Source organism: Gemmobacter denitrificans (genome assembly GCF_036964905.1).
Lineage (GTDB): Bacteria > Pseudomonadota > Alphaproteobacteria > Rhodobacterales > Rhodobacteraceae > Gemmobacter > Gemmobacter denitrificans.
The window spans coordinates 56255-110713 of record NZ_JBALHR010000008.1; the positions used below are offsets into that span (position 1 = coordinate 56255).

60 protein-coding genes and 1 tRNA gene (2 of these 61 only partly in view) are annotated in these 54459 nt (G+C 62.2%); 26 read left to right on the forward strand and 35 right to left on the reverse strand.

Translation table 11 applies throughout. From position 1 onward, the window contains the following. The 3 genes from V6590_RS13405 to V6590_RS13415 form a co-directional block, all read right to left on the reverse strand. Positions 1–89, reverse strand: the beginning of a protein-coding gene (locus tag V6590_RS13405) for an NAD-dependent succinate-semialdehyde dehydrogenase (RefSeq protein ID WP_335423909.1). It extends 1390 nt beyond the left edge of the window; the window shows 89 of its 1479 coding nt (coding positions 1–89); the start codon lies at positions 87–89; its stop codon lies beyond the left edge, outside the window. A gap of 145 nt (positions 90–234) precedes the next feature. After that, the gene (locus tag V6590_RS13410; RefSeq protein WP_335423911.1) at positions 235–2268 is read right to left on the reverse strand and encodes a calcium-binding protein; all 2034 of its coding nucleotides are present in this window, start codon (positions 2266–2268) and stop codon (positions 235–237) included. Between the two features lie 132 nt (positions 2269–2400). Further along, positions 2401–3018, reverse strand: a complete 618-nt coding sequence (locus tag V6590_RS13415; RefSeq protein WP_335423912.1) for a glutathione S-transferase family protein — start codon at positions 3016–3018, stop codon at positions 2401–2403. Between the two features lie 191 nt (positions 3019–3209). Here V6590_RS13415 and folE2 point away from each other — a divergent pair, with 191 nt between their 5' ends. Beyond that, entirely contained in the window at positions 3210–4298 is a 1089-nt protein-coding gene (gene folE2 / locus V6590_RS13420; protein WP_335423914.1) for a GTP cyclohydrolase FolE2, read from the forward strand. 22 nt (positions 4299–4320) lie between these two features. On the opposite strand, the gene V6590_RS13425 is transcribed toward folE2, so the two are convergent. Further along, on the reverse strand, positions 4321–5328 hold the full coding sequence (locus V6590_RS13425) for a GlxA family transcriptional regulator (protein ID WP_335423917.1): 1008 nt from the start codon (positions 5326–5328) through the stop codon (positions 4321–4323). 92 nt (positions 5329–5420) lie between these two features. Between V6590_RS13425 and V6590_RS13430 the strand changes: the two genes are divergently transcribed. After that, positions 5421–6083 carry a helix-turn-helix domain-containing protein gene (locus V6590_RS13430; RefSeq protein WP_335423919.1) on the forward strand — a complete coding sequence of 221 codons (663 nt, stop codon included), beginning with the start codon at positions 5421–5423 and terminating at the stop codon, positions 6081–6083. Positions 6084–6095: 12 nt separating this feature from the next. Here V6590_RS13430 and V6590_RS13435 read toward each other — a convergent pair whose 3' ends face one another. The 11 genes from V6590_RS13435 to V6590_RS13485 form a co-directional block, all read right to left on the reverse strand. Further along, the gene (locus V6590_RS13435) at positions 6096–7154 is read right to left on the reverse strand and encodes a heme-dependent oxidative N-demethylase family protein (RefSeq protein WP_335423921.1); all 1059 of its coding nucleotides are present in this window, start codon (positions 7152–7154) and stop codon (positions 6096–6098) included. Between the two features lie 11 nt (positions 7155–7165). After that, positions 7166–8131, reverse strand: a complete 966-nt coding sequence (locus V6590_RS13440; protein ID WP_335423923.1) for a PDR/VanB family oxidoreductase — start codon at positions 8129–8131, stop codon at positions 7166–7168. Then, positions 8128–8736, reverse strand: coding sequence for a dimethylamine monooxygenase subunit DmmA family protein (locus tag V6590_RS13445; protein WP_335423926.1), 609 nt, complete (start codon positions 8734–8736; stop codon positions 8128–8130). The genes V6590_RS13440 and V6590_RS13445 overlap by 4 nt, the downstream gene beginning before the upstream one ends. Positions 8737–8850: 114 nt before the next feature. After that, complete coding sequence (locus V6590_RS13450) at positions 8851–9987, reverse strand: aminomethyl transferase family protein (protein ID WP_335423928.1); 1137 nt, start codon at positions 9985–9987, stop codon at positions 8851–8853. A 192-nt stretch (positions 9988–10179) separates the two neighbouring features. Continuing rightward, positions 10180–11946: a trimethylamine N-oxide permease gene (locus V6590_RS13455; RefSeq protein ID WP_335423931.1), complete on the reverse strand. Its 1767-nt coding sequence runs from the start codon at positions 11944–11946 to the stop codon at positions 10180–10182. A 297-nt stretch (positions 11947–12243) separates the two neighbouring features. Beyond that, positions 12244–12546: a hypothetical protein gene (locus tag V6590_RS13460; protein ID WP_335423933.1), complete on the reverse strand. Its 303-nt coding sequence runs from the start codon at positions 12544–12546 to the stop codon at positions 12244–12246. After that, positions 12537–13220 carry a hypothetical protein gene (locus V6590_RS13465; protein WP_335423934.1) on the reverse strand — a complete coding sequence of 228 codons (684 nt, stop codon included), beginning with the start codon at positions 13218–13220 and terminating at the stop codon, positions 12537–12539. Before V6590_RS13465 ends, V6590_RS13460 begins: the two co-directional genes overlap by 10 nt. A gap of 3 nt (positions 13221–13223) precedes the next feature. Continuing rightward, on the reverse strand, positions 13224–14618 hold the full coding sequence (locus V6590_RS13470) for an APC family permease (RefSeq protein WP_335423936.1): 1395 nt from the start codon (positions 14616–14618) through the stop codon (positions 13224–13226). 2 nt (positions 14619–14620) lie between these two features. Beyond that, positions 14621–14791: a hypothetical protein gene (locus V6590_RS13475; protein WP_335423938.1), complete on the reverse strand. Its 171-nt coding sequence runs from the start codon at positions 14789–14791 to the stop codon at positions 14621–14623. Positions 14792–14797: 6 nt separating this feature from the next. Further along, a complete protein-coding gene (locus tag V6590_RS13480; protein ID WP_335423940.1) occupies positions 14798–15175 on the reverse strand; it encodes a hypothetical protein in 378 nt (125 codons plus the stop codon). Between the two features lies 1 nt (position 15176). Next, positions 15177–15467, reverse strand: a complete 291-nt coding sequence (locus tag V6590_RS13485) for a hypothetical protein (RefSeq protein WP_335423942.1) — start codon at positions 15465–15467, stop codon at positions 15177–15179. 326 nt (positions 15468–15793) lie between these two features. Between V6590_RS13485 and V6590_RS13490 the strand changes: the two genes are divergently transcribed. The 6 genes from V6590_RS13490 (at position 15794) to V6590_RS13515 (ending at position 22139) form a co-directional block, all read left to right on the forward strand. Beyond that, entirely contained in the window at positions 15794–16690 is an 897-nt protein-coding gene (locus V6590_RS13490; protein WP_335423944.1) for a class II glutamine amidotransferase, read from the forward strand. A gap of 2 nt (positions 16691–16692) precedes the next feature. Further along, complete coding sequence (locus tag V6590_RS13495) at positions 16693–17382, forward strand: GXGXG domain-containing protein (protein WP_335423945.1); 690 nt, start codon at positions 16693–16695, stop codon at positions 17380–17382. 8 nt (positions 17383–17390) lie between these two features. Continuing rightward, complete coding sequence (locus V6590_RS13500) at positions 17391–18719, forward strand: FMN-binding glutamate synthase family protein (protein ID WP_335423947.1); 1329 nt, start codon at positions 17391–17393, stop codon at positions 18717–18719. A 31-nt stretch (positions 18720–18750) separates the two neighbouring features. Then, positions 18751–20058 carry a type III glutamate--ammonia ligase gene (glnT, locus tag V6590_RS13505; RefSeq protein WP_335423949.1) on the forward strand — a complete coding sequence of 436 codons (1308 nt, stop codon included), beginning with the start codon at positions 18751–18753 and terminating at the stop codon, positions 20056–20058. A 298-nt stretch (positions 20059–20356) separates the two neighbouring features. Further along, positions 20357–21535 (forward strand): AraC family transcriptional regulator, encoded by a 1179-nt coding sequence (locus V6590_RS13510; protein WP_335423951.1) that lies wholly within the window; start codon positions 20357–20359, stop codon positions 21533–21535. Positions 21536–21626: 91 nt separating this feature from the next. Then, complete coding sequence (locus tag V6590_RS13515; RefSeq protein WP_335423954.1) at positions 21627–22139, forward strand: hypothetical protein; 513 nt, start codon at positions 21627–21629, stop codon at positions 22137–22139. 621 nt (positions 22140–22760) lie between these two features. Here the strand turns inward: V6590_RS13515 and V6590_RS13520 are convergent. Both V6590_RS13520 and V6590_RS13525 read right to left on the reverse strand, forming a co-directional pair. After that, positions 22761–23939, reverse strand: a complete 1179-nt coding sequence (locus tag V6590_RS13520; RefSeq protein WP_335423956.1) for an AAA family ATPase — start codon at positions 23937–23939, stop codon at positions 22761–22763. Continuing rightward, positions 23936–24334 (reverse strand): toprim domain-containing protein, encoded by a 399-nt coding sequence (locus V6590_RS13525; RefSeq protein WP_335423958.1) that lies wholly within the window; start codon positions 24332–24334, stop codon positions 23936–23938. The genes V6590_RS13520 and V6590_RS13525 overlap by 4 nt, the downstream gene beginning before the upstream one ends. A 125-nt stretch (positions 24335–24459) precedes the next feature. On the opposite strand from V6590_RS13525, the gene V6590_RS13530 reads away from it, so the two are divergent. Further along, complete coding sequence (locus V6590_RS13530; RefSeq protein WP_335423960.1) at positions 24460–24717, forward strand: hypothetical protein; 258 nt, start codon at positions 24460–24462, stop codon at positions 24715–24717. A gap of 313 nt (positions 24718–25030) precedes the next feature. On the opposite strand, the gene V6590_RS13535 is transcribed toward V6590_RS13530, so the two are convergent. Then, positions 25031–25120: transfer RNA gene (locus tag V6590_RS13535), tRNA-Ser, on the reverse strand. A gap of 69 nt (positions 25121–25189) precedes the next feature. Continuing rightward, entirely contained in the window at positions 25190–25447 is a 258-nt protein-coding gene (locus tag V6590_RS13540; RefSeq protein ID WP_335423962.1) for a hypothetical protein, read from the reverse strand. Between the two features lie 186 nt (positions 25448–25633). Here V6590_RS13540 and V6590_RS13545 point away from each other — a divergent pair, with 186 nt between their 5' ends. Then, the gene (locus V6590_RS13545) at positions 25634–26434 is read left to right on the forward strand and encodes a helix-turn-helix domain-containing protein (protein ID WP_335423964.1); all 801 of its coding nucleotides are present in this window, start codon (positions 25634–25636) and stop codon (positions 26432–26434) included. 26 nt (positions 26435–26460) lie between these two features. On the opposite strand, the gene V6590_RS13550 is transcribed toward V6590_RS13545, so the two are convergent. From V6590_RS13550 to V6590_RS13560, 3 genes are read right to left on the reverse strand one after another with little or no spacing between them, the layout of a single operon-like run. Further along, positions 26461–27189, reverse strand: a complete 729-nt coding sequence (locus tag V6590_RS13550) for an alanyl-tRNA editing protein (RefSeq protein ID WP_335423966.1) — start codon at positions 27187–27189, stop codon at positions 26461–26463. Continuing rightward, positions 27186–29813, reverse strand: coding sequence for a DUF3772 domain-containing protein (locus V6590_RS13555; RefSeq protein WP_335423968.1), 2628 nt, complete (start codon positions 29811–29813; stop codon positions 27186–27188). The genes V6590_RS13550 and V6590_RS13555 overlap by 4 nt, the downstream gene beginning before the upstream one ends. Next, entirely contained in the window at positions 29813–30847 is a 1035-nt protein-coding gene (locus tag V6590_RS13560; protein WP_335423969.1) for a cysteine synthase A, read from the reverse strand. Before V6590_RS13560 ends, V6590_RS13555 begins: the two co-directional genes overlap by 1 nt. 248 nt (positions 30848–31095) lie before the next feature. Here V6590_RS13560 and V6590_RS13565 point away from each other — a divergent pair, with 248 nt between their 5' ends. Further along, the gene (locus tag V6590_RS13565) at positions 31096–31680 is read left to right on the forward strand and encodes a TRAP transporter small permease subunit (protein WP_335423971.1); all 585 of its coding nucleotides are present in this window, start codon (positions 31096–31098) and stop codon (positions 31678–31680) included. Further along, on the forward strand, positions 31677–33455 hold the full coding sequence (locus V6590_RS13570; RefSeq protein WP_335423973.1) for a TRAP transporter large permease: 1779 nt from the start codon (positions 31677–31679) through the stop codon (positions 33453–33455). Before V6590_RS13565 ends, V6590_RS13570 begins: the two co-directional genes overlap by 4 nt. Positions 33456–33550: 95 nt before the next feature. Here the strand turns inward: V6590_RS13570 and V6590_RS13575 are convergent, their stop codons facing one another. Next, positions 33551–34204, reverse strand: coding sequence for a class I SAM-dependent methyltransferase (locus V6590_RS13575; RefSeq protein WP_335423975.1), 654 nt, complete (start codon positions 34202–34204; stop codon positions 33551–33553). A 72-nt stretch (positions 34205–34276) separates the two neighbouring features. On the opposite strand from V6590_RS13575, the gene V6590_RS13580 reads away from it, so the two are divergent. Further along, entirely contained in the window at positions 34277–34723 is a 447-nt protein-coding gene (locus V6590_RS13580; RefSeq protein ID WP_335423977.1) for a GNAT family acetyltransferase, read from the forward strand. A 217-nt stretch (positions 34724–34940) separates the two neighbouring features. Further along, positions 34941–35381, forward strand: coding sequence for a glyoxalase superfamily protein (locus V6590_RS13585; RefSeq protein ID WP_335423979.1), 441 nt, complete (start codon positions 34941–34943; stop codon positions 35379–35381). Between the two features lie 37 nt (positions 35382–35418). Here the strand turns inward: V6590_RS13585 and V6590_RS13590 are convergent, their stop codons facing one another. Together V6590_RS13590 and V6590_RS13595 are read right to left on the reverse strand one after the other, a co-directional pair. Further along, entirely contained in the window at positions 35419–36006 is a 588-nt protein-coding gene (locus V6590_RS13590) for an NAD(P)H-dependent oxidoreductase (RefSeq protein WP_335423981.1), read from the reverse strand. Continuing rightward, a complete protein-coding gene (locus V6590_RS13595; protein WP_335423983.1) occupies positions 36003–36782 on the reverse strand; it encodes a heme-dependent oxidative N-demethylase family protein in 780 nt (259 codons plus the stop codon). Before V6590_RS13595 ends, V6590_RS13590 begins: the two co-directional genes overlap by 4 nt. A gap of 120 nt (positions 36783–36902) precedes the next feature. On the opposite strand from V6590_RS13595, the gene dddP reads away from it, so the two are divergent. Then, positions 36903–38249 carry a dimethylsulfonioproprionate lyase DddP gene (gene dddP / locus V6590_RS13600; RefSeq protein WP_335423985.1) on the forward strand — a complete coding sequence of 449 codons (1347 nt, stop codon included), beginning with the start codon at positions 36903–36905 and terminating at the stop codon, positions 38247–38249. Between the two features lie 14 nt (positions 38250–38263). Next, a complete protein-coding gene (locus tag V6590_RS13605; RefSeq protein ID WP_335423987.1) occupies positions 38264–38509 on the forward strand; it encodes a putative hemolysin in 246 nt (81 codons plus the stop codon). Between the two features lie 3 nt (positions 38510–38512). On the opposite strand, the gene V6590_RS13610 is transcribed toward V6590_RS13605, so the two are convergent. Then, entirely contained in the window at positions 38513–39121 is a 609-nt protein-coding gene (locus tag V6590_RS13610) for a TetR/AcrR family transcriptional regulator (RefSeq protein ID WP_335423989.1), read from the reverse strand. An 86-nt stretch (positions 39122–39207) separates the two neighbouring features. Between V6590_RS13610 and V6590_RS13615 the strand changes: the two genes are divergently transcribed. Together V6590_RS13615 and V6590_RS13620 are read left to right on the forward strand one after the other, a co-directional pair. Next, complete coding sequence (locus V6590_RS13615; protein ID WP_335423991.1) at positions 39208–39591, forward strand: hypothetical protein; 384 nt, start codon at positions 39208–39210, stop codon at positions 39589–39591. A 21-nt stretch (positions 39592–39612) separates the two neighbouring features. After that, positions 39613–40206, forward strand: a complete 594-nt coding sequence (locus V6590_RS13620) for a hypothetical protein (RefSeq protein ID WP_335423993.1) — start codon at positions 39613–39615, stop codon at positions 40204–40206. Positions 40207–40223: 17 nt separating this feature from the next. Here V6590_RS13620 and V6590_RS13625 read toward each other — a convergent pair whose 3' ends face one another. The 3 genes from V6590_RS13625 to V6590_RS13635 all read right to left on the reverse strand — a co-directional run bounded on the left by V6590_RS13625 (position 40224) and on the right by V6590_RS13635 (position 42709). Continuing rightward, positions 40224–40565, reverse strand: coding sequence for a hypothetical protein (locus V6590_RS13625; RefSeq protein ID WP_335423995.1), 342 nt, complete (start codon positions 40563–40565; stop codon positions 40224–40226). An 84-nt stretch (positions 40566–40649) separates the two neighbouring features. Beyond that, complete coding sequence (locus V6590_RS13630) at positions 40650–42398, reverse strand: calcium-binding protein (RefSeq protein WP_335423996.1); 1749 nt, start codon at positions 42396–42398, stop codon at positions 40650–40652. Further along, positions 42392–42709, reverse strand: coding sequence for a hypothetical protein (locus tag V6590_RS13635; RefSeq protein ID WP_335423998.1), 318 nt, complete (start codon positions 42707–42709; stop codon positions 42392–42394). Before V6590_RS13635 ends, V6590_RS13630 begins: the two co-directional genes overlap by 7 nt. A 313-nt stretch (positions 42710–43022) precedes the next feature. Between V6590_RS13635 and purB the strand changes: the two genes are divergently transcribed. From purB to V6590_RS13665, 6 genes are all read left to right on the forward strand, one after another. Further along, entirely contained in the window at positions 43023–44327 is a 1305-nt protein-coding gene (gene purB, locus V6590_RS13640; protein WP_335424000.1) for an adenylosuccinate lyase, read from the forward strand. Between the two features lie 217 nt (positions 44328–44544). After that, a complete protein-coding gene (locus tag V6590_RS13645; RefSeq protein WP_335424003.1) occupies positions 44545–45078 on the forward strand; it encodes a tetratricopeptide repeat protein in 534 nt (177 codons plus the stop codon). Positions 45079–45134: 56 nt separating this feature from the next. After that, entirely contained in the window at positions 45135–45293 is a 159-nt protein-coding gene (locus V6590_RS13650) for a hypothetical protein (RefSeq protein ID WP_335424004.1), read from the forward strand. A 56-nt stretch (positions 45294–45349) separates the two neighbouring features. Beyond that, complete coding sequence (locus V6590_RS13655) at positions 45350–46417, forward strand: flagellar motor switch protein FliG (protein ID WP_335424007.1); 1068 nt, start codon at positions 45350–45352, stop codon at positions 46415–46417. 92 nt (positions 46418–46509) lie between these two features. Next, positions 46510–47376, forward strand: a complete 867-nt coding sequence (locus V6590_RS13660; protein WP_335424008.1) for a DMT family transporter — start codon at positions 46510–46512, stop codon at positions 47374–47376. A gap of 3 nt (positions 47377–47379) precedes the next feature. Next, a complete protein-coding gene (locus tag V6590_RS13665; RefSeq protein WP_335424010.1) occupies positions 47380–48252 on the forward strand; it encodes a lysophospholipid acyltransferase family protein in 873 nt (290 codons plus the stop codon). Here the strand turns inward: V6590_RS13665 and V6590_RS13670 are convergent, their stop codons facing one another. Then, complete coding sequence (locus V6590_RS13670; protein ID WP_335424011.1) at positions 48253–48954, reverse strand: DUF1223 domain-containing protein; 702 nt, start codon at positions 48952–48954, stop codon at positions 48253–48255. A gap of 264 nt (positions 48955–49218) precedes the next feature. On the opposite strand from V6590_RS13670, the gene acnA reads away from it, so the two are divergent. After that, on the forward strand, positions 49219–51906 hold the full coding sequence (gene acnA, locus V6590_RS13675) for an aconitate hydratase AcnA (protein ID WP_335424013.1): 2688 nt from the start codon (positions 49219–49221) through the stop codon (positions 51904–51906). 161 nt (positions 51907–52067) lie between these two features. Further along, entirely contained in the window at positions 52068–52205 is a 138-nt protein-coding gene (locus tag V6590_RS13680) for a hypothetical protein (protein WP_335424014.1), read from the forward strand. Between the two features lie 12 nt (positions 52206–52217). Here V6590_RS13680 and V6590_RS13685 read toward each other — a convergent pair whose 3' ends face one another. The 5 genes in view from V6590_RS13685 to ccmA are tightly spaced (at most 52 nt apart) and all read right to left on the reverse strand, a layout consistent with a single transcriptional unit that may run on beyond the window. Continuing rightward, positions 52218–52742 (reverse strand): DsbE family thiol:disulfide interchange protein, encoded by a 525-nt coding sequence (locus V6590_RS13685; RefSeq protein ID WP_335424016.1) that lies wholly within the window; start codon positions 52740–52742, stop codon positions 52218–52220. Next, positions 52742–52900, reverse strand: coding sequence for a heme exporter protein CcmD (ccmD, locus tag V6590_RS13690; protein WP_335424018.1), 159 nt, complete (start codon positions 52898–52900; stop codon positions 52742–52744). Before ccmD ends, V6590_RS13685 begins: the two co-directional genes overlap by 1 nt. Next, positions 52897–53628: a heme ABC transporter permease gene (locus V6590_RS13695; RefSeq protein ID WP_335424020.1), complete on the reverse strand. Its 732-nt coding sequence runs from the start codon at positions 53626–53628 to the stop codon at positions 52897–52899. The genes ccmD and V6590_RS13695 overlap by 4 nt, the downstream gene beginning before the upstream one ends. Positions 53629–53680: 52 nt before the next feature. After that, positions 53681–54337 carry a heme exporter protein CcmB gene (ccmB, locus tag V6590_RS13700; RefSeq protein WP_335424022.1) on the reverse strand — a complete coding sequence of 219 codons (657 nt, stop codon included), beginning with the start codon at positions 54335–54337 and terminating at the stop codon, positions 53681–53683. Beyond that, positions 54334–54459: the 3' end of a heme ABC exporter ATP-binding protein CcmA gene (gene ccmA / locus V6590_RS13705; RefSeq protein WP_335424024.1), read on the reverse strand. It continues 501 nt past the right edge of the window; the window shows 126 of its 627 coding nt (coding positions 502–627); its start codon lies beyond the right edge, outside the window — the gene reads right to left on this strand; its stop codon occupies positions 54334–54336. The genes ccmB and ccmA overlap by 4 nt, the downstream gene beginning before the upstream one ends.

A 54459-nucleotide genomic window follows, 5' to 3' on the forward strand; every position in this document is an offset into this window, starting at 1 on the left:
TCGATCCATTCGCCCGCGACATAGGCCTTGGTGGCCAGCAGCGAAGGGTCTTTCAGAAGCGAGCGCAGGTCGGTGACGGAATCAAGCATCGGGGCCTCCAGGATCGGGTTGCCCGAAGGTGAACCATGTTCGCCGCCGCATGTCCAGTTCGGCGGCGGGGTGTTGACCCGAATTTGATCAAATATTTCGGTATGCCCGGGCCAGCACCCCAGGGTGCCAGCCCGGAATTCCCTGTCAGATGATCTCGATCACATCAGCCAGACCTGCCAGGGATGACACCCCTTCCAGCACAATGGCCCCTTTGCGACCGAAATCCAGCACCACATCCGCCCCGGTATCGCGCCCGAAGTCGCGCACCACCTGCCGGGCGCTGCGGGTTCCGGTCCACAGCGCATCATCCAGCAGCAACGTGTCATTGCGAAGGCTGAAGTCGGTCACCCGGTCACGCCCGCTGCCGGTGGCAAAGACAATCACATCGGCCCCTGCCCCGCTGGTCAGCACGTCATTGCTGCGCCCGCCATCCATCCGGTCATCCCCGGCGCCACCGTTCATCCGATCGGCGCCAAGACCGCCAATCAACTGGTCATTGCCCGCACCGCCCAACAGCGTATCGTTGCCAGCCCCGCCAGACAGCGTATTGTTGCCGAAAAGATCGCTCAGCCGGTCATTGCCGCCCTTGCCATCGATCACCGTGTTGCCGAGGAACGACCCGACCTTGTCGGCCCGTGTCGAAGTCACAGGCCCTGCCAGTTGCGCGGCGATGTTGAACCGCGCGCCGCCGATGTTCAGCGTTTCGACCTTGCCCGACCCTTCGGCGAAGTAATTGGCCAGGGATAGCGTATCGGTGACATTGCCCATCCGATCCTGCACCTGAACGGTCAGGGTCGAGGTGAAGGTGCTGGTCCTCAGAAGCGTAACCCGCCCGGGATTGATCCCGGTCATCGCGACAGTGTCCGTGCCGCCGGTATCAAAGATCGTGTCGGTGCCGAAACCCGCAGCCAAGCGATAGCTGTCATTGCCGATATTGCCGCGGAACACCTCGTTGCGTTCACTCCCCACAAGCGTATCGTTCTGGGCCGTGCCCGCCAGGTCGGTCCAGCCGATTGCCCCCCGGATGGTCAGACCGCCCAGCAGGTTGATCCGGCTTCCATCGGCAAATTCCAGCGTCTCGATGGCCTTCCCGTCCAGATGATCCTGCAGCGTGATCGTGCCGACCACATTCTCCAGTTCATCGACCACATTGATGAACAGATCACCTTCGCCAAAGGCGCTTCCCGGGCCGTTGCTCACCAGCCGCACATCGCCCCGGTCGATTGAATCGTCGATCAGGATGCGGTCACTGCCCTGCGCATCGGTGACACGGTCAAACCCGAAGCCTTCGGAAAAGACATAGGTATCGGCCCCTTGATCACCACGCAGGGTTTCATTGCGGGTTGTCGAAATCATCCGGTCGGCAAAGAAGGTGCCGGTCAGATCGGTGTCGCCAACAGCGCCCTGCAGGGTCAGCCCGCCCGTCAGCGTCAGTGTGGAGCCATCGGCAAAGGCCAGCGTTTCCACAGCCCTACCCCCCAGATGATCATTGACCGTGATCTGGGAAATCACATTCTCGAATTCGTCAACGACGCTGATGAACAGATCGCCCACACCAAAGCTCGTGCCGGTGCCGCTGGTGTTCAGCCGGATCGCATCCCGGGTAACCGATGCGTCAAACTGGATACGGTCACGGCCCTGGCTGTCGGTGACAGAGTCGAGACCGGAATCTGCTGCAAACAGATAGGTGTCGTCGCCTTGATCCCCGAAAAAGCGTTCGTTGCGGGTGGTGGATTGAAAACGGTCGGCGCGCAGGGTGCCGATCAGATCGGTGTCTCCGGCATAGCCCTGCAGGGTCAGCACGCCACCAAGCGACATGCTGGACCCATCCGCAAAAGTGATGCTTTCAACGCCCAAACCGTCAAGCTGATCATGCACGGTGATCTGGGACACCAGATTATCAAATTCATCGACAATGCTGACGAACAACTGGCCCTGGCCAAAGCCGCTACCCGGTCCACTGGTATTGAAACGCAGCATGTCCCGGCTGATGCTGCTGTCGAACAGGATACGGTCGGTTCCTGCCGTGTCGGTGATCTGGTCACTCCCGACAACCCGGGTGAAACTGTAGGTGTCATTTCCGCTTAGCCCGAACAGCCGGTCATTGACCGGGCTCGTCCCGAAGCTTCCCCCGGAAAGCGTATCGTCGCGATCATTCTCACCTGTGAAATCTGCCATTCTGGCCTCCACTCACCTAAAAAATTCTTGCTAAAGGCTGCCCGCCAAACGCGGTAACGGCCTGAATTGACCTAGCGGCGTCTGGCTGCAGAACGCAACCCCAAGACCCGCCCTTTCCCAAACGGCAATGGATCAACTCTGCGGGAACATCGCGGCAGGCGTGGCCATCTGTGGTAGGGCGCGCATCCGGGCCAGCCAGCCTGCCATCACCGGGGTCGGCGCGACGCCTGCCGCGTCCAGCCATTGGGTATACCCCCAGATCGCGCAATCGCCGATGCCGGGCTGCGCGCCATGGAAGAATGGCCCTTCCGCCAGCAGGATGGCAAAGCGGGCACAATCGGCCTGATAGCGCAGGGTCAGCCATTCGACCGCACCGGGGGGAAAGCCCTTGCCCTGAACCCGACGCGCCTCTTTCAGCTGCGGCAGGCACATGCCGATGCGATTGGCCTCCCACATCAGCAATTCGCGGCCCCGCCGCAGACCTTCCGGCGTCTCGCCCCCCAGCAGGCCAAAGCGGCTGGCCAGATCCAGAAGGATCGCTCCGGATTGCACATGCGCCACCCCATCGATCATCAGACATGGCACTTCGGCAAAGGGAGAGGCCGCGAGGAATTCCGCAGGACGACTCGCCGGATCAGCCCAGATATCGACCCAGATGCAGCGATGCGCCAACCCCGACAACCGCAGGGCCAAGGCCACCTTGCAGGCATGGCCCGAGTCGGGGTGACCATAAAGAACAAGTTCCACCATCTTCTTGTCATCCTTGCACATTCAACCCATGGAGGAGCGCATTCCTTCGTCGCCTTGTCAAGAATTGGAGGTAAATTCAGTGATCCGGTGTCGGAATTGATCCGTAGAACAGCGGCATGGGTAGAATAAGGGGCGCAAATGCCCCATATGATGCACCAGCGACCATGGCATCAAGCACGGGGGACGCGCGAATGAACATCCATACGCCGGAAATCGACCGGAAGCCGAGCCGCGAGGAAGCGGAAGCGGCAGCACGACTGTTGCGGCAATGGGCAGGCAAGGCGTCGGATGCAGAAATTGCGGCGATCGAACCGGCGGCACGGGCCTTTCTGGCGGATGGCTACCCGGAACTGAGCAGAGACTACCCGCAGGATTTCACTGTTGATGCCGCCTACAAGGCCGGTCTGCCCGATCTGCAAAACGGCCCCGCCAGCCTGATCCGGGGCGCCCGGCAGCAAATTCAGCATGTGGGCATTTCGAATTTCCGCCTGCCGATCCGCTTTCGTAGCCGCAATGGCGCCGAGGTGGTGCTGGAGACCAGCGTGACCGGCACAGTCAGCCTTGAGGCCGACAAGAAGGGCATCAACATGAGCCGCATCATGCGGTCGTTCTATGCCCATGCCGAAGAAAGCTTCAGCTTCAAAGTGATCGAACGCGCGCTGGAAGATTACAAGCGCGATCTCGAAAGTTTTGACGCCCGCATCCAGATGCGCCTGTCCTTCCCGATGAAGGTGGGCAGCCTGCGGTCTGGCCTGTCGGGCTGGCAATACTATGACATTGCGCTGGAACTGGTGGACCGGGGCGGCCAGCGGACCAAGGTGATCCATCTGGATTACGTCTATTCCAGTACCTGCCCCTGTTCGCTGGAACTGAGCGAACATGCCCGCCGTACCCGCGGCCAGTTGGCCACGCCGCATTCGCAGCGGTCGGTGGCCCGGATTTCCGTGGTGGTGAACCCGGGCCGCTGCCTGTGGTTTGAAGACCTGATCGAACTGTGCCGCTCGGCGGTGCCGACCGAAACCCAGGTCATGGTGAAGCGCGAGGATGAGCAGGCATTTGCCGAACTGAACGCGGCGAACCCGATCTTTGTCGAGGATGCCGCGCGGCTGTTCTGCGCCCGGCTGCAAGGCGATCCGCGCATCGGCGATTTCCGCGTCATCGCCAGCCACCAGGAAAGCCTGCACAGCCATGATGCGGTCAGCATCCTGACCGAAGGCCCGACCTTTGCCCAGACCAGCCTTGACCCAAGGCTGTTTGCCAGCCTGATCCATCAGGGATAAGCGCCCCGCCCTGCCGCCGCGATCAGTCGCGCGGCGGCAAGGCGCCGGACAGGCCGCGCACCCCGTTCAGCCGCCGCCGTTCATCGTTCGGGTTCACCCCGAAGGCCTCGGCATAGTGGCGCGCCATGGGTGTCGAACTGGCATACCCCACGCTTTGCGCAATCTCGGTGATGGTGTCGTTGGAATAGAGCACCCTCTGACGCGCCTTTTTCAGCCGCATCAACCGGTAGTATTTCAGCGGGCTTTGCCCTGTGGCGGCCTTGAAGCGCCGCTCCAGATGCCGCTCAGACAGATCGACCGCCGCCGCCACATCCGCAATCTGCACCGGGTCTTCAATATGGTCGGCAAAGATGCGGATCGCGGCGCGGATCGGTTCGGGCAGCATGTCATCGGTGCCGCCCTGTTTGGCAACCGGCACCTTCTGGCTGGCATCTTCATCGCGCACGAACGGATGCTGGAACCAGCAGGCCACTTCGGTCATCGTGTCGCGGCCCAGGCGTTCCTCGATCAGCCGCAGCATCAGATCGAACACTGCCCCCGCCCCCGAAACCGTATAGCGCCGCCGGTCGCGCAGGATCACATTCGGGCTGGCGGCAACTTCGGGAAATTCGGCCTTGAAGGCCGCCTCATAGCACCAATGCACCGAACAGCGGTGGCCCTGCAGCAACCCTGATCGCGCCAGCGGAAAGATACCGCCCGAAAAGGCCCCCATAACCACACCCGACCGATCCAGCCAGCGCAACTGGCCATTGGCCTTGCGCGGGGTCTCGAAGCGCGAGGTGGGGCTGGCCAGCAGCATCAGGTAATCCAGCCCGGTGGCATCGGCCAGCGCAAGATCAGGGTCAAAGCGTACTTCGGCCGAAGATCGGACCGGGGCCCCGCTTTCGCTGACCAGCGACCAGGCGAATTCGCGCCGCCCGGTGATTTCATTCGCCGCGCGCAGGGGTTCGATTGCCGATGTCAGGCAGGCCATGGGAAAGCCGTCCATCAGCAGAAAGCCCAGACGTGCCGCCTCGGTCACTTGTGCCATTCTTTCCGCGCCTCCTGCCGCTGCGCTTGCCTTGCGGCCCGCAAGATTTCACTATAGGGAAACCGCCCACGTAAACCGTGACAGGCCCTTTCATGACCGATGCCCCTGACGAGTCCACTGCCCTTGCCCGGCTGAAGCCCGCCTTCGAGCAGGATCCCCACCGCGTCCGCGAATTGAACGAACGCAATCTCGAGGCCGCCATTGGCCGCGAGGTGCGCGCCTTTCGCCGCCAGCAGGGCATGACGGTGGCCGATCTGGCACAGGTCACCGGCCTGTCCATCGGCATGCTGTCGAAGATCGAGAATGGCATCACTTCGCCCTCGCTCACGACGCTGCAGATCCTCAGCCATGCCTTCTCCACCCCGATCACCAGCTTTTTCCGTCGGTTCGAGGAACGGCGTGATGTCCAGCATGTGAAGGCCGGCAACCATATCGAGATCGAACGGCGCGGCACCCGGGCGGGACATCAATACAATCTGCTGGGCCATATCGGTTCCAATTCCTCGGGTGTGCTGGTCGAACCCTATCTGATCACGCTGACCGAAGAATCCGACACCTTCCCCACCTTCCAGCATGACGGGATCGAATTGCTATACATGCTGGAAGGCGAGGTGATGTATCGCCATGGTGAACAATTGTTCCATATGCAGCCCGGCGACAGCCTGTTCTTCGATGCCGACGCGCCGCACGGGCCAGAGGTTCTGCTGAAACTGCCGGCCCGCTACCTTTCGGTCATCTCTTACCCGCAGCCCTGATCGCCCCGAACGTCAATCCTCGGGCCACCAGCCCGGCGAGGTGGGCGCACCGTCGTCGAATTGCGACAGGTACTCCACCATCAGCGGGCGGTTGCGGATGAACCCCTTGTAGGTGGCCAGGGCATCCGGCAGATCGCGCACCACCCGGTGCAGACGACGGCCCCATTTCGGCTGGGTCACGATATCCTGAAAGGCGCAGAGATAGCAGCGGATCGGAAAGGCGATGGCATTTGACCGCGGCAGACGGAACAGCGTTTGCAGTTCCACCCGCAGATGCTGGCGCCGCCCGATGTTTTCGGGCGTCAGCGTGGCCTTGGTATGCCCCCATTTGTGGTAGTTTTCGGGGCTGGTATCCAGAAGCGGGTCCACCGTCATGGTCCAGTTGAAGCGCCGCACCGGTGCCCCGTGCTTGAGATTGAGCAGGAATTTCAGCGCCCGGTCAAAGACACCGGTTTCATGCGCCATCGGAACAGGCGCGTGCCATTCGTGAAAGCTCATGCCGATGTCGAAATCCAGCGACCAGTCGGCCTGGGTTGTGACCATCCCGGCCTCGACCCACAGCGTGCCGTCGCGCTGATCCTGCAGGGTGAAATCGCCCTGGGCCTGCCGGGTAATGTATTCCATCGGCCCGTAAGGCAGGGTGCTTTCATCGAGGAATGTGAACTTCTGGTCGATATTCAGCGGGCGGTTTATCCAGTGCCAGTGATTGCCGTTCTTCGTCAGCGAAAACCATTGCGGGTAATCCCGGGCAAAGCTTTCCATGATCAATTCCAGCAAGTCCCATCCTGCCAGCGTCATATGCGGCAGGCTTTGGCAGCGCAGCGGATCTTGCTTCAGCACCCGTTCCCGGTCGCGCATTTCCGAGACATAATGTTCGTCCACATCAAAGGTATGTTCGAACACAGATCCCGGGCGTCCGGGCACATGCGGCTCCATGTTGACCGAATACATGTAGTCGTCCCGGTCGAAGGGAAAGGGAAAGCGGCGGATCGCCCGGGGTGAATTCCGGAAGGTGAAATCGCCGTAGAAGGTCTCGTCGTTGAAAAAGTCGTCCTTGAAGTCGAGGCTCATTCCACCCTCCGCTAAAGCTCGATCACCAGCGCGGCGCCTTCGAAGCGCGACACGCAGGGCATGATATGGCTGTTGGCGGCCTTCTGATCCGTCGTCAGCCAATGGTCGTTGTGGTCGATCCGGCCATCGACATGTCGGACCTTGCATTCGCATTGCCCGCAGGCCCCCCCCCGGCAGAGATAGGGGGCGTCGACACCTGCCGCCTCGATGGCCTCCAGCAGGGACTGGTTCGCCGCCACCGTCACCCGCTTGCCCGACAGGGCAAGATCGACGGTAAAGGGCTGGCCCACGGGCGGGGCCAGAAACTCCTCGGAATGCACGGCCCCTTGCGGCCAGCCCATTGCGGCCGCCGTGGCCAATACCCAGCCGATCATGCCCTTGGGCCCACAGACATACAGATGGGTGCCCAGTGGCTGCCCGCGCAGCAGGGCCTGCAGGTCGATCATCTGCCCTTCCGCATCGAAATAGCGATGCACCCGATCGCCATGACGGGCTGACAGGTCATCCATATAGGCACCAAGCGCGCGGTCACGGGCGGCGTAATGCAGTTCGAACCGCGCGCCCATCGCATCAAGCTGCGCCATCTGTGCCATGAAGGGGGTGATCCCGATCCCGCCCGCGATCATCAGGTGTTTCTTCGCACGCAAATCCAGCGGGAACAGGTTGACCGGCGGCGAAATCAGCATCGCCATCCCGGGCTTCACATGCCGGTGCATGTAGAGCGACCCGCCCCGCCCGGCATCATCACGCCGCACCGAGATTTCATAGCCCGACAGATCGGCCGGGTCGGACATCAGCGAATAGGGATTCAGGCGGCGGGTGCCGTGATCCTCCATTTCCACCACCACATGCGCGCCCCCTGAAAAGCCGGGCATCATCCCGCCATCCGCCCGTACGAAACGGAACCGCTTGATCAGGCTGTTGACCTCGACCACCTCGGTCACGATGACTGCAATCTTTGCTGCCCCGACGCTCATTTGAACCGCTCCACAGCAGGCGGAACCTCACCAGGGTCTTCCGCATCGATATTGACACCCTGAAAGGCGGCGATCCGGCGCGAGTAATGGTCACGCACGAACAGGTTCAGCCCGCAATGCGAACAGGTGAAGGGATCGGTGGTCACCGTTTCGGTAATGCCCTTGCAATGCACGCACTGCACCCGCCGGGCCAGGGTGCCGCGATGTTCGGTCTGCACGGCGTCCAGCGGCAGGCCCGCCGCCATCGCATCGCGGATCACCTGCCCCATCAGCCCTTCGCTGCCGGTGGCATAGACCTGAAGGCCCATATGCGCATCGCCCAGCACCTTGGCGATCCGCGATTGCGCCGCACCATAGCTGGGCGCACGATGGCAGATATCGGCGCCTAGGGCTTCGACCATGGCGCCCAGATCACAGCCCATCGGCCCCGGCATGTAGATGATATGCGTCCGGGCCAGCATGTCGGGCGCCTGCGCGACCAGCGCCGCCACCGCCTCGGCCCCTTCGCCGTCTGCCACGATCAGATGGGCCGCCCCCGGTCGCGGGGTCAACACCCCATATACCGGGCGCGACTTGATCGAAGGCTCAAATACCGTCTTCGTCATCTCGTCCTGTCCTGCTTTCATTCCGGCCAGAAATGCGCCGCTTCCCCGACATTTCGCCCCACCTTCCCCGATGCTGTTCGCGCAAGCGTCGGGGAAGGCGAAGGCGTTCCCGGATCAGCCCTTGGCGGTGCGGCGCTTCTTTTCCACGTCGTAGAAGGGCATCGGGCTGGTGATCGCCGCGATCTCGCCATGGGTGGCGCAATTCACCACCAGCCTTGTGCTGTCATTGGCGCAATCCACCGGGATACGGGCGATGGCGACAGTGTGGTTGTTCAGCGGCGAGTGCATGGCCTGCGTGACCACCCCCACCTGCGTGCCGCCGCGCATCACCGGGGCACCATTGCCGGGCACATTGTTGCCTTCCAGCTTCAGCCCCCAAATCTTGAAGCGTTCCTTGCCCTTCAGCCGGTAATGCTCTTCGGCACCGCGGAACCCGACCTTGCCAGGCGAGACGGTGAAATCCAGCCCCAGTTCCCAAAGCGTATCGCCCGGGCCTTCGTTTTCGAACGGATACATCTCGCTGTTGTCGTAAGGAAAGAACAGCAGATAGCTTTCGGTGCGCAGCAGATCGAGCGTGGTGAAGCGGCAGGGGATGATGCCCATGGCAGCGCCTTCTTCCAGGATGCGATCCCAGATCATCGGCGCATCCTGCCCGCGCACGAACAGTTCATACCCGCGTTCGCCAGTATAGCCGGTGCGCGAAATCATGGCCGGTTTGCCAAACAGGCTGGTCTGCATCTGGCTGAAATAGGCCAGATCGCGGATGCCCGGCACATGCTGCGCCAGATAATCCACCGCCAGCGGGCCCTGCAGTGACAGGTCATGCGTATTGTCATCAAATCGGATCGAGACATCACGGCCCGTGGCGGCCATGGTCAGCTGCTCATGCGCCTGCCCCGATCCATGCACCACCATGAAGGCATTCGGAGCCAATCGGTAGATCACGCAATCATCGATGAACTTGCCCTGATCGTTCAGCATGGTCGCATAGACCGACCGACCCGGCATCAGCTTTTCCATGTTCCGCGTCGTGGCACGTTCGATCACATGGCTGGCGGCTGGGCCGGTGATATGCACCTTCTTCAGCCCTGACACATCCATCAGCCCGGCCTTGGTGCGGATGGCCATGTATTCCGCCATCGGATCGCCGTCATAGGACCATGCGGTGCCCATGCCGCTCCAGTCTTCGAGGTTGGAACCAAGCGCGCGATGCCGGTCGGCCAGCGTCGAGAAACGCCAGGAATTGGTCATCTGATCCTCCTGTTGATGTCTTGTATTTTCATCTATGTGAAACCGACTCGGACAGAAAATCAACAATCTTGTGCAATAAATTTTCCTATCAGGTAACTTTCCTGTCGGATGCCCAAGAAATCGTCGGTTTCAGGGGGCTGGAATGCAAAGGGCGGGGCAATGCAGCCCCGCCATTCGCCCGTGTGGAACCGGTCAGCCCGGCAGTTGGAAGAACCAGTTGGCCCAGAGCACCACCGCAGCCCCGGCGGCCAGTGCCAGATAGGGCAGCATCCCTGCCCGGCGCGGCCCCAGATCGCCGTGATCGGACAGCCCGAGGTCCTCCATCGCTTCTTTCGGGAAATGACCCTTGTCCTGTACATAGTGGCGATACCAGAACACCGGCAGGATCAGCGCGGCAAAGATCGCCCCTGACCACAGCGCGTTGTTATAGCCCCAGACCTTCGCCCCGGCCCCGAGGAACAGCGCGTTCACAAAGGCCAGAACGGTGTTGATACCGATCAGGACTGTGGGCGCTTTCCATGGGCGGTCCAGATGCGGGCTGTCGATGCGGTGAATCCAGCCGGCATTGAGGTTCAGGAAGTTGAAGGTGATATAGCCCACGTTCGAAATGGCCAGAACATAGAAATATCCCGCCGCATCCGAGGCCAGCGCCAACAGGAAGACGTTGAAGGCCAGATCGGTCCACATGGCGCTGGTCGGGGCGCCGTGTTCGTTCACATGACCCAGATAGCGCGGCAGCCAGCCATCGCGCGACCCCTGATACAGCGTGCGCGACGATCCGGCCATCGCCGTCATGATGGCCAGGAACAGCGCAAGGATCATCAGGATCACGAAGATCTGCGTCACCACCGGACCGCCGCCGACCAGCCCGCCCAAGGCCTCGCCAATCCCTGTGCCGTCGATGATGCCCGGTGCCAACATGCCGCTGGTGCCCAGAACGCCCTGAAAGGCAAAGGGGATCAGGAAGAAGAACACCACGCAGAGCAAGCCCGAATAGAAGATCGCCTGGAAGGTGTCGGTGCGGGGGTCCTTGAATTCGGCGGTGTAGCAGACGGCGGTTTCAAAACCATAGGTGGACCAGGCAGCGATATACATGGCCCCAAGGAACAGCGTCCAGCCGCCAATGTCCCATGTGCCGTCAACGCCAGAATAGCTGGCCGTAGGCGGCACGATGTTCGTGACGTTCATGCTGTCGATCGCACCGGTCAGGATCGGCACCAGACCTACCAGCAGCAGCGGGATCAGCACGACAATCGCCATCCATTTCTGCGACTTCGCGGTCGAGGCGATGCCCTTGTGCTGGATCGCGAAGATCACCAGCATCAGCACGACGCCGATCACGAAGGTCGAATTGAAATGCAGCGTGCCAAGGCCCGGAATGGTGATTGCGGCAGCCTCCCACACCCGCAAAGCGGGGGTCAGCGCGGCCACGCCATCGGCAGCGGCAACGGCGGCAATCGCCGCATCAGGCGCTGTGCCTGCATTATTCGCGATGTATTCGACAACGGCAGGGGTTTCCGCCGTGTAGTTGGCCAGGTTGGCCGCCACCCAGTCCAGCACCGGCTGGCTGTCGGCCAGCGGAATGGGGAATAGCGCATTCAGGATATAGCCCGCCGCGATCGCACATCCCAGCGACAGCACCGGCGACCAGGCGAACCAGTTGCACCAGACCGACAGCGGCGCGATCAGTTTGGAATAGCGCAGCCAGGCCTGCGCCCCATAGACCGACGCCCCGCCCGACTTGTTGCCGAACATCCCCGCCATTTCGGCATAGGTGAAGCTTTGCAGGAACCCCATCACCATCGAAATCATCCAGACGACAAAGGCCGCCTTGCCTGCCACCCCGGCAATGCCGCCGATGGAGAACAGCACAAGCGGCGGCACCCCTGCCGCCACCCAGAATGCGCCTCGCCAATCCAATGCCCGGACAAGTTCGCCCGAGCCGCCTTTCTGTGACATGTGAACACTCCCTGTTCCGTGAAACGCGCGTCCGGTCGGCAGCCATCTGGCCTGTTCTCGTCTCCGGTCCGCGGTGGTTCTGGTCTTGGCGCCCCCGGCGGCCCATCCGGCCGGATTGCGCGTGGTCTTGCCCTCCGTGCTGGCCGCAACTGGCGCGGCAGGTTTCAGATGTGACAGGCACAGATTGACGCAGCGTCTGGGCTGCACCAAGCAGAATTTGCCTGTCACGAATATTTTTTTCCTAGAATCAGCGCAATTGCCTGAAAAACCGGCGTTCAGAGATGGGCCCTGCCGGGGCTACCCCGGCAGACCCAACCCGGCGCGGCGGTCGCTGGCATGACGCCACAGCTCGAATCGGATGCGGGCTGTCTTGTAGGCATCAAAGACCGCCATGGCCCAGACGAAGAAGCCGCCAGCAAACCTGCCGACAAAGCTGACATCAGGGGCTGCCGTCAGCAGGGTGAACCCGCCCAGCAGCAGCAGGAAGAACAGAAAGATCAGCCCCCGCAGGGGCTGGCCGTTCCAGACTTGCCCGGAACCGGGCAGCACCAGCGCCGACAGCAACACAAGATGCGGGTTGGCAGGTTGGGTCAGGCGCATTGGCGCAAATCCTCGGGCAGGGTCAGGATGGTCTGCCGCAAACCCAGAACCGCAGCCAACAAGGGGCGCAGGTCTTCGGGGGCCAGCGGGGTCTGCCCGGTCTCGTTGGCGCGAAACAGCAGATACTGGCCCCGATCCGCCTCATCCGCCAGCCAGACCAGCCGCAGACCATCCGGCCCCATCACCAGTTCTTTCAGCCGGGGGTCGTCGAACAGATGCAGATGCGCTGCCAGAACGGCCAGGTCCTGTGGATCGGGCGGGCCATCGCTGCGCAGGGCGGCATCTTCCGGGGCGCCGGGCGGCAGAGCGATCTGCAAAGGCAGCATCTCGAATGCCGAAAACGGCTCTACCCCGCGGGGCCGGGCCATCAGGTCAAGCCGCTGCCCCAGCGGCAACGGCTCCGGCACTGTGACCAGCAACCAGAGCGCAGGCAATTTGCGGAACGTCAGGCTGTCTGGCACCGCCTGAAGATCAATCGTCACCTCGCCGATCTGCCCGGACAGCCTGGCAAAGCCGGTAGGGGACAGCGCCCGCAGCGGACGTTCGAACAGCGGCGCAACATGGTCGAAATATGCGGCCCGCGCCGCCACCCGGGCCAGGGCAGCCTGCCGCAGGCGAAGGGCCAGCCAGACCAGCCCCCCGCCCAGAACCAGTGCCAGAACACCGGTGGCCATCTGTCAGTACCCCCGGGGCTTGGGCCAGGGCATGGTGAACTGCGCTCCCCGGTTCACAAAGCGGTAGCGCCAGAAATGGAACCACAGCGACACGACAATATAAAAGGAAATCATCGCCACCAGCTGCGTGCCATAGCCAAGAAAGACCGCAAAGAAGGTGATCCCGCACAACCCCAGCAACACCATGGCCGGCAACGGATGGAACGGATGTTCATAGCCGCGCTTGATGGTATCAAGCGGCCATTTCCGGCGGAACAGGATGATATTGAGTGGCATGAAGGTGTATTCCAGCAGCCCCGACAGGATCGAGAACGTGATCACCTGATCCAGTGGCGCCCCAAGTGCGAAGATCAGCGCGATGGGCACCAGAAAGATGATCGCACGATAGGGTGTGCGATAGACCGGATGCACCGCACCGAACCAACCCGGCAGATACTTGTCGCGTCCCATGGCAAACCACGCCCGGCTGGCATCATTGATGCAGCCGTTGGCCGAGGCCAGTGTGGCAAACAGGGTGCCGATCCCCAGAAACACCATCAGGAACCCGGACCCCGACAGCCGCGCCGCATCGAACAGCGGCACACCCGCCTGCCCCAGATATTCCCAGGGCATCAGGCCGGTGCTGACAAACCATGTCAGCGTCGCCGCGATCAGCAGGGTCATGATCCCGGCCAGCGTGCCGAAGGGCAGCGCACGGGCGGGGCTTCGCACCTCTTCGGCGGCCTGGGTCGTGCCTTCGATCCCAAGGTAATACCACAGGCCGAAATGCATCGCCGCCAGCACGCCCAGCCAGCCATAGGGCAAGGCCGCCTGCCCGCTCATCAGATCGGCATGTTGCAGCACGCTGTCCCCCGTCAGGCCCGAGGTCATCAGGAACAGCACGATGATGGCGGTAAAGGCGATGGCGGTGATGACAAGATTGAAGGTCAGGGTCGCCAGCACCCCCCGATAGTTGAGCCATGCCAGAAACATGATCGACAGGATGATGAAGGGGCGCTGATCCAGCCCGCCTTCATGCCCGCTCATTGTGGCGACGGTATCGACCAGAAAGCCCACGGTGATCGCATTCGCCGCCTCGAGCATCGTATAGGCGAACACAAGATACAGGCCGACATTGAAGGCCATCAACGGCCCGACGATGTGCTTGGCCTGGGTATATTGCCCCCCCGCCGCCGCGACGGTGGAGGTCACCTCGCTGTCGATCATGGCAACACAGGTGTAGAGAATGCCCGCAAACCAGCAGGCAATCAGCGCCGCATAGGCCCCGCCTTTGCCGACGGCAAAGTTCCAGCCCATGTATTCGCCCACGAGCACGATGCCCACGCCAAGCGCCCAGACATGGGCAGGCCCCAGCACCCGCGCCAGCCCGACATGTTCGATCTTTTCTGCCTGTGCCATGGCTATCCCCGATGCTGTTCTTCGGTCAGCGCCTCAAGCTCGCCTTCCCGCGAAGAGGTCAGCACCTCTTCGGAATAGCGGCTGTCGGTCCTGATCCAGTCCATCACGATGAACAGCCCGAACAGGGCAGATGCCCCCCAGGCCGCGTATTCCAGCAAATCCCACAGATCCATCGCCGGTCACTCCCCGAATTTTTCGGCGATCACCTCGCGGTATTCCTTTTCGGAAAACCGCAGCAGGATCGCATAGTAACCGACGACGACCACGATCATCGCCAGAAGTGCGCCGAAGGAAAAACTGTAATCGAAGCGGGCAGTGATCAGATCGGCGGCCGAAGCTGCATCGGCATAGCCCAGCTTTTCATATTGCGCCTGCATGACCGGGTTCTGGCCAAGGCTTTCCCAGGTCGGGTTTTCCATTGGTTGCGCCACCTTGGACGACCCGGCCATTCCCATCCAGAGCGGCAGATACAGCGCCCCGATCGACAGGATCAGCAGCACGATCACGTCGATCATCTGGCCCAGCTTGCCCTGCCGGGGCGGAACGTAATGTGCCATCCTACCGCCCCTTCGCATCGCGGGCGGCATCCAGAAACCGGATATCCAGCCCATACATGAAATCGCGGTCCTCCCGGTAATGGCGCAGCATCGCCACGATGGCGGCGGTGTTGAACAGCAAGACCACCGCCCCCCCTGCCAGCAGCAGCAGGCGCGCGGCACCGTTCGGGGCCAGGCTCCAGGTTCCCAGAGCCACGAAGATGATCGCAAACCACAGCCCCAGCACGAAGGCCCAGGCCACGGTGACATCGCGGCGATGCATCGCCTCGATCCGTCTCGTCAGATCCGACACGTCCCTTCCTCCCTTGATTGCCCCTTTGGTTCCGGTGATGCGTCGGGGCTGCGCCTACCCCCACCGGCAAATTATTTTTCCAACAGGAAACACAGCCTGCGACAATCTGTCAAGATTTGCATCAGATCCCGCCACAATCGCTGAAGGAATGGGCGAAATGTGAATCCTGCGGCGGAAATCGCAGACTTTGCCTTGCATTCCGACAGATATTCCCCCGGATGAAAATTTGTTTCTTACCAGTTGAAGGTCGAAATTTCCGGTGCTAGCCTGATCTCATGCGGACATCCTGAACCGTCCCGACAGAACCATTCACGAAGGAGTCGCCCATGTGCGGTATCGTCGGTCTGTTCCTGAAAGACCCCAAGCTGGAACCCCAGCTTGGCGCGCTTTTGACAGACATGCTCATCACCATGACCGATCGCGGCCCGGACAGCGCGGGCATCGCGATCTATTCCGACGCTGGCCAGGGCCTTGGCAAACTGACCGTGCAATCGGCCAATCCGGGGGCCGATTTCCGCAATCTTGATGCCGATTTGCATGATGCCATCGGCCAACCCGTCGCCATGCTGGTCAAATCCACCCATGCCGTTCTGGAAATGCCGCTGGATCAGATCGAGGCCGCACGCAGCGCGCTGACCCGCCTGCGCCCCGGCATCAAGGTGATGTCGGCAGGCGAAGGCATCGAAATCTACAAGGAAGTCGGGCTGCCCAAGGACGTGGCTGCCCGGTTCGAAGTGGCCAAGATGGGCGGCACCCATGGCATCGGCCATACGCGGATGGCAACCGAATCGGCTGTAACCACGATGGGGGCACATCCGTTCTCTACCGGGGCGGATCAGTGCCTGGTGCATAATGGCAGCCTGTCGAACCACAATGGCGTGCGGCGGGAACTGAAGCGTCTGGGCATGACGTTTGAAACCGAAAACGACACCGAAGTCGGCGCCGCTTTCATCAGCCACAAGCTGCAAACCGGCGAATCGCTGGGCAATGCGCTGGAGGCCACCCTGACCGATCTCGACGGTTTCTTCACCTTTGTGGTGGGCACCAAGAATGGCTTTGGCGTGGTGCGTGACCCCATCGCCTGCAAGCCCGCCGTCATGGCGGAAACCGATCAATACGTGGCCTTTGGCAGCGAATACCGCGCGCTGGTGAACCTGCCGGGGATCGAGGATGCCCGCGTCTGGGAACCCGAACCCGCCACCGTCTATTTCTGGGAGCGCTGACCATGCAGACATTCGACCTGACCGCACAGGGATTGCGCGCCCTGAACCAGACCTTGCATGCACTGAAGGGCAGCACCAACCAGACCTCATGGGAAGTGGTGAACCCCAAGGGCGCCCATGCCATTGCCGTGGGGCTGGATGCGCCCATCGATGTCACCGTGCGCGGATCGACCGGCTATTACTGTGCCGGCATGAACAAGCAGGCCACCGTCCGCATCAAGGGCAGCGCCGGGCCGGGCGTGGCAGAAAACATGATGTCGGGCACGGTGATCGTCGATGGCGATGCCAGCCAATATGCCGGGGCTACCGGGCGCGGCGGCCTTCTTGTCATCAAGGGCAATGCCAGTTCGCGCTGCGGCATCTCGATGAAAGGCATCGACATCGTCGTGCATGGCAATATCGGCCACATGTCCTGCTTCATGGCGCAATCGGGCAATCTGGTCGTGTTGGGCGATGCTGGCGAGGCCCTGGGCGACAGCCTGTATGAGGCGCGGCTTTTCGTGCGCGGCAGCGTGAAATCCCTGGGGGCCGATTGCATCGAAAAAGAAATGCGCCCCGAACATCTTGCGCTGCTGGCCGACCTGCTGAAGCGCGGCGAGGCGGACCATCTGGCCAGACCCGAAGAGTTCAAACGCTACGGTTCGGCCCGCAAGCTCTACAATTTCAACATCGACAACGCGTCGGCCTATTGAGGCATCCCATGACCGATCTTCCCCGCACCCCGCCGCGTTACTCGGCCACCTTCACCCCGGCGATCAATGCCGAAATCCGCCGCGCCGCCGCGTCCGGCATTTATGACATCCGTGGCGGCGGCACCAAGCGCCACCTGCCGCATTTCGATGACCTGCTGTTTCTTGGCGCGTCGATCAGCCGCTATCCGCTGGAAGGCTATCGCGAAAAATGCGCGACCGATGTCTGGCTGGGCACGCGCTTTGCCAAGAAGCCGATCCATCTGGACATTCCGATCACCATTGCAGGCATGAGCTTTGGCGCCCTGTCAGGCCCGGCGAAAGAGGCGCTTGGCCGCGGGGCCACAGCTGCGGGCACCTCGACCACCACCGGCGATGGCGGCATGACCGAAGAAGAGCGCGGCCACAGCCGGACGCTGGTCTATCAATACCTGCCCTCACGCTATGGCATGAACCCCGATGACCTGCGCCGCGCCGATGCGATCGAGGTCGTGGTCGGCCAGGGCGCGAAACCTGGCGGCGGTGGCATGCTGCTGGGCCAGAAGATCAGCGACCGCGTGGCGATGATGCGCAATCTGCCCAAGGGCATCGACCAGCGCAGCGCCTGCCGCCACCCCGACTGGACCGGGCCGGATGATCTGGAGATCAAGATCCTGGAACTGCGCGAAATCACCGATTGGGAAAAGCCGATCTATGTGAAGGTCGGCGGCGCGCGGCCCTATTACGACACGGCGCTTGCGGTGAAGGCCGGTGCGGATGTCGTGGTGCTGGATGGCATGCAGGGCGGCACGGCGGCCACGCAGGATGTGTTCATCGAACATGTCGGCATGCCCATTCTGGCCTGCATCCCGCAGGCGGTGAAGGCGTTGCAAGACCTTGGCATGCACCGCAAGGTGCAGTTGATCGTGTCGGGCGGCATCCGTACCGGGGCCGATGTGGCCAAGGCCATGGCGCTTGGGGCCGATGCGGTGGCCATCGGCACCGCCGCCCTGATTGCGCTTGGCGACAATGACCCCGCGCTGGAGGCCGAATATCAGAAACTGGGCACCACCGCCGATGCCTATGATGACTGGCACGAAGGCCGCGATCCGGCGGGTATCACCACGCAGGACCCCGAACTTTTCAAAAGGTTCGATCCCATCCTGGGTGGGCGGCGGTTGAAGAACTACCTCAAGGTGATGACGCTGGAGGCGCAGACCATCGCGCGGGCCTGCGGCAAGAACCACCTGCACAATCTGGAACCGGAAGATCTCTGTTCGCTGACGATCGAGGCGGCGGCCATGGCGGGCGTGCCGCTGGCTGGCACCCGCTGGATCCCCGGCCGCGACGGATCGTTCTGAAATCCATAAAAAGAACAGGGAGTTACAAAAAATGGTCAAAGACCTTGCCAAATATGCCAAGGAACGCGGCATCAAGTATTTCATGGTGTCCTATACCGATCTGTTCGGGGGCCAGCGCGCCAAGCTGGTGCCCTGGCAGGCGATCAACGACATGGCCGAAGACGGGGCGGGATTTGCGGGTTTCGCGACCTGGCTTGATCTGACCCCTGCCCATCCCGACATGATGGCAGTGCCCGATCCGTCATCGGTCATTCAGTTGCCGTGGAAGCCCGAAGTGGCTTGGCTTGCGTCCAACTGCGTGATGGAAGGCCAACCCGTTGCACAGGCCCCGCGCAATGTCCTGCGTCGTCTGGTGGATGAGGCCGCGAAAGAAGGGCTGCGGGTCAAGACCGGGGTGGAGCCGGAGTTCTTCCTGCTGACGCCCGAAGGCGACAAGGTCTCAGACCCTTACGACAATGCCGAAAAGCCCTGCTATGATCAGCAGGCGGTGATGCGCCGTTATGACGTGATCGCCGAGGTCTGCGACTATATGCTCGAACTGGGCTGGGAGGCCTATCAGAACGATCATGAAGACGCGACCGGCCAGTTCGAAATGAACTGGAAATACGACGACGTGCTGCAGACCGCCGACAAACACAGCTTTTTCAAGTTCATGCTGAAATCGGTCGCCGAAAAGCACGGGCTGCGCGCCACTTTCATGCCGAAACCCTTCAAGGGGCTGACCGGATCGGGGTGCCATGCCCATATCTCGGTCTGGAACCTCGATGGCACGAAGAACGCCTTTGCCGACAACAGCAAGGAGCTGGGCCTGAGCGATCAGGGCCGGCATTTCCTGGGCGGGATCATGAAACATGCCAGCGCCCTGGCTGCGATCTGCAACCCGACCGTGAACAGCTACAAGCGCATCAACGCGCCGCGCACGTCATCCGGGGCGACATGGGCCCCCAATACCGTGACCTGGACCGGCAACAACCGCACTCATATGGTGCGCGTCCCCGGCCCGGGCCGCTTCGAACTGCGCCTGCCTGATGGAGCGGCAAACCCCTATCTGATGCAGGCGGTCATCCTTGCCGCCGGTCTGGATGGTGTGCGCACAAAGGCCGACCCGGGCAAGCGCCACGATATCGACATGTATCAGCTGGGTCATACGGTGAAGAACGCACCAAAACTGCCCCTGAACATGCTGGATGCCCTGCGCGAATACGACAAGGACAAGACGCTGAAATCCATGATGGGCGAAGAGTTTTCCGCCGCCTATCTGAAGCTGAAACATCAGGAATGGAACAGTTTCGTTTCCCACTTCTCGCGGTGGGAGCATGAAAACACGCTCGATATCTGAGCGGCCCTATCACCTTGAGCATCCCCTGCCCCGCCCTCCGGCGGGGCTTTTTTCATGGCCGGGGCGTGAGGGCTGTTGATTTTCGCCCAAAAGAGATCCCTGCCCTATGACACGGACGAGAATGGTCTGTTTCTCCCCGAATACGTCGACGTTTTCGGTGTGCCGCTTTCCATTTCTGAAACAGGCGAAGGCGGGGAAGCTCCGCCGCCCGCCTGGACATCCCGTCGCTGTTCCAATCCGACCCGCTTCGGTCAAAGTACAGCCCTCTTGCACAAGCCAGAGTGGCCGTCACAGCGCCATGCACCGTCAACAGGTGCTTTGCGAGATCTACACATATGATGGACACTCTCGCTGGTTGCACGATAGCCTGCAGTCGGTCATTCTCGAAGCAGAAACGATCGAACCATCACCGATGTACCGCAAGAGCTTCACACCGGAAGATCCGGCCCTGCCCATGAACTACCCGGGCTTCGTCTTTCGGACGCTCTGCCAAGACGGCTATCCGGCAGACGCATTGCTCGCGGAAACAGGGCTCGACGAACCGCGCTTGAGCGATCCGCATTTCCGGTGCGGGTTTCAGCCGCTGCGACGGCTTTTTCTGAATGCCATCGAGCAGACAGGCGACCCGAACCTGGGCATCGGGATGGCACTGCAGTTCCAGCCAACCTATATCGGGCTTCCTGCCTATACGGCCATGAATGCAGGACGGTTCGAGGAAGGGCTCGACGTTCTGACAAGGTTCTTTTTCCTGAACTTCCCCGCTTTTGAAGTCCGCCTTGTGGACCATCATTCCGGTCTGCAAGCGGGGGAGGCAGCCATTCGCCTGCGATCCAAGTTTCCGTTCGAAGACATCGAGTATTTCGGCTTCAGTAGTGCCCTCATCGCCATCAACGGCCTTTTGAACACAATGCTGAGGACAGACCAGGTCGCCACCCGTGCCGAGATGTCTGTCAAGACGCCTGACGGCTGGCGTGCACAGGACGCAAGGATCAGCTTCCCCATCCGCTTCGGTGCCGTCGAAAACCAGATCATTTTCCCGGCGGCCCTTCTGGACCAACCGCTTCCAGGTGCCGATACGATCAATCACGCCCGGTTTCTGAAGCTTTGCGAGCAATTCGCCGAGGAAATGGCGTTCGAGACGACACCGGTCTCCCGGCTAATAGCTGTTCTTGAAGGCGCGACCTCTCTCACCGTTTCCCTCGCGGACATTGCCGCAGAGCTGGGCTATTCCGAGCGCGGTCTTCGTCGGCAACTGGATCGGTCAGGAACGTCGTATCGCCTATTGCTGGATCAGGTCCGCGAACGGCGCGCGCGGTCGCTTCTTTCCAGCACCACACAGCCCATCAAGGCCATTGCGGGAACACTTGGCTTCGAGTCGTCCTCGAACTTCGCCCGCAGTTTCAAGCGCTGGACGGGCCTCACACCCGTGGATTTCCGCGATCAGGCGCGGGCTCAGGCCGACGCTGGCCAAAAATGAATGTCCACTGGCCGCAGGTGATCCTGACCTGCGGTCGAAGGACGCATCCCTCAATGTATATGCTGATCACTCAGAATATGCAGAGGGTCGCATGCCACACCAATCTCGAGTTGACGGAAAGACCGAGGGCAGCGCCAGCATTGGCTTCTGTCGGTTTTCGTTTCCAGTGCTGTCATGCACAATGGCTTTTGCCGCGCCGATGCGGGCAGAGGTTACAAGCCGTGACCTGACAGATACGACCACCACTGCGGCCTTGCCGCGTGAAAGCGGCGGCCAATCCGCCACGCTCTTGTCCGCCTTCTTCGGGCTCGACAACGCCCTGCCGTGGCTGTCCCGCCTCATTTGCCGCGGTGCGCCCGGCAAAGACGGGATGCCGGTGATTTTCTCGACCGAGGTGGACCACACGACCCTGCAGGTGGGCGACTTCCAGGTCACAACTGCCTCGGGGGCGACGGGGCAGCTGCAATGCGTCACGCTCCTTCCGGCGACGGATGGCGGCGAGTTGCGCACGGTTCTGCTGGTGGGCGAATTCGGTGATGCCAAACCCGTCGCGCGCCAGCCAGGACTGCCTAGCGCGCTTGGCGCGTTTCTTGCAGCCCTGTGAACAGAACACGGCATCGGCCCTGCGCCATAGCGGCACGAAATCGCCACAATGCGGGCAAGTCCAGCCGTTGCGCTGCAGGCGGCGCAGCACGGGCAAGGCGCGGGCGTTCCTGTGCTTTCGATTGCCCGCGAATAGACCGGTTTGCGGCCAGACTTCCGCCCGGACTATCGGGGCACCGCTTGGGGTTTCGTCATAAGACAGCGCGAAGGGATCGGGGCCAGGCATCTTGATTTCCTAGGGGCCAAAGCGGGGGCAAGTGACGACAGCGCGCGGCTGGGCTGGGCTAACTTGGGCAGTGCTGGCCTGTGCCAGACTTGAAGGGTCAACAGCGTTCAACAGATCGGCGGCAAGGCGCAGCGCGGCGCTGGGCGTGAGTTGCACCGCTGCGACCCCGGACCCTTCCTGCCAGACGTGAAGCACAGGACCGGGCCGAACCGTGACAAGCTGCATACCGGGCCTTTTCCGGGTCATGGCAAGCACAGGCGCAGGTGGGTGCAGGTGGTGCGCCATATGCTGCCACCACCACCACCCCACACCCCTATAAGGGGGTGGTGGTGGGTGCAGGTTGCAGGCAGTTTCCCCAAGTGGGTGCAAGGTGGGTGCAGGTGGGTGCAGCCATCGTCACGCCTCAGCCGGGTTATTTGGCCCTGCAACGATGCTGGGCACCTTCCTTCTGTTCTTGCCGATTGGCAGGATTTCCACCGCAAGCACCCCGGTTTCGATCCATTTGCGCAGCATCGCGGCGATCCGGGCCTTGTCACTTTTCTTGTTCACGTCCAGCCCCAGCACCTCAGCCACCACCAGCCCGGCCCAGTCTTTCGCTTGCGGGCTTTCGCGGGGTGGCATGTCATCGGCGGCACGGGCGGCAATCGCGGCCCGCACCTTGCAGGCATCATTTACCGTCACCCCGGCGAAGGCTTCGGGCCAGACCCAAGGCCGCACCGTGGGGTAATACCCGCCATTGCCAATCGGCACCCCCACCTTCTCGAACCATTGATTTCGGGCCGATGAAGGCGGGGGCAGGTTGCTTTCGGCCTCGGCAATGCGGAAGTATCGGCGGAAGTCATCCACCCCGGATTGCGCCCCCTCGGCCTCTGACATGGGCAGCAGAAGCCGGTTGAACCGTGCCACCCCGCGCAAGGCAGAGCCGCCCCGCCCATCGTCAAGCGTGGCCTGCACTCCGGCGCTGGGCTTGCGGGTATGATGCACCAGACCCACCGCCACCCCGGATTCAGACGCAAGGCGGCGTATGCGCCCGCCCAGCAGTCTAAAGGCGTCGTTTGTCTCTGGGCTGTGCGACAGGTCTTGAAGCGGATCGAACACGGCCAAGGCGAAGCCTTCGCGCTGGAAAAGGTCTGTCAGGAAGTCAAAGGCCGGTTCGTTGATTTCGGCCTTTTCGCCTCCCCGGATCAGCACAAGCTGCCGTGCGGCGGGCACCCCGGACACGGCGAAGAACCGCCCCGCGATTGCGTCTTGCCCAATGCCATGTTCCTGCAGCACCGCAAACGCGCGGGCGTTCAACACGTCCTGGTCATCCTCTGCGTTGAAATACAGCACCCGCAACGGATCGGCAGGGGTGCCAGTCAGGAAGCCCCGGCCCGATGCCGCGTCAATCGCTTCGGCCATGGCCAGCAAGCTCTTGCCGGTCTTGGGGGCGGCAAAGGTGACAGTCAGGTATCCCGCTGCATAGGTTTCGCCATAGACAAAGCGCGTCCTAGGGATGCGGGCCGGATCGGTGACTTGCCAAGGGGTGAAGCCCTCGGGCTGTGCCGGATAGGGAACAGGCTTGATTATCGTCATGCCGCTGTGCCCCCGCGCAAAACATCATTCCAATCCTTGAAGCCATCGGGCGGCGTGAGTGTCGCCACCTTCCAGCCCAGCGCATAGGCCCGCCCTGCCAATACCTGCCCCGCCGCGATGCCTGCCGGGTCATTGTCCTGTGCGATGATGATTTCCCCCGGCTGGGGCGGCAAAGACAGGGCACGAAGGCCGGGGGCAGACAGCGCGGCCCAGATCGTTGAAGGCCCGTCCAGAAGGCCACAGGCAAGGCTTAGGGCGGTCTCTATGCCCTCAGCCACCACCAGCGGCCCAGCGCCCTCTGTGAGCCGCACAGCACCCCCGGCACAGGCCCCCAGCATCATCTTGGCATTGCCGCCCAGCCGCGCCCCGGATCGGTCAAGGAATGTGCGATGCACCGCCAGCGTGATGACTTCATTTGTATCGGTGGAATGGCCTGAGCAATCAGAGGCAGGCGCTTGCCCATTCCGCCCCCACAAGCCAAGTTGGTGGCGGGCGGCACCACCTTGGAGGGTTCGGCGGTATGTTCTTCACGCGCATCGGAAAAGTCATCGCGCACCTGATGTTCTGGTTTTCGGTCATCCACATTTCCATCGCCTTCGCTGGGGCGTACGGCACCGCTGACATGGAAAGCAACCGCGCCTTTGCCAGCCGCTACCTATCGGCGGCGACAACCGGCGAAGCCATCAACGAGGTGATGCTGTACATTCTTCTCGCCGTGGCCCTTGGCGTTCTGTGCGAAATCAGTGCAAAGAGAAACAAGCCGGAAGAGCGGGCGTAAGGCCACCAGATCAGCGGCGGAGCCTGTTCGATTGAGGCAGGCAAAGTACCCCGCCCTGCGCGGGGCTTTATCACTTCATGGATCGGCCCGCTTGTGCCAGATTCCCAATAGGTGGGGGGTGGTGCAATCTCACTAGGCCCCGGATCGGAACCGGCATGCTTCACCAAATTTTCACGCGGCAGAAATGGAGGGAAAAAAGTGCCGACACCAAGCGAGGTCGGGCTTCATTCGTGCAAGGTGGGGGAAGCAATGGGGGAAGCGCGGGCGCAGACCAGAGAAATGTCTGCAATAACAACGGCTTTTATGGGATGTTTGGCGGACAGAGAGGGATTCGAACCCTCGAGACGGTTCCCCGCCTACACACTTTCCAGGCGTGCGCCTTCGACCACTCGGCCACCTGTCCGTTACGGGTGTTTATGCCGAACCCGGGCGCGAGTGCAAGGGGGGGAATGCGCCCCTTGCACGGTTGCCATCAGGCGGCGGCAATCGCTGCAGGACGGCCACGCAGATTCTGCGCCACCTCAGGCATATAGGCCGCCTCGACCAGCTTCATATCCACGCAACGCCGGACCGATTTCTCGCGCATCAGTGTGACTTCGACCAGATCGCCGACTTCGATCCGTAAGACCGAAGTCCCTGCCCCATCGTAATGCGCCAGATCGCGGTGATCCGAACACCACACGATCGCCCGGCCTGTGCGCTGGCAACTCCAGATCACGACACCCAGCATCATTATTCTCCATCGTCCGTCTGTTTGCGTCAGGGATGATGAACCCATCCCTCAAACTGATTAATGCACAGGCCCGCAGGCACCGCATTTGGTTTTCAGCATCAAACGAGGTGGACATGCGCACGATTTTGTACCACGACTGACGCTAATCAGCGTCAACCCAGCGAAGGCACCAAGACCTCCTCCATGTCCCAGCCACCGCTCTCTCCCACAGAGGCACGTTCGATTTTCGGGCGCAACCTCCGGCAGTTATGCGTCGGCGGTCCCCCGATCACGGCGGTCTGCGACAGCATTGGAATCAACCGGACCCAGTTCAACCGATACCTCTCTGGCGACGCCTTTCCGCGCCCCGACATTCTGGCGCGAATCTGTGCCCATTTCGATGTGGATGCCCGCATCCTTCTGGAACCGCTGGACAAGTTGCGTGAAACCATCCCGAACCGGTTCCTGATCGAGATGCGGGACAAGCTGTTGATCGGGCCATCGCGACCCGTCGATCCTGCGGTGCTGCCCGAGGCAATCTATCGGTTCTGGCGCAAGTCCTTCATGTTCAGCGGCAAGATTGTCACCAATCTGGCGCTGATCCGCACCACGGGTGATGTGACCCTGTTCAAGGGGTTCGAGGAAAACATCCTCGCCCAGCAGGAAAACCCAAATGTCCGCCGCTTTCCGCGACTGGCCTATTTCGGGTTGGTACGGCAGCATCTGGACGGGGTGTCGGTCTATTGTCAGGACCGGCAGGGCCAGTCGAACATCAACTTCTTTGAATTCGGGCTGGAGGGGAACATGCGCTTCTTCCCCGGGTTTTCCTTGCTGCTGCGGCGTCGGATGGATGGAATGAATCGCATCACATCGGCAGTGCTGGAGCGGCTTCCGCCCGACCCCGCGCTGTGGCGGCAGATCGTGCGGCAGGAAACGCTGCATGACATGGATTATGCGCCCCCGATCGTGCAGCGGGCCTTGGCGCGCATCCCAGACGGGCTCTGAGACTGGAGGAGGTGGGCCTCCTCGCGTCAATCCAGCAGATTAAGGCTGACCCGCCGGTTCTGGCGGCCCTTCTTTTCGATCCTGCCGATTTCGACCCGACCGATTTCGGCAGTGCGGGCGACATGGGTACCACCGCAGGGCTGCAGATCCACCTGCCCGGCCCCCTGCCCGATCCGCACCAGCCGGATGCGCCCCTGCCCCATCGGCGGCATGACCGACAGGGTCTTGACCAGCCCCGGATTGGCCAACAATTCGGCATCGGTGATCCAGTCTTCGGTGACCGCCAGATCGCGGTCGATCAATGCGTTGAGCGCATCGTTCAGCGCGGCCAGATCATCGGGGGGTTCGGGCATGTCGAAATCCAGCCGCCCGCGTTCGGATCCGATCTGCCCTCCGGTCACCGGCAAGGGGATGACGACCGACAGCAGGTGCAAGGCCGTATGCACCCGCATATGGCGGTGCCGCCGCTCCCAATCCAGATGTTGCATCACCTGCGCCCCGACCGGTGGCATGGGTTTGGGCTCCGCCGCGACCAGCGCGATCTGCCCGGGACCTGCCTTGACAGCTGTCGCAATGTCCAGCGCGCCGCCATCCCAGACCAGCCTGCCGCTATCGCCGGGCTGACCACCTGCCGTCGCGTAAAACACGGTCTGATCCAGCACCACCCCCCCTTCGGCGGTATGGGCGATCACATTGGCTGGCGCCTCGCGCAGATAGGCATCTTCCCGAAACAGCAGGCGGGTCTGGTCGGTCATCGCTCGGTCTCGTTGTCAAGGGCATCGGAAGTGTCGCGCTGCGCAGCATCGGGCAGCGCAGCGGGGTCATCTGCCCCGGCACGCGGCATGGCAAGCGGCAGGCTTGCCCTGGTCAGGGCGGGAGGTTCTGTGTGTTCTGCACGCGTGCGGGCCAGCGCATCAGCCAGATCCTGCGGGTTCTTGAACCAGATGTCGCGTTGGTTGAAGGGCATGGCGATGGCCTCTTCACGGAAGCGGCGCACGATTTCGTGGTTCACTTCGTTGCGCACGGTCAGCGAGAAGTTCACATCGCGGATGATCATGCGGATTTCGAAATTCAGCGAATCCGCCCCCAACCCCATGAAGATCACCTGCGGCGGCGGGTTCAGCAGCGCCATGGGCTGCGCTTCGGCGATCTCCTGCAGAACGCGTGCGACCTTGCGGGTATCGCTTTCATAATCCACCCCGACCGGCACGATGATCCGGCCAGACAGGTTGAACCGGGTCCAATTGGTCACCCTTTGGGTCACCAGATCGGCATTGGGCACGATCACATCGCTGCGGTCAAAGGTCTGGATGCGGGTAGAGCGGACCGAAATGGCTTTCACCGTGCCCGAAACCGTGCCGACCTCGATCCAGTCGCCTTCGCTGACCGGTCGTTCGATCAGCAGGATCACGCCCGAGACGAAGTTAGACACGATGTTCTGCAGACCGAAACCGATCCCCAGCGACAGAGCCGATGCCACGATGGCCAGCCCTGACAGATCAATCCCGGCCGCCGAAAACGCCACGACCCCGGCAATGAACACGCCGATATATCCCGTGCCCGCGACGATGGCATTGCGCCCGCCCTGATCCAGCTTGGTCTTGGGCAGGATCGAAGATTTCAGCGCCCCCTGGAACAGCTTGGTGACACCATAGCCAATGCCGAACAGGATCAGGAAATACAGGAAGTTCGAGGGCGATATCCGGGTTTCCCCCAGCATGAACCCATTGGTGAACCGGTTCCATATCTCGCCCATGTCCTCGACCCGGGCGCCCCACAGCATCGCAAACAGCGGCAGCGACGAGATGGTCAGCACAAACCCGGCCAGCACCGGCAGCAGGCCTTGCCCCTGATCCTCGGTCTCGGCGCGGATGATGGCGCGATAGATGTCGGAAATCAGCTGCACCAGCACCAGCAGAACCCCGATCAACGCCAGCGATCCGGCGGCGGGATAAATCAGCGCAGCGGCCGCGGTCATATAGCCGATCAGGGCCAGGACCGGCGCGACCACGGCAATGACAATCATCAGCTTGCCAACCAGCTGGATCACCCGGTTGCGGAAATCCGGGCCCTCCTGCGCCTCGGCAGCCGCACGGATGGTGCCATTCAGCAATTTTCCCATGCGCCACAGCAGGAAGGCCATGACCAGCAGAAGCGGCAAGCCCAGCACCGGCAAGGCTGCCTCGGCCACCAATGCCGGAGGGAACAGGCTGGCGCGCAGGATTTCCGCCCCCTGCACCAGACCGATCATCGTGGTCAGAAACCGCCCCTCGGCGCAATGATCCGCCGAAAGCCCCAGCGGCCCGGCATTGCAATCATCGCGCGGAAAAATCCGCCCGCCCAGCCAATAAGAGACGAACAGCGCAAAACCCGCATCCGTCAGCGATTCCAGAAAGCTCATGCCCAGATAGCCGGGCATTTCGGTGATGGCGAGCGCAACAGACAGCAGCAGCACGCCCAAAGTGGGCACGATCACCTGCCCGAGCGAGGCGAAGAAGGCCATGACCTTGCGCCATCGTCCGGTTCCGGCACCGGCATTCAGCCAATTGGCAAAGCGTTCGATCCACGATCGGGCCTGCAGGGTCAGCACAAGGCCCAGCACCAACAGGATCGCAACCGCCGGCAGCATGTCGAAAAGCTGGGCCTTCTTGGTCGGGCGGTTCCAGTTGCCGCGCACTTCGGTCACCAGACCGACGGCCACATTGCGCATCGATTGAACGGCAAGTGCCCAGTTGGCCGGGTTGGCCGGGGTGGGCCAGAGTTTCAGCAATTGCTCGGTCTGGCGCGCGCGCAATTCGCCATCGACTTCGGCCACCAGTCCATTGGCGCGGCGATAGGCTTCTTCCGCCGCCCGGCCCGGAGCTTCGGCCCGGGCCAGTTGTTCAGACAATTCCTTGCGGCGCGCGGCGATCTCGGGCGCTTCTTCGGCCCCTTCGGCGGGCACCGGGCCAAGTGCGGTGATCTGATCGCGCAACGATTGCACACGGCTGGAATTGGCGGTCTGAGCCGCCTGCAGCTTGCTGCGCCATTCGACCAGTTGGCCGCGCAGAAGTTCCAGCCCGGCATCCGATGTCTTGTCTTCTGCCAGCGTGTTTTCGGCGCGGGTGGCCAGCGTTTCCCAGGCGGCATAATCCAGTGCGCTCTGCCCGGAGGGGGCCAGCGAAATCGATTTGCTGCTGCTGCCCTGGCCCGCCGTCTGGCTTTTGGTCAGCGGGGCCGTGGGGCTGGCTGGGGTCGGCGATGGTGCAGGCGTGAAGGTCGCGGAGGGTGCGCCGGTGGGCGGCGCATCCTGCGCCAACCCCGTCGATCCAAAAACCACAGCAAGGGCCAGCGCCAGCCCCAGATGCAGACGAACGGGCAGTCTGGGCAGCGTTGGCATCATGCGTCAGTATAGACTTCCGGGATCGCCCGGCCCGGGCCATCCAGCCATTCGGGCACTGGCAATCCCTTGCTGCGCAGGAAATCCGGGTTGAACAGCTTGGATTGATAGCGCGTACCATAATCACACAGGATGGTGACGATGGTGTGGCCCGGACCCAGGTCGCGCGCCATGCGGATGGCACCTGCCACGTTCACCCCCGACGATCCGCCCAGGCACAGCCCTTCCTCGGCCAGCAGATCAAACACCACCGGCAGTGCCTCGGCATCCGGGATGCGATAGCTGTGATCCGGGGTAAAGCCTTCCAGATTGGCGGTGATGCGCCCCTGCCCGATGCCTTCGGTGATCGACGATCCCGGCGCATCAAAGGTGCCTTCGGTATAGAAACTGTGCAACGCCGCCCCTTCGGGATCGGCCAGCCCGATCTTGACACCCTTGGGCTGCAAGGCCATGCCGACGCCCGCCAGCGTTCCGCCAGACCCCACGGCGCAGATGAACCCATCCACCTTGCCGCCGGTCTGGTCCCAGATTTCCGGCCCCGTGGTTTCGATATGCGCCTGACGATTGGCCACATTGTCGAACTGGTTGGCCCAGATCGCCCCATTCGGCTCGGTCTTGGCCAATGCCTCGGCCAGACGGCCCGAATAGCGGACATAGTTGTTAGGGTTGCGGTAGGGCGCTGCCGGAACCTGCACCAGTTCTGCCCCGGCCAGCCGCAGCATGTCTTTCTTTTCCTGGCTCTGGGTTTCCGGGATCACGATCACCGTGCGGAACCCCATGCTGGCCCCCACCAGTGCCAACCCGATACCGGTATTGCCCGCCGTGCCTTCGACAATCGTGCCGCCGGGCTTGAGCAACCCTTTCGCGACCGCATCTTTGATGATGTAAAGCGCAGCGCGGTCCTTGACCGATTGGCCCGGGTTCATGAACTCGGCCTTGCCCAGAATTTCGCATCCCGTCAGGTCGCTGGCCTTGTTCAGCCGGATGAGAGGGGTGTTGCCGATCGATCCGGCCAGATCGCGAAAGATGCGCATGAGGCGTTTCCCTTGTTTCTTGCCACAGGTTTAGGCCTTGCCCGCCGGGAACTCAAGAACCCCGGCCCGTCGCGCATCGGAAAGGACCAAATCACCAGCTTGGCACTTGGTTTTCAGAGCAAAATCCGTGAAACTCGGCGCAAACGGGGCAAGTATTCGCGGAAGTGGCAAAGTTATCTTACCACTTTTGTGAATTTTGCTGTATGAGCACCGCCACAAGGTGCCTTTCACATGGGGGGAAGTTACATATGAGAAGCTTGTTGGCGATCTCAGCCGGGATCGACCGCATCAACGAAACCATCGGCAAGGCGGTCACCTGGCTGATCCTGATCGCAGTTGTGGTCAGCGCGGCCAATGCCGTGGTGCGCAAGGTGTTCAACACATCGTCCAATGCGTGGTTGGAACTGCAATGGTATCTGTTCGGCGCGGCCTTTCTTGGTGCGGCGGCCTATACGCTGAAGCAGAATGAGCATGTGCGCATCGATGTGATCTATGCGCGGCTGTCGCGCCGCGCCCAGCACTGGATCGACCTGCTTGGCCATGTGTTCTTCCTGATGCCCTTTGTGCTGCTGATGGTTTATTATCTCTGGCCCTATGCCATGCGATCATTTCTTTCGGGCGAGGTATCGACCAATTCGGGCGGGCTTGTCATCTGGCCGGCCAAAGCCATTCTGCTGGTCGGTTTTGTTCTGCTGTCCCTGCAAGGCATTTCGGAAATCATCAAGAAAATCGCGATCATGACCGGAGCGATGCCCGACAACAATCGCTATGTTTCGGTACATGACTCGGCCGAGGCCGAAGCCAAGGCGCTGATCAAGGAGGTCGCGAAATGATCGAATTCATCGCCTCCAACCTTGCGCCGATCATGTTCCTGTCGCTGGTCTTCTTCCTGTTGATCGGCTACCCTGTTGCCTTTGCCTTGGCCGCCAACGGGCTTTTGTTCTTCTTCATAGGTGTGGAACTTGCACCCTTTTCAAACGGGGTCATCACGCTTGACTGGCCCTTGCTGAATACGATGCCCAACCGGCTCTGGGGGGTCTTGTCGAACGACACCTTGTTGGCCATTCCCTTCTTTACCTTCATGGGCATCATCCTGGAACGGTCCGGCATGGCCGAAGACCTGCTGGATACGATCGGACAGTTGTTCGGCCCCATTCGCGGTGGTCTGGCCTATGCCGTCATCATCGTGGGGGCGCTGCTTGCGGCCACCACAGGCGTGGTTGCGGCCTCGGTGATAGCGATGGGCCTGATCTCGCTGCCGATCATGCTGCGTTACGGCTATGACCGGGGCGTGGCGACCGGGGTGATCGCAGCCAGCGGGACGCTGGCCCAGATCGTGCCGCCCAGCCTGGTGCTGATCGTTCTGGCCGATCAGTTGGGCCGGTCGGTGGGGGATATGTACAAGGGCGCATTGGTGCCCGCGCTGATCCTGACCGGGCTGTACATGGCCTATGTCCTGCTGCTGTCGATCTTCCGGCCATCCATGGTTCCGGCCCTGCCGCCCGAGGCCCGCACCCTGGGCAGGGGCGTTACATCCTTGCTGGTCGCCGCCGCGGCGCTGATGGCGATTGGCTATGGGGCCCATGTCTGGCTGTCACCCACCCATGGGGCGAATGCCGATATCCTTGGCGCAGTGGTTGGTGTTCTGGTGATTTTCTTGTTCACGCTGACCGACAAGTTTTTCGGCCTGAACATCATGTCGCATCTGGCGCAACAGGTGATCATGGTGCTGGTCCCGCCGCTGGCGCTGATCTTCCTTGTCCTGGGCACCATCTTCATCGGTCTTGCGACCCCGACCGAGGCGGGCGCGATGGGCGCGGTTGGGGCCCTTGCGCTGGCCCTGATGAAGCGGCGACTGTCTGTCCCGCTGATCAGCCAGGCCTTGGCCTCGACCACACGGCTGTCGGCCTTCGTGATGTTCATCCTGATCGGGGCCCGGGTCTTCTCGCTCACCTTCTACGGCGTCGATGGCCACAAATGGGTTGAACATCTGCTGACGGCAGTACCGGGGGGCGAATATGGCTTCCTGTTCGCGGTGAACCTCGTGCTGTTCCTGTTGGGCTTCTTCCTCGATTTCTTCGAACTGGCCTTCATCATTGTGCCGTTGATCGTGCCTGCCGCCGAAAGCATGGGGATCGACCTCATCTGGCTGGGCGTCATCATCGGGATGAACATGCAGACCTCGTTCCTCACGCCACCCTTTGGCTTTGCGCTGTTCTACCTGCGTTCGGTTGCGCCACGCGACGCCTATACCGACAAGGTTACGCGCGAGAAGGTGTCAGGGATCAAGACCGGCGACATCTATCGCGGCGCCATCCCTTTCATCGGGATTCAGGTGCTCATGACAGTGCTTGTGGTGGCCTTCCCGGGCATGGTGATGCACTACAAGGGCGCGCCGGTGGATACGTTGAACGTGACCATCACCCTGCCGCAGATGCCATCTCTGGGCGGAGGACTGGGTGGCGGCCTTGGCGGTGGCTTGGGTCAGCCCAATCTGGGCGGCACTGCCGCACCTTCGCCTGGCGCGGCCCCTGCCCCCGGGCAACCCAGCCTTGGTGCGCCTGCCATCGGCTCGCCCAACCTCGGCGCCCCGGCCACGCAGCCGTAAATCCGCGCCAGCACCTAAGCAAAGGCCCCGCACGACCGGCGGGGCCTTCTTCATGCAAGACAAGTCTGGTTCTGCATCCGCAGTGTGCCGACCGGTCATTCCCGCCAAATCGGACGCTGTGCCGTGATCGCGACCCACGGCCCCCGTGCCCCGTCATCATAACCACCGCCTGTATAGGCGCTTGTCGCCAGAATGTTCCAAGGACCGGATTTCAGGTACATCTCGATCATCTGTTGTTCAGAAAGATAGTTGAAGTATCGGCCATGCTTGTCGTGTCCTTCTTGGCCGCCCCCCTTGTAGGTCGCATGGTGCAATCCTCCGGGCTTCAACGCCCGCAAGATCCTTGCCAGAACGTCGGGCAAACCCGCGCGTGGCACATGCAAAAGAGATGCGCTGGCCCATACCGCATCATATACCGCCAATGCCTCAAGCTGTTCGAACAGCATGACGCGCACCGGAATTCCCAAAATCGCTTCAGCCTTGAGGGCAATTGCTGCGGATCCATCTGTTGCATCGACATTATGACCGGCAGCCATCATGGCCTGCGCATCGCGCCCCCCGCCGCATCCAAGCTCCAGAATGCGGGCACGGGGGGGCAAGGTCGCAAGGAATGACACAAGATGGCGGCTGACACCGCCCTGTCCACTGGCCATGTAGGTCGGCGCGGTTTCATCGTAGAACTGCAAAGTCACCCTATCAAAACCTGTCATGCGATCTATGTCCGCCATCTGATGTTCAAAGGCCTTCAAGCCGGGCGCAGCCAAAACGCATATTCAGGATGGTGCTTTCCCTGATGGCATTTATAGTGTAGGCAGAAAACAATGCCCATCAAGAAAATGATTCATATCATTCCATACACGGCCAACTATTTTCAGGCTCTGAATGCCTTGTGGCAACAAGCATTCCCGAATGATGCAGAATGGAACAGGGCTGATTTCGCCATTCCAGAAAAGACCCGGTTTCAACCTGATCTGCTTCTGGTCGCAATCGACGGCGCGTCAGTTGTGGGGTCCGTGATGGCAGGATATGATGGACACCGGGGCTGGATATCACGAATTGCGGTTCTGAAGTCCTCTCGGAAGCAGGGGATCGGGAAGCTGCTTCTTGAAGACGCCGAACGCAGGCTCGTTGGCATGGGCTGTGTCAAAGTCAACCTGCAGGTTGTCGAAGCGAACGCATCCGTTGTCGAATTCTATCGGGCCTGCGGTTATGATATTGAACCGCGGATCAGTTTATCCAAAATACTGCGCCGTCCAGATCGGTCGTAGCTCCCTGCCCCAAAGTTGCCGCGCGCGGATCGCCCCCTTGCGCAGACGGTCAAGCGGCCCCATATGGGCGGCAGGGGTGTCAGGCCCCCGCCCTCCGCGCGGTGCAACAGCCCATGGTGAAGCCTGACCCGATCCGATCCTGCCTATCGCAAGGTCATCGTGCCGAGGAATGCGGAGACCTCTGCCCCGTCGCATGACCATAGCGAAAGGATCTCACATGTCGGGTATTTCGACACATCTTCCGCCGATCTCTGATCTCAAGGCGCAGGCAAGGCGGCTGCGCTCCGCCCTTGTGGCACAGGGCCAGAGGGTCAGCCATTCGGCCACCCTGGAACTGGTGGCTCAGGCGCATGGTCAGGCCGATTGGAACACCGCAGCGGCCCGCGCGCCCCAAGGTGCAGACAGCCCGCGCTGGACCCTTGGCCAAAGGGTCAGCGGGCACTACCTTGGCCATCCCTTTGCCGGGTGCATCCTTGGCCTGCAGGCGAAAGGCGCGGGCCGATTGGGCGTGACCATCGCCTTTGATACCCCGGTCGATACGGTGCGCAGCCCGCATTTCAGCAATCTGCGCCGCCGGGTCAGCGCCACCATCGGCCCGGATGGCCAGACGGTCGAAACCACCTCGGATGGCACGCCCCATTTGCGACTGGCTGCCTGACAATGGCATTGCCTGCCCGGTCGATCCGGGCAGGCCCCTACAGCAGACGGCGCAAGGTGCGGATCACCCGCGCCTCGAACCCGGCCAACCGTTCCGGGGTGACCTTTTCCGCCGCATAGAGCGCGTGAAAGGCAAACCGCGCTTGCGGGGCGCAGACCTTCACCACCCCCCATCGCAGCACACGCCGGACCGGTCGGCGCAGCACCAGCCAGTCCACCCAGGCCGGCGCCCCCAGCGTGGTGACAACCAGAACAGCGCGCAAGCCGGTCAGCCGCCCGGTGATAGGGCCCAGATCGCTGGCATGATCATAGGCATGGCCCGGTGCCCAGACCCGGTCGATCCAGCCCTTCAGGATCGCAGGCAAACCGAACCACCAGGTCGGGAAGACCAGCACCAGCACCTCGGCCCGTCGCAGTTGCGCGATCTCATCGGCAACGTCGCGGGTATCGAAGGCATCGGCATAGGTGGAGGCACGCTCTGCCGCCGTCAGGGCCGGGGAAAAGCCGCGCGCATAGAGATCAAGCCGTTCCACATCGGGCCCGGCAACTTCTGCCAGACGGTCCGCCAGTTGCCCCGTCAGGCTGCGCGCGGCCGGATGGGCCGAGACGATCAGAACCCGCGTCACAGCCCGGCCTCGGCCAGACCGGCGCGTTCTGCGGCCGAAAGATCCTCCAGCCGGACCAGATAGGTGTGGATGGTGAAGACCACCGCCTCGCTTTTGGCCAGCCGCAGCAGGCATTGCCTTTCGCTGCGCATGTACAGACGATGAACCGGGCGCGGGCGCCGGGCCCCTTCGGGCCGGGGCTGAAACAGTTCGGGGTCGTCATAGACCAGCGCATTCATCCGCCACAGCGCCTGCCCGGGCCGGATCGCATCGAACATGCGCTGCACCCGGCGGGCCAGATCGTCGGTGTAATGATCGACCGGCGCATGGATCGCCGTCATCGGCTTGCCGATCTTCTCCGCCAGCGTCCAGCTTGCCGGAAAGCACAGAACCGCGCCTGTCAGCACGGCTTCGGCCCCCTGCTGCTGCAGAATGCACAAATCCTCTTGCACCAGCCGGCCCGCTGTCAGGAGCGGTTGCGTCCGGTCAAGCGTGATCCGCACGCCATCCGGGCGCAGCACATGGTCCGGGCCGATCTGGTGGCCAAGCGCGGGCAGGCGTTCCATCACCCTGTCCAGCAATTCCTGTGCCGCCAACTCGGCTTCGGGCAACAGGGCGTGAACGGCAGATTTCTGCGTGCCCAGCCGCATGTCGCGTTCGGCCATCTGGCCCGCAAAGGCATCGTCCACCCGCAGCCAATCTTCGCCCTCCACCGGCAGAATACCGGGCAGGCGGCGGGTGCGGGGGTCCATCCAGGGGGCGAAAGGCAGGCGGGATTGCAGAACAGGCTGGGTCATGCCCGCGACCCTATCTCCCGCCCCGCCGCCGGGCCAGCCCAAAGACGACAGCCCCTGTCGCCCCGGGCAAAGCGTGCATGCCCCCGGCGCGCAACCCTGCCTCAACCAAGGGAGGCCGCCATGTCCATCAGCTATGCCGAAACCCGCCGCAAGATCGATCCAGCCCGGGGCGAGCGCCTTGGCGATGGCAGCCCCAATGACAATGACCGGGTAGAAATCGGCCCGACCCAGCTTGCCTTTGCCGAATGGCAGGCCGCCGGGCTCGTGCCGCCCGATCTTGACGCGATGCGCCGCTGGCGCTGGCAGCGGCTGACACAGGCGCTGGTTGAGCGTGATATCGGCGGCCTTCTGATGTTTGATCCGCTGAACATCCGCTATGCGACCGACACCACCAATATGCAGCTATGGAACAGCCACAACCCGTTCCGCGCCTGCCTGCTCTGCGCCGATGGGCATATGTTGATGTGGGAATACAAGAATTCGCCGTTTCTGGTGACCTTCAACCCGCTGGTCGCCGAACTGCGTTCGGGGGCAAGTTTCTTCTACAATGTCTGCGGCGATCGCACCGCGCAGGATGCAGGCGCCTTTGCCGCACAGGTGACCGAGGTGATGGCGGCCCATGCCGGATCAAACCGCCGTCTGGCAGTGGACAAGATCATGGTGCATGGCCTGCGCGCGCTGGAGGCGGCAGGGTTCGAGGTGCTGGAAGGCGAAGTCGTCACCGAACGCACCCGCGCCATCAAGGGGCCGGAAGACATTGCCGCCATGCGCTGCGCCCATCACGCCTGCGAAGCGGCGATTGCCGAGATGGAGGCATTCACCCGCGCCCATGTGCCGGGTGGCGGAGTATCCGAAGATGACATCTGGGCCGAACTGCACAAGGGCAACATCCGCCGGGGCGGGGAGTGGATCGAAACCCGGCTGCTGGCCTCTGGGCCGCGGACAAATCCGTGGTTTCAGGAATGCGGGCCGCGCCTTATGCAGAACAATGAAATCGTGGCCTTCGATACCGATCTGATCGGCTGCTATGGCATTTGCATCGACATCAGCCGCACCTGGTGGGTGGGGGATCAGCGCCCCACGACTGCGATGATCAGTGCGATGCAGCATGCGCGCGACCATATCGATACGAATATGGCCATGCTCAAGCCCGGCGTCACCATCCGCGAGCTGACCTTCGGCGGGCATCAGTTGGAAGACCGGTACTGGAAACAGAAATATTCCTGCAAGATGCACGGGGTGGGCCTCTGTGACGAATGGCCCTTCGTCCCTTATCCCGACGGCTGGGTGGATGGGGCCTTTGAAGTGGCGCTGGAACCGGGAATGGTGCTCTGCGTCGAGGCCCTGGTCAGCCCGGAAGGCGGAGACTTCTCGATCAAGCTTGAAGATCAGGTGCTTATTACCGAAAATGGGCATGAAAACCTGACCCGCTATCCCTTTGATCCGCGATTGATGGGGATGGCCTGACCCGGAGCCCGACCATGCGCCTGACCGCCGCACTTGTCTGCCTTGCCCTTTTGTCGGCCTGCGGGGGCGGCGGACGGGGCGAGCCTCCGGGGCCCGGCCGCTGGGCCAGCATGACCAACCCCGCTAGCCAGTATTGCGCCGAACTGGGCGGGCGGCTGGAACTCCGGCAGGAACAGGCGGGTGAGGCCGGCTATTGCCACCTGCCCGACGGAACGGTGGTCGAGGAATGGGAGCTGCACCGCGGCAAGAACGCGTTGTAAAGGTCAGGCGCGCAACAGCATTTGCAGCTGGGCCTGCAAGACGGCGCGCAGATCTCCGGGGCAGGTCAGGGCCAGCGCCTCTTGCCCAATCACGGCGGCATAGAACAGCCGTGCGCTGGCTGCGGCCTGTTCATCCCCCTGCCCCGCCTCGGCGAAGAACTGGCGCAGCACCGCCAGCCGCCGCCCATCCATTTCCGTGACAGCCGCCGCCACCACCGGATCGGCAAAAGCCCAGGCCCGGATCGCGGCCTCGGCCCCCGGCCCGCCCCATGTGTCATGCGGGGGCTGGGCGATACGGTCCAGCAAGGCTTCCAGCGCAGCGATCCCGCGCGCGCCCCGTGCCATGACCGAGGCGGTGATTTCCGCCTCGCCCAACCGGAACCACAGCGCGATCAGCGCATCGCGCAGGGCCTGCGGATCGGCGAAATGCCAATAGAACGATCCCTTTGTCGTGCCCAGACTGCGGGCGAGAGGTTCCACCTTCAAGGCTCCCGGCCCGCCTGCAACAAGTGCCCGCATGGCTGCAGCCAGCCAGTCCTGCGCTGACAGCCGCTGGCGGCGCAGCGGGGACACGCGATCGGATCGGGCATCTTGCGGGGCAGGGTCGATCATGCGGCAAACATACGCATGCGTATGGTCTTGCGCAAGCCACGTCACTGATGCAACCATACGGGTGCGTATGGAACTGGAATCGCCCGATGCCCCTGCCCCCGAACCTCTGGCTGGATGCCGCCGCCCTGGGCGCGGCCGCGATCCTGCTGATCCATGTTGTGCAGGGCGGGCGGGATCATCACCGCCCGATGCAGGCCTCACCGATCCCCGAACCGGACAAGGCCGTCTGGTCTGTACTCTGGCACCTGACCAGTGCCCTGCTTGGGCTGATGACCGCCAGCCTTTGGGCCGCAGCACGCGGGCGGGCGGAACTGGCCTTTCTGCCCTTGGGCGTGGCACTGTCTTTCACGGCGCGGTTCCTGACCGAAAGTCTGCGCCGTTTCGGCTGCCCTTGGGCACTGCCGCAATGGACCTTGTTCGCCCTGCTGTCTGCTCTGATCGGCGCAGGCCTGCATCTGCCGCCCCGCTAACCCCAGCCAAAGGCCTGCCACATGACCCTGATCCGTCTGCACCGTCTGACAGCCCTGTTGCTTGCCGCCTTTCTGGTCAGCCACATGGCCCATCACCTGATCGGGCTGATCGCCGGGCCCGAAGCCCATCTCGCGCTGTCAGCGCCCTTTCGCGCGATCTGGCGCCAGCCGCTGATCGAGGTGCTGCTGCTTGCCGCGCTGGTGGGGCAGACCGGCAGCGGGATGCGCCTGCTGTGGCGCGGACGAGCGTGGCGCTGGCGTGGGCTCCGGCGGTGGCAGGCTATCTCGGGCGCGGCCCTCGCGGGGTTTCTGATGATCCATGTCAGTGCCGTTCTGGCCGCCCGCGCGACGGGGACCGATACCAACCTCCATTTCGCGGCGGCAGGCCTGCAATCCGGGTTCTGGGCGCTGTTCTTCGCCCCCTATTACACGGTGGCTGTGACCGCACTGGTCACCCATGCCGGGCTGGCGGTCTTGCGGCGCAGGGGACAGCAGGCCCCGATCATCACGATCGCACTGGTCGGTCTGACATTCGGGTTGGGGCTTGTTCTGATGATGGCAGGGCTGATCCATCCCTATGCCGTTCCAGCCGAATGGCGCGCAGCCTTTGGCTGAACCGCCCTGCCCTGCGGTCAGTTCAGATCGATGTAGCGCCCTTGCGTCACCGATCCGTCGCCCGCGATGAAGCGCAGGTCGATCCCGTTGCGTTCCACCCCATAGCAGGCCCAAAGATCGGACGGCGGCCATTGGCTGCAATACTGGCCGCCTTCCACCCGCCAACGCCCCCAGCTTGGCTCGGGCGTTTCATAGAGCGTGCGCCCATCGGCAAAGAACCCCTGCATAGCGCCGCCCTGATAGGCCAGCGTGCGCGCGGTCAGGGCCGCACGCAGTGCATCGCCCTCCAGCGGCTCCCAGTCCCCTGCCATGGCAATGCCGGGCAACAGCGCCAGCACCAGAACCCCGCTTCGGCGCATCGTCCCCCCCCATAAACAGAACGGCCATGGCTTTTGATGGCCATGGCCGGCTGCCGGATCAAGGACAATCCCCGGGAAACCCGATCAGATCACGATGAAGTCACCGCTGTCCAGAACGGGTTTGTTCTCGAGAATGGCAAACAAAACCTTCGCCCCCGATCCCGAACCATCGGCATCGTAGAATACCTTGCCAGTGTCGGTCTCATAGATGATCCGGTCACTGGCGTCGGTTGCATTGCCGGTGGTGTTGGCGGCAAAGCGATCATCGGCCAGCGCGCGCCCCGCAGTAAGGCCCTTGAAGATGTCGTTCTCCAACCGGATTTGATCAACATCCGGGCGGAAGAATTCGATGGTATCGACATTGCTGGCGCCCAATGCGGTGTCGAACACAAATCTGTCGGTGCCAACACCCCCGACCAGCCTGTCCGTACCTGCGCCACCGCTCAGCCTGTCATCGCCGCCACCGCCGGTCAGAAGGTCATTGCCATCATAGCCCATCAGATTGTCATTATAGGCCGAACCGGTCAGGAAATCGTTGCCTTTGGTCTGATCATCGCCCTTGAGCGTGACACCGCGCCCCTTGGTGATGACGATCTGCATGACCTCGAAATCGTCAAGATGGAAGGCAACTCGACCATCACCCTGTGTCGCCCCATCGATCTTGTCCAGGGAAAAGCCGACGGTTCTGGCATCGGCAACTGCCGATACGGGCGTTGTTGCCCCGGCCGCGTCGGGGTCGAAAATCAGCTTGGTCGCATGGACATGCACATTGCTGCCCGAGGTATAGGCCGCAATATTCGCCGTCAGGTCAAGCCGTTCTCCGCGCCCATTGGCAAACCAGATCACCGTCTGGTCGTTTCCGGTATATGTGAAAGTCAGTCCCGCGTTCTGGCCATTGGCATCCTTGAATACGATGTCGGCGTCCGTCAATTCGTCGCCACCGGGGTTGACGAGCTTGGTGCCGGGCAGACTGTCGCGCATCATCCGGAACAAGAGCCCGGTCGGCGTCAGATCACCGTCGAGGTCCATTTGCCGGCTCAGCCCGCCATTGCTGTCGCCAAGGGCCTTTATCGAAAAGAGACTGCCTGCATCGACCCCCGCCTCGATCATCCGTGCGAAGAGATGCAGAAACAGGGGCAGGCGTTCAAGCCCGGTGATATTGGCATCGTCGCCGGATAGTTCTTCGCCTTCTTCGTTTTCTATACGATCGGCCCGCAGGTTCCACTCGGTGGCCACAAGATCAAGATTGCCATACGCAAGGTTCAGTTTGTCTAACGCATCCCAGATCCTGTCAGGGCGGCTGAGTACCGGCCACTTGCTGCGGTTAAAATAGTAAGGATCCAGTGGATCATTGCCATTTTCTAGGCCAAGATTGGGGTCGCCCGTGTTCTGATAAAAGCGATCGACAATTCCATCAACTGATGCCCATTCCAAAACCCCGAATTCACCGAAGATTTCCAGATTGTCGTTCGTTCCGCTCCAATCAAAATCGCCTTCGCCTTTTTGACCGGATTGCACCCAGATATCCGCCTCAGAGTTCAGCGTGTTCTTGGTTTTGTAATCTTCAATCGCCCGATGAACGGCCAGCGCGATCAGAGATTGCAGCTCTCCGAACTCTTTTGCCGTCCATCCACTTAACTTCGTGGCAGTAGACGCATGTTTAAAGGCGTCACCTAGTTTCACAAACTGATGCCATGCGTTCCCGATTTCAAAGGCACGAATATCGGCGCCACTTTCCAGCACCTTCTTAACAAAGCTGGTGATTTCATTTCTCGCATCTGACTTCAAACTGCGGGTTTTTGTATCGAAATACCGCCATGTCGGAATCACCATGATGACACTGGATACAAGCGTTTGGCATTGGTCAGGAATGTCGTCATCGGCTCGAAATCAGCGGTCTCGTTGTCATTATCGATAACATCACGTGGCAAGGGATTATCAGGTTTTGCCGGATCAAAAAACCGTTCTGTCTGGCTGCCCCCGGGATAGCGCACCAATGGCAGATCCGTTTTTTCGATCACCTCGCGCAGCGGGCCCTCGCCGGTGCTTTGCCCACGGTTTTCGAACCCCGAACCAAAATGATCCTTCGTAACTGTCGTGCTGAAGCCCGATCCGGTACGGGCAGTGACTGAGACGTTGGCCATCACATCATTCCTTTACTGATTGAAACAGAATCACTCGACGCAACCTGGCGTGTTTGCGTCGGGCGGAATGTCATCCCAAGGGTTCGCCGGATCAAGCCAGTTCCGCCGCCACGACGCACGCCTAGGACGATTTTTTGCAGATTTTTGCAACTCATAGGTGTGTCAACATCCGCTGTGCAATGGCAGGCGCGCGGCCCTTGGTCCTGCATGGCCACTGATCGCTGCAACGTCGGGCCGCCATGTTGCGGCCTTGCACCTCGGGCCCGCGCGGTCTAAGGGGGCCTCGCCCCCCAAAGCCAGTCAGAGGTCCGTGATGATCCCGCGCTATTCCCGCCCCGAAATGGTTGCCATCTGGGAACCGCAGACCCGTTTCCGCATCTGGTACGAGATCGAGGCCCATGCCTGCGACGCGCAAGCCATCCTCGGGGTGATCCCGAAGGCCAATGCCGAGGCCGTCTGGAAGGCCAGGGATGTGACCTTTGATGTCGCCCGCATCGATGAGATCGAGGCCGTCACCAAACATGACGTCATCGCCTTCCTCACCCATCTGGCCGAACATATCGGTTCGGAAGATGCGCGCTTTGTCCATCAGGGCATGACCTCGTCGGATGTGCTCGACACCACGCTGAACATCCAGCTGGTCCGCGCCGCCGATCTGCTGCTGGTGGGGCTGGACCGCGTGCTGGCCGCCCTGAAGGCACGGGCCTTTGAACACAAGGACACCGTCCGCATCGGCCGCAGCCATGGCATCCATGCCGAGCCGACCACCATGGGCCTCACCTTCGCCCGCTTCTACGCCGAAATGGACCGCAACCGCCGCCGCCTTGTCGCCGCACGCGAGGATATCCGCACCGGCGCCATTTCGGGCGCGGTCGGCACCTTCGCCAATATCGACCCCTTTGTCGAAGAATATGTCTGCGAAAAACTGGGCCTGATGCCCGAGCCCGTCTCCACCCAGGTCATCCCGCGCGACCGTCACGCCATGTTCTTCGCCACGCTGGGCGTTATCGCCTCCAGCATCGAAAACATCGCCATCGAGATCCGCCACATGCAGCGCACCGAGGTGCTGGAGGCCGAAGAGTTCTTCTCGCCCGGCCAAAAGGGCAGCAGCGCCATGCCGCACAAGCGCAACCCGGTGCTGACCGAAAACCTCACGGGCCTGGCCCGGCTTGTCCGCATGTCCGTCATCCCGGCGCTGGAAAACGTGGCGCTTTGGCATGAGCGTGACATCAGCCATTCAAGCGTGGAGCGTGCCATCGGCCCCGATACAACGGTCACGCTGGATTTCGCGCTGCACCGTCTGGCGGGCGTGGTGGAAAAGCTGGTGATCTATCCGGAAAACATGCTGCGCAACATGAACAAGTTCAAAGGTCTGGTCATGTCGCAGCGCGTGCTCTTGGCGCTCACCCAGGCCGGGGTCAGCCGTGAAGACAGCTATCGCCTCGTGCAGCGCAACGCCATGAAGGTCTGGGAGCAGGGCGCCGATTTCAAGACCGAACTGCTGGCCGACCCGGAGGTCACCGCGGCCCTGTCCCCCGCCGAGATCGAAGAGAAATTCGATCTCGGCTATCACACCAAACATGTCGATACGATCTTTGCCCGGGTGTTCCGCGCGTAACAGCGCCACCACGACCGACATGGCATTTCAGGGGGGCAGGCCGAATGGGCCTGCCCCCTTTGTCATCTGGAGCCATCGCCATGTTCGCCCATATCGCCGCCTGCACTTCGTTGATCGACTGGCTTTCCTTGCCTCGGACCAAGGTCCGATCACGGCGGTTTGTCCGTTGAAACGCACCAAACCGTGCTAGCTTTTCCCAAGACCCAAGGAGATATCCATGCGCCTGATCGCCGCCATCCTGATTGCCGCCCTGCCCTGCGCCGCCCTTGCCGCCGGATCGGACGACACCGCCCCGCCAAAGCCCACGCAAACCAGCAAGGATTGCAAGAAGGGTCAGGTCTGGGATGAAAAGACCGCCGCCTGCGTAAACCCCGAAGATGCACGGCTGGATGATGACACCCGCTTTGGCGCGGTGCGCGAACTCGCTTGGGCCGGGCGCCCCGAGGATGCGCGCCGGGTGCTGGCAGCAATGACCGAAGGCCGCACCGACCGGGTGATGACCTATGACGCCTTCACCCTGCGCAAGACCGGCCGGATCGAGGAAGGCCTGAAGGTCTATGAGGCGGCTCTGGTCGCCAATCCGCGCAATGTGCTGGCGCGCAGCTATTACGGTCAGGCTTTGGTGGATCAGGGCGAATATGACATGGCCCGTACGCAGCTTGCCGAAATCGCGGCGGCGGGGGCCACGAACAGCTGGGCCCATCAATCCCTGGCCCGCGCCATCGAAACCGGCCTCACCGCCGATTATTGATACCGATCGCAGAGGGGCGGCTGCGCATGTCTGCCCTGTTCATGAAGGAGATGCCGATGAAGACGCTCCGCCTTTCCTTGCTTGTCGCGCTGGCTCTTACAGGGCCAGCTTTGGCAAAGGGCTGCCACGACCGGGCCGAACAGGCGCAGATCAGTTGCGCCGAGGGCACGCAGTGGAATTCCGAAACCCGCAGCTGTCAGGCCGTCTCAAGCTAAGTGCCTGTTAACCGCCGCCTGAAAGACTGCGGATACTGCAGGAATCAGGAGGCAGCATGTCTCAGGCACTCGCTCGTGTATACCCCAACCAGATCGCCGCTTCGGGCATCGGGTCACCAGTATCTCTTACGCGCAAACAGAAGGCGGCCATCATCGTGCGTCTGATGCTGGCCGAAGGATCACCATTGCCGGTTTCCTCATTGCCCGAAGGGATGCAGGCTGATCTGGCCCAGCAGATTGGGCAGATGCGGCTGGTGGATCGCGATACGCTTCAGGCTGTTGTGGCCGAATTTCTGGGCGAATTGGAACAGGTCGGCCTGTCCTTCCCCGGCGGTCTGGAAGGTGCCTTGTCGTTGATGGATGGGCATATTTCCGCATCGACGGCCACACGGCTGCGGCGGATGGTCGGTGTGCGCGCCGATACCGATCCATGGGATCGCATCACCGCCATGCCCATCGAAACGCTGAAACCGGTGCTGGACGAGGAAAGCACCGAAGTGGCGGCTGTCATGCTGTCGAAGCTGCCGGTTGCCAAGGCGGCGACGCTGCTGGGCAAGTTGCCGGGCGAAAAGGCCCGCCGTGTGGCCTTTGCCATGTCACAGACGGCCAATGTCGATCCGGGCACGGTGCGGCGCATCGGAATTTCGCTGTTGATGCAACTGGACAGCGCACCGCCCAAGGCATTTGAGGCCGGCCCGGTGGAGCGGGTTGGGGCTATCCTCAACGTCTCGCCCGAAGTCACGCGGGAAGATGTGCTGCGCGGGCTGGACGAGGCCGATCAGGGCTTCGCCGAGCAGGTGCGCAAGGCGATCTTCACCTTTGTGCATATTCCTGCCCGGGTGGGCCCACGCGATATCCCCAAGCTGACCCGCGCCGTCGATCAGGCCACACTGGTCACCGCGCTGGCCGGATCACAAGGCCAGCCGGAACGTGAAGCGGCGGCCGAATTCATTCTGGCCAATCTCTCGCAACGCATGGCGCAGGGCCTGCGCGAAGAAATGGCCGAACGCGGCAAGGTGAAGGAGAAAGAGGCCGAAGCTGCGATGAACTCCATCGTCGATGCCATCCGCGCGCTGGAACGCGAGGGCGAATTGTCGCTGATCCAGGACGAGGAGGAAGACTGATCGCCCGCAGGCAAAGGGCATCGTGGCCAAAGCCACGCCGCCTTGCCCTTTCTGGCCTGCACCCCTAGGGTCGCCCGCGAAAGGCAGGCCCGATGACCCAGATCCAGAACAGCCGAGGCATCCTGTGGATGCTGGCCGCCCTTGTCACATTCACTGGCATGGATGCGCTGGCCAAGACGATGATCGCCGATTACCCGGCATTGCAGGTGGTCTGGGCGCGCTATACCGGACAGACCGTCATTCTGGCCGTAATTTTCCTGCCACGTCTGTTGCCGCTGCTGCGCAGCCGCCATCCCGGGCTGCAGGCACTGCGTTCGGTGTTCCAGTTCGGGGCGACGGCCTTCTTCTTCCTCAGCCTCGGGCATATCGGTCTGGCCGAGGCGACCGCCATCACCGATGTGAACCCGGTGCTCATCACCCTTGGTGCTGCCCTGTTTCTGGGCGAAAAGCTGGGGCCGCGCCGCATCGCCGGTATCGTTGTGGCCCTGATTGGCGCCCTGATCATCATCCGGCCCGGGCTTGGGGTGTTCCAGCCCGCAGCCCTGCTGCCGCTGGCCTGTGCCATCTGCTTTGCGGGCTTCGCGATTGCAACCCGCAAGGTAGGCGGGGATGAAGACCTGCGCACCTCACTGCTCTATTCCGCGCTGTTCGGCACGCTGGTCACCAGCCTGATGATGCCCGGCATCTGGCAGCCTATCGCCCCGGCAGACCTGTGGAAATTTGCGCTGGTGGGTGGGCTGGGGTCTTTTGCGCAATTCTGCCTGATCCGGGCCTTTACCATGGCCGAAGCCTCGGCCATCGCGCCCTTCGGCTATCTTGGCATCGTCTTTGCCACCGGTTGGGGAATTGTCCTGTTCGACGAATGGCCCGACGGGCCGACCATCCTTGGTGCCCTTGTGATCATCGGGGCCGGGCTCTATGTCTGGCACCGCGAAAGACAGTTGCAACGTCAGGGATAAGATTTGGCCGCCGCCGCCCGGTTCCGCATAGATCACTGGCTGCAGAATCTGCTTCTGCGCGGCCTGATCGGCTTCTTGCTGCTGCTGCCCTATCGCTGGCGGGTGCCCCTTTGCGGATGGGTCTTTGCGCGCGTCATCGCGCCATTGGCCGGGTATGACCGCCGCGTGCGTGAAAACCTGAAGCTGATCTTCCCCGACATGCCCGAACCCGAAATCCAGCGGATGCTGCGGGCAGTGCCCGACAATGTCGGCCGCACTGTGATCGAACTCTATTCCGGCGCGGCCTTTGTCGCCCGCGCAAAGGCCGCCCCCCTGCATGGCCCCGGGCTTGCCGCGCTGGAGGAAGCCCGCGCCACAGGCCGCCCCGTCGTGCTGGTGACCGGGCATTTCGGCAATTACGACGCCAGCCGGGCAGCGCTGATCGGTCGGGGCTTTCCAGTGGGTGGGCTCTATCGCCCGATGACCAACAGATTTTTCAACGCCCATTATGTGGCGGCCATTTCGGCCATCGGCACCCCGCTGTTTGCGCGCGGGCGGTCCGGCATGGCCGAGATGATCCGCTTCCTGCGATCCGGCGGTTTTCTGGGGATCGTGCAGGACCAGCACATGAACCGCGGCGTCCGGCTGAGCTTTTTCGGCCAACCGGCGCTGACCGCCTTGTCAGCGGCGGAACTCGCGCTGAAATATGATGCCCTGATCGTGCCCACCTATGCGACGCGGATGACCAACGGGCTGGATTTCGACATTCTGGTCGATGCTCCGATCCCGCATGGCACACCCGAAGCGATGACCCAGGCGCTGAACGATCATCTGGAGACGCATGTCCGCCAGCATCTGGATCAGTGGTTCTGGATTCACCGGCGCTGGAAGGCCTGATCAGTCGATCCGGGCTGCCGCGACGATGTCCGCCGGGCCAGCGGATTGCAGGATCACCACAGCCGGCCCCTCGCCCTCAAGCTTTACAGCCAGGTCAAGCGGCGGCTCGCCGGCCCAATCGGCCACCGGCTGCCAATCGGTGACGATATTGCGATAGGTGACCGTGCGACCGGCATTTTCGCCCCGGTCGATGCTGACGGTTTCCTCATCGTGATAGCGCACAAGCTGCACCTTCACCGGCTGAACCGCCCCCGGCCTTGCGCTGGCGCGGATGCGAAGACTGCCGCCTTCGCGCGTCAATGTCAGATCAAATGCGGGCGGCACGGCACGGGCATTGGCAATGGCCTCAAGAACCCTTTCAGGTTCGTTGCCTTCGATCCGGGTGCCGCCATCGATGATCAGCTGCGGCGTATAGATCGTGCGGCTTCCCGATGCGCGGGCATAGGCCTTCTGGCGTGCCGTGAAATGCGGGCTGGCAAAGGCGTCGGCCCAGCCGATGTAATCCCAGTAATCCACATGCAGAGCCAGCGGAATGACCCCCGGATCAGCGGCCAGCGTGGCAAAGAAGTCATCCGCCGGCGGGCAGGACGAACATCCCTGCGAGGTGTAGAGCTCTACCACAACCGGGCGATCCTGCGCCGCAGCGGCCTGTGCCAAGGCTGCGAACAGGCCGCAGGCGGTGCCGATTGCCATCATCTTCATCGCGGTCATTCCCCTTTGCATGAACTGCTTCTAGCCAATTGCGCGATGACGTGCCAATCAAGGAATTGCGAGACAGCGCAACACAGGCAAAACCGGGCGCGCAAGCCCGAAATGAGGGCTGGATTTTCTGCATACAATTGCATACAAGGATCGCAGATTCCCTTGCGTGACGCGCCGCAATGCGGCATGAACCATGGGGAACCGACCCCGTCGGGGTGCGCCCCAAGCGCCCTGCAAATCCGAGCCACAGCCAGGAGGCGAGACATGACCGTCACCGTCGGACACGACACAGCCAAGACGCGCAAGACCCTGACCGCAGGCGGCCAGACCGTCGCCTATTACTCGATCCCCGCCGCCGAGGCCGCCGGTCTGGGCGAGTTCTCCAAGCTTCCCGCCGCGCTGAAGGTGGTGCTGGAAAACATGCTGCGCTTCGAGGATGGCAAGACCGTCACCGTCGAAGACATCAAGGCGTTTTCCGACTGGGGCAAGCTGGGCGGCAAGAACCCGATCGAGATCGCCTATCGCCCGGCCCGCGTGCTGATGCAGGATTTCACCGGCGTTCCGGCTGTTGTGGACCTCGCCGCGATGCGCGATGGCATCAAGGGTCTGGGCGGCGACGCGCAGAAGATCAACCCGCTGAACCCGGTTGATCTGGTGATCGACCACTCGGTGATGATCGACGAATTCGGCCATCCCCGCGCCTTCCAGATGAACGTGGACCGCGAATATGAGCGGAACATGGAGCGCTATGTCTTCCTGAAATGGGGTCAGAACGCCTTCAACAACTTCCGTGTGGTGCCGCCCGGCACCGGCATCTGCCACCAGGTGAACCTGGAATATCTGGCGCAGACCGTCTGGACCGACAAGGACCAGAATGGCGAGGAAGTGGCTTACCCGGACACGCTGGTGGGCACCGACAGCCACACTACCATGGTCAACGGCATGGCCGTTCTGGGCTGGGGCGTGGGCGGGATCGAGGCCGAGGCCGCGATGCTGGGCCAGCCGGTCTCGATGCTGATCCCGGAAGTTGTCGGCTTCAAGCTGACCGGCAAGATGGTTGAGGGCACCACCGCCACCGACCTCGTGCTGAAAGTGGTTCAAATGCTGCGCAAACATGGCGTGGTGAACAAGTTCGTCGAATTCTACGGCGAAGGTCTGGATCACCTGCCGCTGGCCGACCGGGCGACGATTGCCAACATGGCCCCGGAATACGGCGCCACCTGCGGTTTCTTCCCGATCGACAACGAAACCCTGCGCTACCTGCGCAACACCGGCCGCGAAGAGGCCCGTATCGCGCTGGTCGAGGCCTATGCCAAGGCCAATGGCATGTGGCGCGATGCCGATTACAGCCCGGTCTATACCTCGACGCTGGAACTCGACATGGGGACCATCGTTCCGGCGATTTCTGGCCCCAAGCGCCCGCAGGATTACCTGCCGCTGACCGAAGCAAAGGCAGGCTTTGCCAAGGAGATGGAAGCCAGCTTCAAGCGTCCGATGGGCGTGGAAGTGGCGGTTGAAGGGCAGGATTACAAACTGTCCTCGGGCAAGGTTGTGATCGCTGCCATCACCTCCTGCACCAACACCTCGAACCCCTATGTGCTGATCGGCGCCGGTCTGGTGGCGCGCAAGGCGCGCGCGCTTGGCCTGACCCGCAAGCCGTGGGTGAAGACCTCGCTCGCCCCCGGGTCTCAGGTCGTGAGCGAATATCTGGAGGCCGCGGGCCTGCAGGAAGACCTCGATTATGTCGGCTTCAACCTGGCTGGCTATGGCTGCACCACCTGCATCGGCAACTCGGGGCCGCTGCAACCGGAAATCTCCAAGGCCATCAACGAGGGCGATCTGGTCGCCACCGCCGTGCTGTCGGGCAACCGCAACTTCGAAGGCCGGATCTCGCCGGATGTGCGCGCGAACTACCTCGCCTCGCCGCCGCTCTGCGTGGCCTATGCCATCGCGGGCGACATGAACATCGACATCACCAAGGAAGCCATCGGCGTGTCGAAAGACGGCCAGCCGGTTTACCTGAAGGACATCTGGCCGACCAATCAGGAAATCGCCGATATCGTGCATCAGGTTGTGACGCGCGAGGCTTTCCAGAAGAAATACGCCGATGTGTTCAAGGGCGATGAGAAGTGGCAGGCGGTGAAGGTCACCGAGAGCGAGACCTATGACTGGCCCGCGACCTCGACCTATATCCAGAACCCGCCCTATTTCCAGGGCATGGCCAAGACCAAGGGCGCGATCAAGAATATCGACGGTGCCCGTGTTCTGGCCCTGCTGGGCGACATGATCACCACCGACCACATCAGCCCGGCCGGTTCGTTCAAGGCGGGCACGCCCGCCGGCAAATACCTGACGGAACGTCAGGTGCCGGTGAGCGAGTTCAACTCCTATGGCGCCCGTCGTGGCAACCATGAGGTGATGATGCGCGGCACTTTCGCGAATATCCGCATCAAGAACGAGATGCTGGATGGCGTGGAAGGCGGTTACACCAAAGGGCCGGATGGGGTGCAGACCTCGATCTATGACGCTTCGATGGCCTATCAGGCCGAGGGCACCCCGCTGGTGATCTTTGGCGGTATCGAATATGGCGCAGGCTCCTCGCGTGACTGGGCGGCCAAGGGCACAGCACTTCTGGGCGTGAAGGCCGTGATCGCGGAATCGTTTGAGCGTATCCACCGCTCCAACCTCGTGGGCATGGGCGTCATCCCGTTCGAGTTCACCAATGGCGATACCCGCAAGACGCTCGGTCTGACTGGCGATGAAGTGGTGTCGATCCATGGCCTCGAAGGCGATCTGAAGCCGCTGTCGAACGTACCCTGCACCATCCGCTATGCGGATGGCAGCGAAAAGACGATCCAGATCAAGTGCCGCATCGATACCGCGATCGAGATCGAATATGTCGAAAATGGCGGCGTGCTGCATTATGTGCTGCGCGATCTGGCGCAGGCCTGATAGCGCCCCGATACAAACGCAAAGGCCCCGGCAATGCCGGGGCCTTTTGCATGGTCGCACCCCGCAGCAGGAAACAATCTGTTGCCTGCGATATGTCAGCGGGGCGACAGTTCATCAACCCTTGCGGCAGTAACCTTGGGGCGCTGCCATGGAGATGACGAATGCCCTTCCCCCCGCTTCTGAACCAGAAAGAGATCGACCGCCTGCCCCGTTCGGCAGCGCCGCGTCTGACCCTGCCGGGCCTGTTCTGGCTGGAAGGTGGACTGCTGCTGCTCTTGGGCCTGATGCTGATCGGCTGAAAGGGTCCGGCTCTATTCCGCCGCCTTGGCGAGGGCCGGGCGGATCACACGATCCAGTTCCTGCGCGGTGATCGGCCCGGCATGGCGCAACACCACGTCCCCCTTGCCATTGATCACATAGGTTTCGGGCACGCCATACACGCCCCAGTCCAGCGCCATGCGGCCCGCATCGGCCCCGATACTGGCATAGGGATTGCCCAGTTCTGCCAGAAAGCCAAGCGCCTGATCGGGCTTGTCCTTGTAGTTCACGCCATGGATCACCACGCCTTCGGCGCGCAACTGTTCCAGCATCGGATGTTCGGCGCGACAGGGGCCGCACCAGCTGGCCCAGAAGTTCACCAACTTCACCCCCGGCGCTGTCAGCGCGTCCGGGGTCAGCAGCGGCAGATCCCCCAAGGGCGTGACTTGCACCTGAGGAGCCGCCTTGTTCACCAGTGCCGAAGGCAGCGCATCGGGGTTTTCCCGCTGCATCCCGGTCCAGAACAACAGCGCAAGGCCCGCAAAGGCCAAAGGCGGCACAGCAACGATCCAGCGCATCAGCGTTTTCCTTCCTGACGGGCTTCGACCGCATCCAGCGCCCGCTTCACCCGGGCTGCCCGCCATAGCGACAGCCCCACGATCACCGCCAAGAGGCCAAGGGCCACCGCGTAAGAGGACAGAACCGCCCCCGCATATTTGCCAAGTTCAGGCATCATGCCAGACGCTCCCTTGCAGCCAGAACCGCAAGACGGCGCAGGCGGATTTCGGTCACGGTGCGCAGCAGCACCAGCGCCACGAACAGCGCGACAAAGCCGATCAGACACAACACCAGCGGCTGATAATAGGCCGGGTCCAACGGGTCTTTCTCGCCCACCTTCAGGATCGTGCTGTCCTGATGCAGGCCCTGGTTCCAGAACTTCACCGCATAGCGGCTAAGAGCCGCGAATACCGATCCGACCATGCACAGCACCGATGTCAGATCGGCCGCTGTATCCGGGTCTTCGACCGCCGCCCAAAGGGCGATATAGCCCAGATAGAACAGAAACAGGATCAGGAACGACGTCAGCCGCGGATCCCATTCCCACCAGGTGCCCCACATCGGCTGGCCCCACAGCGCCCCGGTCGCGAGCGCAATCAGGGTGAAGACCATGCCCACCGGCGCTGCCGCCCGCGCGGCCAAAGCGCTGACATGGTGGCGGCGGATCAGCCAGACCAGACTGGTGACCAGCATCATGCCCCAGACATTGACCGCCATCATGGCCGCAGGCACATGGATGAAGATGATCTTCACGGTCGAGCCCTGCTTGTAATCATCCGGCGTGAAGAAGAAACCCCAGACCAGCCCTACCCCAAGGGTCAGCCCTGCCAGCGCCCAGGCAAAGGGTTGCACCTTCGCGGCGGTTTCGGCGAATTTCTTGGGGTTGGCATATTCCCAGATCGACATGGGTCCTCGCTATATCCCGTTACGGTTTCCGGCAAGCCCGACCAAGATCGGATCACCGCAGATTGATGCGCAGAACCAGCGCCGAGGCAAAGGGCAAAAGCGCCGCCGCCCCCAGAGTGATCCCGGCCAGCAACAGCAGCGGCACTTCGACCGCCATACCGATCGCGCCGCGCTTGACCACTTCGGCCCCGAAGATCAGGGTCGGCACATACAGTGGCAGAACCAGCAGGCTGAGCAACAGGCCGCCGCGCTTGATCCCCACCACCAGCGCCGCGCCAAAGGTGCCGATGACCGAGAGCGCAGGCGTGCCCAGCAGCAGCGACAGTACCAGCCAGCCATAGCCCGCAGCAGGCAGATTGAGCAGCACCGCCAGCACCGGGGCGGCCAGCGTCAACGGCAGGCCGGTCACCAGCCAATGCGCCAGCGATTTCACCGCCACCACGCCTTCCAGCGGAATGGGGGCCGTGGCCAGCAGATCGAGCGAGCCATCTTCGAAATCCAGCGCGAAAATGCGGTCCAAGCTTAGCAGACAGGCCAGCAGCGCCCCCACCCATAGGATGCCCGGCGCAATCACCGCCAGCGTGGCGCTTTGCGGCCCGACGCCCAGCGGCACCAGCACCGCTACCAGCAGAAAAAAGGCCAGCCCCAGCCCAAAGCCCCCGCCAGACCGCACCGACAGCCGGAGGTCACGGAGCAAGAGCGCAATCATGCAAAGGCCTCGTCAAAGCCCGCTGCAGTGCCCGACAACTGGCCTTCGGCCTTGAAGGGGCCAAGCTCCAGCACCCGCGCCTCGGGCAGGCCAAGGTCGATATGGGTGGCGATCAGCGCCAT

Excerpts from the sequence above, each read along its gene's own strand:
- V6590_RS13410 (WP_335423911.1), bottom strand. The coding sequence starts at position 2,268 with ATGGCAGATTTCACAGGTGAGAATGATCGCGACGATACGCTTTCCGGG.
- V6590_RS13415 (WP_335423912.1), bottom strand. The coding sequence starts at position 3,018 with ATGGTGGAACTTGTTCTTTATGGTCACCCCGACTCGGGCCATGCCTGC.
- folE2 (WP_335423914.1), top strand. The coding sequence starts at position 3,210 with ATGAACATCCATACGCCGGAAATCGACCGGAAGCCGAGCCGCGAGGAA.
- V6590_RS13425 (WP_335423917.1), bottom strand. The coding sequence starts at position 5,328 with ATGGCACAAGTGACCGAGGCGGCACGTCTGGGCTTTCTGCTGATGGAC.
- V6590_RS13430 (WP_335423919.1), top strand. The coding sequence starts at position 5,421 with ATGACCGATGCCCCTGACGAGTCCACTGCCCTTGCCCGGCTGAAGCCC.
- V6590_RS13435 (WP_335423921.1), bottom strand. The coding sequence starts at position 7,154 with ATGAGCCTCGACTTCAAGGACGACTTTTTCAACGACGAGACCTTCTAC.
- V6590_RS13440 (WP_335423923.1), bottom strand. The coding sequence starts at position 8,131 with ATGAGCGTCGGGGCAGCAAAGATTGCAGTCATCGTGACCGAGGTGGTC.
- V6590_RS13445 (WP_335423926.1), bottom strand. The coding sequence starts at position 8,736 with ATGACGAAGACGGTATTTGAGCCTTCGATCAAGTCGCGCCCGGTATAT.
- V6590_RS13450 (WP_335423928.1), bottom strand. The coding sequence starts at position 9,987 with ATGACCAATTCCTGGCGTTTCTCGACGCTGGCCGACCGGCATCGCGCG.
- V6590_RS13455 (WP_335423931.1), bottom strand. The coding sequence starts at position 11,946 with ATGTCACAGAAAGGCGGCTCGGGCGAACTTGTCCGGGCATTGGATTGG.
- V6590_RS13460 (WP_335423933.1), bottom strand. The coding sequence starts at position 12,546 with ATGCGCCTGACCCAACCTGCCAACCCGCATCTTGTGTTGCTGTCGGCG.
- V6590_RS13465 (WP_335423934.1), bottom strand. The coding sequence starts at position 13,220 with ATGGCCACCGGTGTTCTGGCACTGGTTCTGGGCGGGGGGCTGGTCTGG.
- V6590_RS13470 (WP_335423936.1), bottom strand. The coding sequence starts at position 14,618 with ATGGCACAGGCAGAAAAGATCGAACATGTCGGGCTGGCGCGGGTGCTG.
- V6590_RS13475 (WP_335423938.1), bottom strand. The coding sequence starts at position 14,791 with ATGGATCTGTGGGATTTGCTGGAATACGCGGCCTGGGGGGCATCTGCC.
- V6590_RS13480 (WP_335423940.1), bottom strand. The coding sequence starts at position 15,175 with ATGGCACATTACGTTCCGCCCCGGCAGGGCAAGCTGGGCCAGATGATC.
- V6590_RS13490 (WP_335423944.1), top strand. The coding sequence starts at position 15,794 with ATGTGCGGTATCGTCGGTCTGTTCCTGAAAGACCCCAAGCTGGAACCC.
- V6590_RS13495 (WP_335423945.1), top strand. The coding sequence starts at position 16,693 with ATGCAGACATTCGACCTGACCGCACAGGGATTGCGCGCCCTGAACCAG.
- V6590_RS13500 (WP_335423947.1), top strand. The coding sequence starts at position 17,391 with ATGACCGATCTTCCCCGCACCCCGCCGCGTTACTCGGCCACCTTCACC.
- glnT (WP_335423949.1), top strand. The coding sequence starts at position 18,751 with ATGGTCAAAGACCTTGCCAAATATGCCAAGGAACGCGGCATCAAGTAT.
- V6590_RS13510 (WP_335423951.1), top strand. The coding sequence starts at position 20,357 with ATGCACCGTCAACAGGTGCTTTGCGAGATCTACACATATGATGGACAC.
- V6590_RS13515 (WP_335423954.1), top strand. The coding sequence starts at position 21,627 with ATGCCACACCAATCTCGAGTTGACGGAAAGACCGAGGGCAGCGCCAGC.
- V6590_RS13520 (WP_335423956.1), bottom strand. The coding sequence starts at position 23,939 with ATGACGATAATCAAGCCTGTTCCCTATCCGGCACAGCCCGAGGGCTTC.
- V6590_RS13530 (WP_335423960.1), top strand. The coding sequence starts at position 24,460 with ATGTTCTTCACGCGCATCGGAAAAGTCATCGCGCACCTGATGTTCTGG.
- V6590_RS13540 (WP_335423962.1), bottom strand. The coding sequence starts at position 25,447 with ATGCTGGGTGTCGTGATCTGGAGTTGCCAGCGCACAGGCCGGGCGATC.
- V6590_RS13545 (WP_335423964.1), top strand. The coding sequence starts at position 25,634 with ATGTCCCAGCCACCGCTCTCTCCCACAGAGGCACGTTCGATTTTCGGG.
- V6590_RS13550 (WP_335423966.1), bottom strand. The coding sequence starts at position 27,189 with ATGACCGACCAGACCCGCCTGCTGTTTCGGGAAGATGCCTATCTGCGC.
- V6590_RS13555 (WP_335423968.1), bottom strand. The coding sequence starts at position 29,813 with ATGCCAACGCTGCCCAGACTGCCCGTTCGTCTGCATCTGGGGCTGGCG.
- V6590_RS13560 (WP_335423969.1), bottom strand. The coding sequence starts at position 30,847 with ATGCGCATCTTTCGCGATCTGGCCGGATCGATCGGCAACACCCCTCTC.
- V6590_RS13565 (WP_335423971.1), top strand. The coding sequence starts at position 31,096 with ATGAGAAGCTTGTTGGCGATCTCAGCCGGGATCGACCGCATCAACGAA.
- V6590_RS13570 (WP_335423973.1), top strand. The coding sequence starts at position 31,677 with ATGATCGAATTCATCGCCTCCAACCTTGCGCCGATCATGTTCCTGTCG.
- V6590_RS13580 (WP_335423977.1), top strand. The coding sequence starts at position 34,277 with ATGCCCATCAAGAAAATGATTCATATCATTCCATACACGGCCAACTAT.
- V6590_RS13585 (WP_335423979.1), top strand. The coding sequence starts at position 34,941 with ATGTCGGGTATTTCGACACATCTTCCGCCGATCTCTGATCTCAAGGCG.
- V6590_RS13595 (WP_335423983.1), bottom strand. The coding sequence starts at position 36,782 with ATGACCCAGCCTGTTCTGCAATCCCGCCTGCCTTTCGCCCCCTGGATG.
- dddP (WP_335423985.1), top strand. The coding sequence starts at position 36,903 with ATGTCCATCAGCTATGCCGAAACCCGCCGCAAGATCGATCCAGCCCGG.
- V6590_RS13605 (WP_335423987.1), top strand. The coding sequence starts at position 38,264 with ATGCGCCTGACCGCCGCACTTGTCTGCCTTGCCCTTTTGTCGGCCTGC.
- V6590_RS13610 (WP_335423989.1), bottom strand. The coding sequence starts at position 39,121 with ATGATCGACCCTGCCCCGCAAGATGCCCGATCCGATCGCGTGTCCCCG.
- V6590_RS13615 (WP_335423991.1), top strand. The coding sequence starts at position 39,208 with ATGCCCCTGCCCCCGAACCTCTGGCTGGATGCCGCCGCCCTGGGCGCG.
- V6590_RS13620 (WP_335423993.1), top strand. The coding sequence starts at position 39,613 with ATGACCCTGATCCGTCTGCACCGTCTGACAGCCCTGTTGCTTGCCGCC.
- V6590_RS13625 (WP_335423995.1), bottom strand. The coding sequence starts at position 40,565 with ATGCGCCGAAGCGGGGTTCTGGTGCTGGCGCTGTTGCCCGGCATTGCC.
- V6590_RS13630 (WP_335423996.1), bottom strand. The coding sequence starts at position 42,398 with ATGGTGATTCCGACATGGCGGTATTTCGATACAAAAACCCGCAGTTTG.
- V6590_RS13635 (WP_335423998.1), bottom strand. The coding sequence starts at position 42,709 with ATGGCCAACGTCTCAGTCACTGCCCGTACCGGATCGGGCTTCAGCACG.
- purB (WP_335424000.1), top strand. The coding sequence starts at position 43,023 with ATGATCCCGCGCTATTCCCGCCCCGAAATGGTTGCCATCTGGGAACCG.
- V6590_RS13645 (WP_335424003.1), top strand. The coding sequence starts at position 44,545 with ATGCGCCTGATCGCCGCCATCCTGATTGCCGCCCTGCCCTGCGCCGCC.
- V6590_RS13650 (WP_335424004.1), top strand. The coding sequence starts at position 45,135 with ATGAAGACGCTCCGCCTTTCCTTGCTTGTCGCGCTGGCTCTTACAGGG.
- V6590_RS13655 (WP_335424007.1), top strand. The coding sequence starts at position 45,350 with ATGTCTCAGGCACTCGCTCGTGTATACCCCAACCAGATCGCCGCTTCG.
- V6590_RS13660 (WP_335424008.1), top strand. The coding sequence starts at position 46,510 with ATGACCCAGATCCAGAACAGCCGAGGCATCCTGTGGATGCTGGCCGCC.
- V6590_RS13670 (WP_335424011.1), bottom strand. The coding sequence starts at position 48,954 with ATGAAGATGATGGCAATCGGCACCGCCTGCGGCCTGTTCGCAGCCTTG.
- acnA (WP_335424013.1), top strand. The coding sequence starts at position 49,219 with ATGACCGTCACCGTCGGACACGACACAGCCAAGACGCGCAAGACCCTG.
- V6590_RS13680 (WP_335424014.1), top strand. The coding sequence starts at position 52,068 with ATGCCCTTCCCCCCGCTTCTGAACCAGAAAGAGATCGACCGCCTGCCC.
- V6590_RS13685 (WP_335424016.1), bottom strand. The coding sequence starts at position 52,742 with ATGCGCTGGATCGTTGCTGTGCCGCCTTTGGCCTTTGCGGGCCTTGCG.
- ccmD (WP_335424018.1), bottom strand. The coding sequence starts at position 52,900 with ATGATGCCTGAACTTGGCAAATATGCGGGGGCGGTTCTGTCCTCTTAC.
- V6590_RS13695 (WP_335424020.1), bottom strand. The coding sequence starts at position 53,628 with ATGTCGATCTGGGAATATGCCAACCCCAAGAAATTCGCCGAAACCGCC.
- ccmB (WP_335424022.1), bottom strand. The coding sequence starts at position 54,337 with ATGATTGCGCTCTTGCTCCGTGACCTCCGGCTGTCGGTGCGGTCTGGC.